The sequence below is a fragment of the Blastococcus sp. SYSU DS0552 genome (genome assembly GCF_054050815.1).
In genome coordinates this window covers 281,717-337,340 of sequence record NZ_JBJHAB010000001.1, presented here as the reverse complement: position 1 = coordinate 337,340, position 55,624 = coordinate 281,717, and the positions used below count along the sequence as shown (strand labels likewise).

The window sequence follows — 55,624 nt, the reverse complement described above, 5'->3', positions numbered from 1 at the left end:
GGGGAAGACGCCGACCACCTCGCCGTCCTTGAGGGCGCGCACGGCGGCCTCGAACGCCGTCGAGCCGGCTTTCCGGTCGACGGGGATGTGCTTCATGGCCCGCATGAACGGCCCGGCGAGCCAGTGCTCGAACACGGGCGACTTCGCCATGAACCGGACGAGGCGGTGCTGCGGTAGCGCGCCCAGGCCGAGGAAGGTGAAGTCGAAGAAGCTGACGTGGTTGCTGCAGATGATCGCCCCACCCACGGGTGGGACGTGCTGCGAGCCGCGGACGTCGAACCGGAACCGGAGGAGCCGGAAGACGACGAGTGCCAGTCGGATGACCAGGCGGTAGGGCTTGTCCCTCGGGTCGGGCGACGTGCCGAACAGCCCCGGACGGACGACGTCGCGCCAGCTCGCGGTGTACATGGCGGGAATCTAGCGGCTCGCGCCGGCGGTCGCCCGGGGGGTCTCCTCCCCCGCAGTGACGGCGACGGCCGCCCGGACGACGGCGGCGAGGTCGCCGGTCTCGCGGTGCACGCGCCGCTGGAGGTCCGCTCCCGTCCCGCGGGTCAGGAGGGCGTCCAGACCGCTGCTCACCACGGCTTCGTCGCCGGCCTCGGCGAGCGCGGGCCGGACGTGGTCCAGCAGATCGGCCAGCACGTCGACGGCCGGGGCGGGCCGGCCGGTTCGCGGGTGCACCAGGTCACCGGAGAGCCCGGAGCGGGAGGCGCGCCAGGACGCCAGGCGGAGCACCTCCGCGCGCGTCTCCGGTACCGCTCCCCCGGCGCGGGCCTCCCGGGCGGCGGTCTCGACCAGGCCGCGCACGAGCCCGGCGAGGGTGACGGCGTCCTCCACACGCATCAGCACGTCGGCCGTGCGGACCTCGACGGTGGGCCAGGTGGCCGACAGGCGGGCGTCGAAGTAGACCATCCCGTCGTCCAGCACGGTCCCGGTGGCGAGCACCGCCTCGACGAGCCGGTGGTAGTCCGCCGCGTCGTGGAAGGGCTCGTTCGGGCCGGCCGAGGGCCATCGGTGCCACACCTGCGACCGGAAGCTGGCGTAGGAGGTGTCCCGGCCCTGCCAGAACGGCGAGTTCGCGCTGAGCGCGGTCAGCACCGGCAGCCAGTTGCGGATGCGGTTGAGCACCGCCACCCCTTCCTCGTCGTCGGCCACCGACACGTGCACGTGGCAGCCGCAGGTGAGGACCTCCTCAGCGGTGCGCCCGAAGGTCTCGAGCAGGCGCCCGTAGCGCTCGCCCTCCGTGGGGACCGGCGTCACGCCGACCGGCGAGGTGGCCAGGGCGGCGACGCGGGCACCCACGGCGGCGGCCGCGTCGTCGGCCCGGCCGCGCCAGTGCCGCAGCTGGCTGCGGATCTCGGCCAGCGTCGTGCACACCGGCGTGCCCAGTTCCATCTGGTGGGCCTTCAGCTCGGGGACGAGGCGGGCGGTCTCCGGGACGGCGACGTCCTTTCCGCGCTCCTCGAGGTCGTGCTGGTGGACGTCCTCACCCTCGCCGCGGCGCGCCGCGACCGCCAGGGCCTCCGGGGCCCGGGGAACGGGAACGCCGTGGGGGTCGACGACCAGCAGTTCTTCCTCGACGCCCACCGTTCGCACGGCCCCATGATCCAGAGGGACATCGCCGGGCGCAGGTCCAACCGGTCCTGGTGGTTCGTTGGTGATGCGGTGCCCGAAGGGCGCCGGTTCTGGTTATTCGTCAAGTCAGCACAATGAACGTTGTCATGACTGTTGGGGATAACGGTAGACTGGACGCATGCCACGTGCCTGGCAGCAGCCGTTGCCCGACATGCCTGCCCTACCGCCGGCACGCGCCTGGGCCAGGCTGCGACCGCCTCCTGGGTACGAGGACCAGTGGCGCCGGCTGGCCGACGCGGCGCTCGAGCTCGATCTCGGGCCCGAGGAACTGGCGGCCGGTGGCCTCGACGAGCTGTCCGCCGCGCGCGGCTGGAAGCCGGCCACCGTCGCGCTCTACAGCAAGGTCGCCCGCTACGGCGGTCTGGCGCTCGCGCAGCCGGCCACCCCCGAGCCGGATCCGCCGCAACTCGATCTCCGGCCGCTGACCCGGATCCGCGCCGAGGACCCCGAGCACCTGCGCTCGGTGGCCTGGTGCGCGCTCGCCCTGGGCTGGCCCGCGCCGGTCGGCGCCTTCCGTTCGCTGCGGCGGGATCAGGTGCGGGCGACCGCGCGCCGCCTGCACGTCACCACCGACGACGGCGAGTGGTCCGTCCCCGGGGCGCTGACCGCCTGGCACGCCTGGGAGGCGACTCGGGCGAGGTTCCCGGCGCTGGCCGCCAGTCCCTGGGTGCTGCCGGCGCTGCGCCGGGGGCCCGGCCTGGATTCCCGCATCGGTGGCAGGCTCTCCAACCAGGCCCTGCAGGCCACCTTCACCAAGCACGTGCGCGCCACGGTCGGGCACCTGCGCGCCACCGTCGCCCCGTCCCGCTGCGAGGCCGTCGAGGAGCTCGCCGCTGCCTACCGGACGCTGTCCTACGACTCCTACCGCCGGCTGGCGCTCGCGGCCGGCGCCCAGCCGGTGGGATCCCGCGGCATGGTCCGCGCCACCCGAGCGGTGGCCCGGGCGTCCCGGCAGGCCGGCTGAGCGCGCTCAGAGCAGTGTCAGCTGCTCAGCCGCACCACCGGGGGCGGGGGCCGACGCTGCACCCCGGTCGGGGACAGGGCCGGGCCCCGGGAGCGCCGTGGAGGGCAGGCTGCCGGCGGGGAAGCCGACCTCTTCGTCGCCGGGCACGCCCATGACCTCGACCTGGCGGGCCGCCCCGCCGGACCGCCGGTCCAGGCCGTGCCGGGCCAGCAGCGGCGCCACCTGCCGGGCCAGCCACGTGCGGTACTCGGCCGGCACGTAGGCCCGGCGGGCGTACAGGCGCTCGTACCGCGGAACGAGTTCGGGGTGCACGCGACGCAGCCAGGCCATGAACCACTCCCGGGCGCCCGGGCGCAGGTGCAGCGGGATCACGGTCACGCCGGACGCCCCGGCCGCGGCGATCGCAGCGAGTGCGGCGTCCAGCTGCGCGGGAGAGTCGGTGAGGCCGGGGAGCACGGGCGCGAGGAAGACCCCGCAGGGCAGCCCGGCGTCGGCCAGCGCCCGGATCAGCTCCAGCCGGGCGCGCGGGCCGGGGACGCCGGGCTCGAGCGCGGCGTGCAGGTCGTCGTCCCAGATGGCGATCGAGACCCCCAACCCCACGGGGACGTCGCGGGCGGCGGCCGCAAGCAGGGGGGTGTCGCGCCGCAGCAGGGTGCCCTTGGTGAGGATGGAGAAGGGGGTGGCGGACGCGGCGAGCGCCTCGATCACCCCGGGCATTAGCCGATAGCGGCCCTCGGCCCGCTGGTAGGGGTCGGTGTTCGTGCCGAGGGCGACGTGCTCGCGCCGCCATGACGGCCGGGCCAGCTCCCGCCGCAGCACCTCGACCAGGTTGGTCTTGACCACGACCTGGGTGTCGAAGTCCCGGCCCGAGTCGAGCTCCAGCCATTCGTGCGTCCGGCGAGCGAAGCAGTACACGCACGAATGCGAGCAGCCGCGGTAGGGGTTGATGGTCCACGGGAAGGGCATCGCCGACTCCCCCGGCACGCGGTTCAGCGCGCTCCTGGACCGCACCTCGTGGAAGGTGAGCCCGGGGAACTCGGGCACCTGCACGCTGCGCAGCAGCCCAGGGATGGTCGGCATGCCGGGCAGCGCCCCGGGCTCGTCGACGTCGAGTCGCTGCGCGTCCCACCGCATGCCCACCATCCGAACACACGTTCGAACGACTGTCCAGCTGTCGGATGGGTGGCGGGGCCCGACGTCGACCGGTGCGGCTGCCCGGTGACCACCGGTCCGACCGACGTCGGACAGCTACCGCCTGGTCTCGTACCTGGTCAGGACAGGACCACGCCGTCGGGAAACGTCCGGGTCTCCACCAGGGTCAGGTCCACCCAGTTGGCCAGGGCCGTGAAGAACGGCGTGCCGCTGCCCACCAGGACCGGTGCGGTGGCCAGCACGTACTCGTCGATCAGCCCGGCCCGCATCGCCGCTGCGGCGAGTGTGGCGCCGCCGATGTCCATGGGGCCGCCGTCCTCGGCCTTCAGCCGGGTGATCTCGGCGACCGCGTCGCCGGTGACCAGGCGGGCGTTCCCGTCGACCGCACTGATCGTGGACGAGAACACCACCTTCGGCATGCCCCGCCAGTGGCGGGCGAACTCGATCTCCGCCGGTGTGACGCCGGGCTGCTGGTCGGCGGTCGGCCAGTGGGAACTCATCGTCTCCCACAGTTCCCGCCCGTACAGCGCCAGGCCGGTCGCCCCCACCCGGTCGGACCACCACCGGAACAGCTCGTCGCTCGGCACGCTCCAGCCGATGTCGTCGCCGGGCGCGGCGATGTAGCCGTCCAGGCTCACGTTCATGCCGAAGGTCAGTCTCCGCACGGCGTCTGCCTCCCATGAGTCGGTCTCCGGCGTACAGACCGGCGTACCGCGGGAGAGTCATCGGTCAGGCCACACCGGGGGGCCGGTCGACCACCACGCCGAGCGATGGCTGCGCACGGGGGGCCCCCTCGTGACCCATGACAGCCGGCGGTCAGATGGGTGGCCGGGCCTCGTAGGGGGTGGAGAGGACCACCGTCGTCCGGGTGCGGACGTTCGCGGCGGCGCGGATCTCCTTGAGCAGGTTCTCCAGCGCGTCCGGCGAGGCCACCCGCACCTTGAGGATGTAGCTCTCCACCCCCGCGACCGCGTGGCACTCCTCGATGGCGTCGAGGTGCGCCAGCAGGGCCGGGGCGTCGTCGGTCTGCGCGTCGGTCGGGGTGATCGATACGAAGGCCGTCAGCGGCAGGCCGATCTGCGTGGCGTCGAGCGTCGCCCGGTACCCGGTGATCAGCCCGCGCTGCTCGAGCCGCCGCACCCGCTGGTGCACGGCCGACACCGACAGCCCCACCCGCTCGGCCAGCTCGGTGAAGCTGGCCCGGCCGTCGCGGGCGAGCGCCGCCATCAGCGCCCGGTCGACGTCCAGCGGGACGCCCCCGGCCTCAGCCGGGGAGTTCGACGAGCTCACGGGGACCGTTGTTCAGGACGCGGACGCCGTCGTCGGTGCAGACGACGATGTCCTCGATGCGGGCGCCGTGGCGACCGGGCAGGTAGATGCCCGGCTCCACGGAGAAGGCCATGCCCGGCTCCAGCGGGAGCTGGTTGCCGGCCACGATGTAGGGCGCCTCGTGGCTGTCCAGTCCGATGCCGTGCCCGGTGCGGTGGATGAAGTACTCGCCCCAGCCGGCGTCGGCGATCACGGTGCGGGCCGCCGCGTCGATCTGCTCGGCCGTCACGCCGGGGCGCACCGCGGCGGTCGCCGCCTGCTGCGCGGCGTGCAGCACCTCGTACCACTGCGCCACGTCGGCCGGTGCGCTCCCGCCGACGACGTAGGTCCTGGTGCAGTCGGAGCGGTAGCCGGTCGCCGTCTCCCCGCCGATATCCACGACGACGACGTCCCCGGCCTCCACCGTGCGGCCGGAGAGCTCGTGGTGAGGGCTGGCGCCGTTGGGCCCCGAGCCGACGATGGTGAAGTCCACCCCCACGTGCCCCTCGGCCAGGATGGCCGCCGCGATGTCGGCGCCGACCTCCGCCTCGGTGCGGCCGACCCGCAGCCACTCCCCCATGCGGGCGTGCACCCGGTCGATCGCCGCGCCGGCCCGGGCCAGCTCCTCGACCTCGGCGGGCGTCTTCACCATGCGGAGCCGGTCCACGACCGGGCTCGCGAGCTCCAGCGCCGACCCGGGCAGCGCCCGCTGCACACCCAGCGCGTGCTCGGCCCACGTACGCGACCCGACGGCGACCCGGGCGGGGGCGGAGCCGAGCCGGGCGGTCGCCGCCCCGGCCAGCACCGTGAACGCGTCGTCGGTCTCGTCCCAGGCGAGCACCTCCAGGCCGAGCGCTCCGGCCGGGCTGGCGTCGACCATGGGCGCCTCCAGGCGGGGCACGACGAGGAACGCCTCGCCCGAGCGGGGCACCGCGAGGGCGGTCAGCCGCTCCATCGCGTGGGCGGCGTAGCCGCACAGGTAGCGCAGGTCGGCGCCGGGGGTGAGGACGAGGAGGTCCACGCCCAGCTCACCGGCGATCGCCCGGGCGGCGTGCACCCGGTCGACGGTCACGAGCGGGCCTGTTCCGGCCGGTTCTGTCACGGTTGCCACCGGCGCAGAGTAGCCACGCCGGACCACCCTTCCCCGCAATCGTTGCCAGACCGCTACCGTCCGCGGACGTGGACGAGCACGCGCGGTCCGGGCGGACGAGGGGACAGGTCGGCGGGGTGGCCGCGTGACCACCATGCTCCTGGACGCCGCATCGCTGTACTTCCGCGCCTTCTACGGCGTCCCGACCAGCGTCACCACCCCGGACGGGCGGCCGATCAACGCCGTCCGGGGTTTCCTGGACATGACGGCGCGCCTGGTGACCGCGCACGCGCCGGACCGGCTGGTCGCCTGCTGGGACGACGACTGGCGGCCGGCGTTCCGGGTGGCGGCGCTGCCCACGTACAAGGCCCACCGGGTCGCGCCAGAGGGCGGCGAGGAGACCCCCGACGAGCTCGCTCCGCAGGTGCCGGTCCTGATCGAGGTGCTCGCCGCCGCTGGGATCGCCCGCGTCGGCGCACCGGGCTACGAGGCCGACGACGTGATCGGCACGCTCGCCACCCGGGCCCGCGGCCCCGTCGACGTCGTCACCGGCGACCGCGACCTGTTCCAGCTGGTCGACGACGCCCGCGGCGTGCGGGTGCTGTACACGGCGCGGGGCATCTCCGACCTGGAGTTCGTCGACGAGGCCGCCGTCACCGCGAAGTACGGCATCCCCGGCCGGGCCTACGCCGATTTCGCCGTTCTCCGCGGCGACCCGAGCGACGGGCTGCCCGGCGTGGCCGGCGTGGGCGCGAAGACCGCCGCCGCGCTCATCGGCGAGTTCGGCGACCTGGCCGGCATCCGGGCGGCGGTGGCGCGCACGGTGGTCCCGGCGCCGCCGCTGACGGCGGCCGTGCTGAAGAAGCTGCACGCGGCCGCCGACTACCTCGACGCCGCCCCGGTGGTGGTCGCCGTGGCGCGGGACATCGATCTGCCCGCGGTCGAAGGCGCCCTCCCCCGCTCCCCCGCCGACCCCGGCGCGCTGGCCGCGCTGGCCGAGCGGCACGGCCTGCAGTCCTCCCTCGGCCGCCTGGGTGCCGCGCTGGGCTGGCCGGCGGACGCGCTCGGCTGAGCACGCCTCAGCCGCGGGTCACGGCTCGCTCCAGGTGTACCGGGCGCCCTCGGCGTCGGTGATCTCGATCCGGAGGGTGATCTCCTCGTCGTCGGCGGTCACGCCGATGCACGCGTAGGTGGCCCCCTCCTCCACGCGCATCTCCTGGTCGCAGTCCAGGTCGACGGCGACGCCCTCGCGCTGTTCGAACTGCTCGGCGACGTCGCGCTCCACCGCCGAGCGCGAGAGCACCGTCGGCCCGGTGGTGCTCGCCAGGACGACGCCGCCGACGAGGACGGCCGCCAGCACGAGCAGCCCCACGAGCAGCCCGGTCCGCGTCGTGCGGGCCGGAGGCCGGGCGAGCGCGTACTGCGGCGGTCGGGAACCGCTCGCGCCCGGGGGCCCGTACTGCGCCGGCGGGCCGTACTGCGGCTGCCCGTGCGGTGGCTGCCCGTACCGGGGTGGGCCGTACCCGCCGGCGCCCGGGGGCCTGTGCTGCGGCGGCTGGCCGTAGGGAGCCTGACCGAACGGTGGGGCGCCGTAGGGCCGCGTGTCCCCGGGCCGGCCGTAGCCGGCCGGAGCCTGCCCGTGGGGCCAGGCCGGCGGACCCCAGGGCTGCTGCGGGGGCGCGGGACGGTCCCCGCCCGGTGCATCGCCGGAGGAGTGCTCGCCGTGCGGCGGATGGGTCATCGTCGCTCCCGACTGCCTGCGTCCGGTCGGCGACCGGGCGCCGGGGATTCTGCCGCACCCGGGCACCGGGCCGGTGGCGGCGGACCGTTGATCAGCCGCCGACGGCGACGGCGACGACCCCCCGCCGCACTCGCTCCACCGCGGCCCGGGCGGTCCGGGCCACGGGGTCGTCGGCGACCTTGCCGAGCTGGTCCAGGAGGTCGATGAGCTGCCGCGCCCAGCGGACGAAGTCACCCCCGGAGAGCTCGGTGCCGGCCTGCTCCGCGCCGGCGAGCACCCGGTCCAGGCTCTGCCCGTCGGCCCAGCGGTAGGCGGCCCAGGCGAAGCCGAGATCGAGGTCGCGGCCGGCCGGTACGCCGTGGTCGAGCTCGACGTCCTGCAGCCGGGAGCGGATGGCGCGCATCTCGCCGATCGCCACGCCGACCTTGCCGGCCGGGACGGCGGGGAGGGCAGGGTTGTCCCGCCGCGCCTCGAAGACCAGCGTCGAGACCACGGCCGCCAGCTCGGCCGGCGTCAGGCCGCGCCAGATGCCGGCCCGCAGGCACTCGGCGGCGAGCAGGTCCGACTCCGACCAGATGCGGGCCAGCCGGCGGCCGTCGTCGGTCACCCTGTCCTCCTCCGCCCCCGCGTCGTCGACCGCACCGACAACCTCGGTGTCGGCCGGGACCAGCGGCGCGACCTCCGGCACCAGGTAGCCCAGTTCCTCCAGGACGTCGCAGGTGCGGTCGAACTGGCGGGTGAGGGAGCCGGTGCGCTCGGCCATCTTCCGCTGCAGCGACTCCGCCTCGTGCACCGCGCGCAGCCAGCGCTCGGCCATCCGCACCCGCTCCTCGCGGTCGGGCAGCTGGTGCACCGGGTGGTTGCGCAGCGCCTGCCGCAGGTCGGCGAGCACCGGGTCGTCGGCCGCCGCCGAGCGCCCCTTCTTCACCCGGCGCGCCCCCAGCTCGTGCTCCACCCGTGCGTTGCGCAGGGTGGAGGCGAGGTCGCGGCGGGCGTGCGGGCTGCGGTGGTTGAAGTTCTTGGGCACCCGCACCCGGGCCAGCGCCTGCACCGGCGTCGGGAAGTCTACCGAGCCCAGCCGCCCGGCCCACTTGTCCTCGGTCAGCACCAGGGGGCGCGGATCGGCCAGGTCGGTGATGCCCGGGTCGAGGACGACGGCCAGCCCCTGCCGGCGGCCCGTCGGCACGCGGATGACGTCCCCCGGGCGCAGCGCGGCCAGCGCGTCGGCGGCCTCCATCCGGCGCTTGGCCTGCGAGTCCCGGGAGAGCTCCTTCTCCCGGTCGGCGATCTCCCGGCGCAACTGCGCGTAGGCCCCGACGTCACCACGGTCGGAGCGCATCTCCGCGGCGAACTGCGCGGCGTCCCGCTCGTGACGGGCCGCCGCCCGCGCCAGGCCGACCACCGAGCGGTCGGCCTGGAACTGGGCGAAGGAGCTCGCCAGCAGTTCGCGGGCCCGGGCCCGCCCGAAGGAACCCACCAGGTTGACCGCCATGTTGTAGCTCGGCCGGAACGACGACCGGAGCGGGTAGGTGCGGGTGCTGGCCAGCCCGGCGACCACGCTCGGGTCCATCCCCGGCGCCCAGATGACGACGGCGTGCCCCTCCACGTCGATGCCGCGACGGCCGGCACGACCGGTCAGCTGCGTGTACTCCCCCGGCGTGATGTCGACGTGCGCCTCGCCGTTCCACTTCACCAGCCGCTCGAGGACGACGGTGCGCGCGGGCATGTTGATGCCCAGCGCCAGGGTCTCGGTGGCGAAGACGGCCTTGACCAGGCCGCGGACGAAGCACTCCTCGACGGTCTCCTTGAACGCCGGCACCAGCCCCGCGTGGTGGGCGGCGAGCCCGGCGAGCAGGCCCTCGCGCCACTCCCAGAACCCGAGGACGTGCAGGTCCTCCTCCGGCAGCGATCCGGTGCGCTCGTCGATGATCGCGGCGATCTCGGCCCGCTCGGCCTCGTCGGTGAGGCGCAGCCCGCTGAGCAGGCACTGGTGCACGGCGGCGTCGCACCCGTTGCGGCTGAACACGAACGTGATCGCGGGCAGCAGACCGGCGCGGTCGAGCCGTTCGACGACGTCGGACCGGGCGGGCGGCCGGTACCGGGGCCGGTGGTGGCCCTCCCGGCGCGAGGAGCCACCCCAGCTGTCGATACGACGCTCGTGCTCGCGCACGTAGCGGACCAGTTCGGGGTCGACCACGGAGGCGCCGCGCTCGCGCGTGGACAGCGACCGGGGTTCCACGCCCTGCTCCCCCGCGTGCGCCGCGGGGCGCAGGGCGAACAGGTCGAACACCCGGTTGCCGACGAGCATGTGCTGCCAGAGGGGGATCGGCCGGACCTCGCTGACCACGACCTCCGTGTCGCCGCGCACGGTGACCAGCCAGTCGGCGAACTCCTCCGCGTTGCTCACCGTCGCCGACAGGGAGATCAGAGTCACCGACTGCGGCAGGTGGATGATCACCTCCTCCCACACGGCACCGCGGAACCGGTCGGCCAGGTAGTGGACCTCGTCCATGACCACGTAGCCCAGCCCCGCCAGCGCCGGCGACTCGGCGTAGAGCATGTTGCGGAGCACCTCGGTGGTCATCACGATCACCGGGGCGTCACCGTTGACGGCGTTGTCGCCGGTCAGCAACCCGACCCGGTCGGCGCCGTAGCGCTCGACCAGGTCGTTGTACTTCTGGTTCGACAGCGCCTTGATCGGCGTCGTGTAGAAGGCCTTGCGCCCCTCGGCGAGCGCCTTGTGCACGGCGAACTCACCCACCACGGTCTTCCCGGCACCGGTCGGGGCGCAGACGAGCACGCCGGAGCCGCGCTCGAGCGCCTCGCAGGCCTCCACCTGGAACGGGTCCAGGGAGAAGCCGAGCTCGGCGGTGAACTCGGCCAGGACCGGGTGGGAGGTCCGCCTCCGGGCAGCTGCGTACCGCTCAGCGGGGCTGGACATGCCCCCACGGTAGGCGCTCTGCCCGGGTCGATCAGCGGAAGGACCCCGTCCTCCCCGCCCCTCGACGGCTCGGGGCGAGCCCCGGGACGCGGCCGACCGACCCGGTGCTCAGGCCCGGCCGGCGCCGACGACGCGGAGGGCGCCGGGGACGCACTCGCTCACGACCGGCAGCGGGGCCACCAGCTCGCCGTCGGCGTAGGTGCTGACGCCGGCGCACGCCAGCTCCACCCGGGCGGCCCGGTGCACCGTCACCGCGGGGTGGTGGACATGGGTGCCGTCGGCCAGCCGCGGCTTGGTGCGGACCAGCTCCCGCCGGGAGACGACCCCCACGACGGTGACGTCGAGGAGTCCGTCGGCGACGTCCGCTCCCGGGCACATCCGCAAGCCGCCCCCGTACCAGGCCGTGTTGCCGACGGCGACCATGGTGGCCGGCAGGGTGCGCACCACCCCGTCCAGGGTGAGCGTCACCTCGTAGGGCCGCAGCCGGGCCAGCTCCGCCAAGACGGCGACGTCGTACCGGCGGCGGCCGCGTGGCCAGCGCAGCCGGTTGGCGCGGTCGGTCACCGCGGAGTCGAAGCCGCAGCACAGCACGGTGGCCCACCACCGGCCGGCGGTCCGGCCGGCGTCGACCGCCCGGGCGCGGCCGGCCAGCAGGTCGCCGGCGGCGGCGCGGGCGGCGGCCACCGGATCGGTCGGCACGGCGAGGGCCAGCGCCAGGTCGTTGCCGGTGCCGGCCGGGACCACGGCGAGCGGGACGGGCGTGCCGGCGACCGCCTGCAGCCCCGCGTGGGCGGCGCCGTCGCCCCCGATCGCGACGACGGCGCGGGCGCCGCCGTCGACCGCGACCGCTGCCTGCCGCTCGGCGTCGGGTCGGGTGGTCGCGTCGAGCACCCGGGGCGCCAGGCCCTCCTCGCGCAGGGCGTCGAGGACCGCCCGGGCCACGGCGCGGGCGCGGCCCCGCCCGGCGGCCGGGCTGACCAGGACCGCGACGTCCACGCCGGTCAGCCGCGGGCCGACGGCGAGGGTTCGACCGGCTCCTCCAGCGGTGACGGGCTGGCGTCCAGCGGGGAGGCCTCGTCGTCGTCCAGCCCGTGGAAGTGCTCGGCGGCCGCGCGCCGGGCCCGGCGACGGTCGACCAGGCGGGCGGTCTGGATCGCCAGCTCGAACAGCACGATCATCGGCCCGGCCATGAGCAGCATGGTGAACGGGTCCTGCGTGGGCGTCACGAACGCGGCGAAGACGACGGTGAGGAAGAAGATCCAGCGGCGGCTCCCCCGCAGCGCCTCGTAGCTCACGACGCCGACCAGGTTGAGCGCGATGGCGATCAGCGGAACCTCGAAGCTCACCCCGAACGCCACCAGCAGCGACAGGACGAAGCCGATGTAGTCCTGCGCGGTCAGCGCCACCACGACCCCGTCGCCGGCGAGGCTCAGCAGCAGCTCCAGGCCTGCGGACAGCGACACGTAGGCCAGCACGGCGCCGAGCACGAAGAGCAGCGTGGAGACGGCGACGAAGCCGACGCCGTAGCGCTTCTCGTTGCGCTTGAGGCCGGGGGTGATGAAGGCCCACAGCTGGTAGAGCCACACCGGCGCCGCGAGGACCACGCCGGCGAGGAAGGCCACCTTCAGGCGGATGAAGACACCGCCGAAGACGTTGGTCACGAGCAGTCCGCAGCCACCGGCGTCGTCCCCGGCATAGCGCAGGTCCTCCGGCAGCCCGCAGTACGGGGCACGGATGAACTCGCCCAGCCCGTGCTCGTACCACCAGAACGCGAGCACCGTGGTGAGCGCGAGCGCCAGCAGGGACTTGGCGATGCGGTTGCGGAGCTCGGTGAGGTGGGCGATCAGGCTCATGGTGGCCTGGGCATCGCGTGGCCGCCGCCGACGCCGACGCGCGCCGCGGGTCGCCTCGCTCACCGCCGTACCCCCGGGTGCGAAGCGGTCAGCGGGGGCCGTCGGCCGCGGCACGGGCCTGGTCGGCCTGCGCCCGCAGCTCCGCCGCACGCGCCTCGGCCTGCCGCGCCTCCTCCTGCAGCTGCGCGTTCCGCTCGTCCGCCGCGGAGGACGCGGGGGCGACGATCTCGCCGCGGACCGGTGTGGTCTTCGCCGCGTCGCGGGTGCGGACGTCGTCGTCCTTCATGCCCTTCATCTCGCCCTTGAAGATGCGCAGCGAACGACCCAGCGAGCGCGAGGCGTCGGGCAGCTTCTTGTAGCCGAAGAGCAACAGGATGGCCAGGATGATCAGGCCGATTTCCAGCGGGCCGAGTGACCCCATGGCGCGTCCTCCGAAAGGTGTGGTGACTGGGGTGATGCTACGCCGCGGGGCACCGGTTTCCCGACCGGTACGAGCACAGGAACCGCCGCTCGGGACGGAGTTCGCCGGCCGTTCAGCCGGCGGACGACCGGGCGTCGCGTAGCCGGCCGGCGCGGTCGGCGGACTCCTGCAGCCCGGCCCGTACCGGCGCGATGTCGGCCTCGGCCGCGGTCAGCTCGCGGGCCAGCCGCCCGAAGGCGCCGAGCACGCCGTGGGCGAGCACCCCGAGCACGGCGAGCGCCAGGACGACCACGACGGCGAGCACGATCCAGAACACCACGGCCGAACCCTAGCCCGCGCCGCCGGGCGCCACCCCGTACCGGGCCAGGGCGGCCCGGGCCTCGGCGGCGACCTGCGCGCCGATCTCGGCCGGCTCCTCCACCACCGCGTTGCCGCCCAGGATCGCGACCAGCCGCCGCGCCCAGGCCAGGTCCGCCGTGCGCACGGTGACGGCCAGCCCACCGGGCGGGTCGTCGACGGGCGTCACGTCCTCGGTCGGGTAGTAGTCGGCGACCCACCGGGCGCTGCGGGCCAGCCGCAGGCGCACGGCCGGGGTGTCGGGGCCGGGCTGGTAGAGCCCGTCGTCGATGCTGCGGCTGGTCGCCTGCGGCGGCGCGGCGGCGGGCTCGTCCAGCACCGTGGCCTCGTCCACCCGGTCGAGCCGGAACAGCCGGACGCCCTCGGCCCGGCGGCACCAGGCCTCGAGGTACCAGTGCCCGTCGACGTAGAGCAGCTGCATCGGGTCGACGGTGCGCTCGGTGCGCTCGTCGCGGGCCGGCACGTAGTAGTGCAGGTGCACCGCGCGCCGGTCCTGCAGCGCCTGCCGGGCGAGCGCCAGGGTCTCCTCCCGGGCGTCGACGCTCACGGCCAGCGGCGCCATCCGGGCCGCCGCGTCACCAGTGGCTGCCGAGACCTTGGCCAGCGCCCGGCTCACGGCGTCGCGCTCGGCCAGGCCGGGCAGCTCCAGCAGCGTGCGAAGCGCGACGACCAGCGCGACCGCCTCGTCGGTGGTCAGCCGCAGCGGCCGCACCATCCCCGCGCTGAACGTGACCCGGACCCGGTCCCCCTCGAAGGCGACGTCGATCAGGTCGCCGGGACCGTAGCCGGGCAGCCCGCACATCCAGAGCAGCTCCAGGTCGCGCTGCAGCTGCCGCTCGGGGACGCCGAAGTCGCGGGCAGCCTCGGCGAGCGCCACGCCCTCGGGACGGGCGGTGAGGTACGGGATCAGGGCCAGCAACCGGGTCATCCGGTCGGTCGCGCCCCCGGCGCTCACGGGCGCGTCCCCATCGCGGCCAGGCGGGTCAACCGGGCGATCACGGCGTCCCGCATGTCGGTCGGCGCCTCCACCACGACGTCGGCGCCGTAGGCGGCGATCTGGTCGGCCAGGGCCCACGGCTCGGTGGTGCGCAGCTGCAGCCGGTCCTCCACCTCACCGGTGCCGTCGTCGGCCGGGCCGAGGGAGGTGGCGTGCCGGCGCAGCCCCACGGCGGTTCCCGGCCGCGCCCGCACCACGACGAGGTACTCCTCCCCCTGCACCTGCCCGGCGACGACCGCGGTCAGGTCGAGGTCGGGCGGCGGCTCGAACGCCCCCGCCGGGCCCACGGCCTTCGGCGTGCCGACGACGCGGGAGAGCCGGAACACCCGCGGCGCCCGCCGGTCCAGGTCGTGCCCGACCAGGTACCAGCGCCCGTGCCAGGCCACCACCCCCCACGGCTGGACGTCCCGGCGGGTCGCGGCGTCCTCGTCGGGGCGCCGGTAGTCGAACTGCAGCCGGCGCCGGTCGCGGGCCGCGGCGTAGCAGGGCTCGAACGCCGCCTCACCCCGGTCCAGGCGGGGCTTGATCGGCAGCGCACGGGACGAGTCGACGTCGACGCCGGCGGCCTTGAGCTTCACCAGGGCGCTCTGCGCGGTGCCGGCCAGCTGCGCGGACTCCCACAGCCGCAGTGCCAGGCCCACGGCGGCTGCCTCCTCCCCGGTGAGGTGGATCTCGGGCAGCTCGTAGTCGGCGCGGGCGATGCGGTACCCGTCCTCGGTGTCGAAGACGCTGGTGCGCCCGGTCTCGAGGGGCACGCCCATCTCGCGCAGCTCGGCCTTGTCCCGCTCGAACATGCGCTTGAACGCCTCGTCGGCCCGGTCGCTGCCGTCGTCGGGCTCGTACCCGGGCACGGTGGCGCGGATGCGCGCCGCCGTCACGTACTGCCGGGTGCTGAGCAGCGCGATGACCAGGTTGACCAGTCGCTCCGCCCGCTTGGCCGCCATGGCCCCCAGGCTAGTCAGCCCGCCGGGGAGCCGTCGTCGCCCGGCCGCGCGGCGGCGTGCTGGTTAGCCTGCGGGTATGACCAGTGCTCCCCCGTCCGCGCCCGCATCCCGGATCCGCTGGCGGCGGGGCCGGGTCACCGCGACCGGCCGGGCCTGGCGCGACGCGCTGGAGGTGACCGTCGAGGTGGCCGATGACGGCGAGCTGCGGGCGCTGGCCTACCCCTCCCTCGTCGGCGTCCCCGAGGTGGGCGACGAGGTGCTGCTCAACACCACCGCGCTGGCGCGGGAGCTGGGCACCGGCGGCTACGCGATGGTGGTGGCCGTCCCCGACCGGCTGCCCCCGGACCCCGAGGGCCCCGGGCACCTGGTGAAGGCCCGGTACACGCCGCTGCAGGTGATGGTGCAGGGCGTCGACGAGCAGGAGACCGAGCACCACGCGACGATCGCGGACGCCGACGACCTCGGCGGGATGCCGGTCGTCGTGGCCGACCTGCACTCGGCCCTGCCGGCGGTCCTGATCGGGATGCTGGCGACCGACCCCGATCTCAAGGTCGCCTACGTGATGACCGACGGCGGGGCGCTGCCCGCCGCGTTCTCCCGCACGGTGGGCGCGCTCAAGCCCTCGCTGGCCGGCGTGGTGACCGCCGGTCAGGCCTACGGCGGTGACCTGGAGGCGGTCACGCTCCACACCGGGCTGCTGGCGGCGAGGCACGTGCTGCACGCCGACCTGGCGGTCGTCACGCAGGGACCCGGCAACCTGGGCACGGGAACGCCGTGGGGCTTCTCCGGGGTGGCCGCGGGCGAGGCGTGCAACGCCGTCAGCGTCCTGGGCGGCCTGCCGGTCGGGGCCCTGCGCATCTCCGACGCCGATCCGCGCCCGCGCCACCGCGGTGTCTCCCACCACTCGCTGACCGCGTTCGGGCGGGTGGCGCTGGGCGGCGTGACCCTGGTGGCGCCCCGTGGGCTCTCCTCCGAGCTCGGCGGTCAGGTGGACGAGGACCTGGCGAGCCAGCCGGAGCGGAACACCGTCGTCTGGGTGGACACCGACGGGCTCGACGCCGCGCTGGGGCTCTCACCCGTCCCGCTGCGCACGATGGGCCGCGGCTACCCCGAGGAGCGGGCCTACTTCCTGGCCGCGGCGGCGGCCGGGCGCTACGCGGCGCTCCAGGTGCCGGTGCCCGAAGATGCGGAGGGCTCGGCCGAGACCGTCTCCACGCCCGACGCCTGACGCCGTCCCGGAACGGCGAGTCATGCGAACTCGGGGCCATCAGCGACCGATGACCACGAGTTCGCATGGCTCGGCAGCTCACATGCTGGCGATGAGCTTCTCCACGCGCTCGTCGACGGACTTGAACGGGTCCTTGCACAGCACGGTCCGCTGCGCCTGGTCGTTGAGCTTGAGGTGCACCCAGTCGACGGTGAAGTCGCGCCGCTTCTCCTGCGCCTTGCGGATGAACTCGCCGCGCAGCTTGGCGCGGGTGGTCTGCGGGGGCACGTTCTTCGCCTCGAAGACCCGCGGCTCGTGCGCCACCCGGTCGACCTGGCCGTTGCGCTCGAGCAGGTAGTACAGCCCCCGGGTGCGGCTGATGTCGTGATAGGCCAGGTCCATCTGCGCGATGCGCGGCGAGGACAGCGGCAGGTCGCGCTTGGCGCGGTAGCGCTCCAGCAGGTTGTACTTGATGGCCCAGTCGATCTCGCGGTCGATCAGGCTGAGGTCCTCGCTGTCGACGGCCTTGAGCACCCGCCCCCACAGTTCGAGCATCTGCCGGTGCACCGGGGTGCAGCCCTCGCGGTCGGCGAACTCGGTGGCGCGGCTGTGGTACTCGGCCTGGATCTCCAGCGCCGACATCTCGCGGCCGCCGGCCAGCCGCACCTTCCGGCGGCCGGTCATGTCATGGCTGATCTCGCGGATCGCCCGGATCGGGTTCTCCAGCGTCATGTCGCGGATCGGGGTGCCCGCCTCGATCATGCGCAGCACGAGGTCGGTCATGGCGACCTTGAGCAGCGTCGTCGTCTCGCTCATGTTCGAGTCACCGACGATGACGTGCAGCCGCCGGTAGCGCTCGGCGTCGGCGTGCGGCTCGTCGCGGGTGTTGATGATCGGCCGGGACCGCGTGGTGGCGCTGGAGACGCCCTCCCAGATGTGCTCCGCCCGCTGGCTGACGCAGTACAGCGCGCCGCGCGGGGTCTGCAGGACCTTGCCGGCGCCGACGACGATCTGCCGGCTGACGAGGAACGGGATCAGGACGTCGGCGAGCCGGCCGAACTCGCCGTGCCGGCCGACGAGGTAGTTCTCGTGGCAGCCGTAGCTGTTGCCGGCCGAGTCGGTGTTGTTCTTGAACAGGTAGATGTCGCCGGTGACGCCCTCCTCGGCCAGGCGCTGCTCGGCGTCGACCAGCAGGCCTTCCAAGATCCGCTCGCCGGCCTTGTCGTGGACGACGAGCTCGGAGAGGTCGTCGCACTCGGCCGTCGCGTACTCGGGGTGGCTGCCGACGTCGAGGTAGAGCCGGGAGCCGTTGCGCAGGAAGACGTTGGAGCTGCGCCCCCACGAGACCACCCGTCGGAACAGGTAGCGGGCCACCTCGTCCGGTGACAGCCGGCGCTGCCCCTTGAAGGTGCACGTGACGCCGTACTCGGTCTCGATGCCGAAGATCCGTCGGTCCACGCTCCGAGCCTAGGCGCCGGAAGCGACACCGGCCCACCGCCGGACCGGCGGGGCGCTACCGCTTCGCGTCGAGCCGCTGCAGCAGGTCGTCGAACGCCTGCTCGATCTCGTCGTGCCCGTTCTGAGACGCCCGCTGCTTGCCGTGGATCAGCGCGGCCCGGTTGACCTTCGAGAAGTCGCCGTACGGGAAGTGGTAGCGCTTCTTCGTCTCCTCGCCGGCGTCCGGATCGACGGCGAGGTGCCAGGCGGCGTAGCCGTCCCAGCCATGCGCGTCGATCTCGGCATTGCCGTCGTCGGCGGACGGTGCGGCGTCGGACCATTCGGTCTCGTCGTCGTACTTCCCGTCGTCGATGAGCTTCCTCGCCTGCGCGAGCGCGTCGTCGTTGAGTTCGTAGTCCGGCATGCCCGCTCCCCTACCCCGTACGCGCGGGTCATCCGCCCGACTGCGGATGCCCCTCGCCGCTGTCGGTGGCGCCCCCGGCGGTGTCGGGGGCGGCGGGGTCACCGAGCCCGGCCGGCGTGCCCGGGGCGGGGTGGCTGGGCACGTGGGCGGAGGTGGGCGGCTGCGTCCCCTCGGTACCGGTCTCGCCGTCACCGAGCAGGGTGTGCAGGGCGGCGCCCACGACGCGGCGGAACGCCCGCTTGGGGCGCCGCCTGTCCAGGACGGCGACCTCCAGCTGCTGGGCGGTCAGCCGCGACGGACCGCCGTCACCGCTCCCCGCGGTGGCGGGGCTGACCGCGGAGAGGGCGTCGACGCCGACCTTGAGCGCGTCGGCGAGCCCCATGCCGGCGTGGAAGTGGTCGCGCAGGTGCCCGGTGACGGCGTCGGCCTGGCCGCCCATGACCACGAAGTCGGGCTCGTCGACGACCGAGCCGTCGAAGGTGAGCCGGTAGAGCTGGTCGCGGTCGGGGGTCTCCCCCACCTCGGCGACGCACAGCTCGACCTCGTAGGGCTTCATCTGCTCGGTGAAGATGGCGCCGAGGGTCTGCGCGTAGGCATTGGCGATCACCCGGCCGGTGACGTCGCGGCGGTTGTATGAGTAGCCGCGGACATCGGCCAGCCGGACGCCGGCGACGCGCAGGCTCTCGAACTCGCTGTAGCGGCCGACCGCGGCGAAGCCGATGCGGTCGTAGATCTCGCCGATCTTGTGCAGCGTGGAGCTGGGGTTCTCGGCGATGAGCAGCACGCCGTCGACGTAGGTGAGGACGGCGACGCTGCGACCGCGGGAGATGCCCTTGCGGGCGTACTCCGAGCGGTCGCGCATGACCTGCTCGGCGGAGGCGTAGTAGGGCATGGTCATGGCTCAGGCCTCCCCGGCCGCATTCTGGCGCTCGGCGGCCGCGCGCTCGGTCACGATGGCGTCGGCGACGGCGGCGATCTCGGCGTCGGTGAGCCGGACGGCGCCTTCGGCGTCGACCCGGTAGACGATCGGGTACAGCCGCCGGACCGGGTCGGGACCGCCGGTGGCCGAGTCGTCGTCGGCCGCGTCGTAGAGGGCCTCGACGACGGTGCGGGTCGCGGCTGCGGCGTCCAGGCCCTGCCGCCACGTCTTCTTGAGGCTGTTCCGGGCGAACAGCGAGCCGGAGCCGACCGTGGCGTAGCCGCGCTCCTCGTAGTTCCCGCCGGTGACGTCGTAGCTGAAGATCCGGCCCGGGAGCTCGCCGGGGGCGGCGTCGAGGTCGAAGCCGGCGAACAGCGGGACGACGGCCAGGCCCTGCAGCGCCGCGCCGAGGTTCCCGCGGATCATCTGCGCCAGGCGGTTGGCCTTGCCGTCGAGGGAGAGCGTGAGGCCCTCGATCTTCTCGTAGTGCTCGAGCTCGACCTGGTAGAGCTTCACCATCTCGATGGCGATGCCCGCGGCGCCGGCGATGCCGATGACGCTGTAGGAGTCGGCCGGGTAGACCTTCTCGATGTCGCGGCTGGAGATCAGGTTCCCCATGGTGGCGCGCCGGTCGCCACCCATGAGCACGCCGCCGGCGTAGGTCGCGGCGACGATCGTGGTGCCGTGCGGGGCGATGTCACCCACGGGCAGCTGCGGGACCGGGCGCCGACCGGGCAGCAGGTCGGGCGCGGTGGACCCGAGGAAGTCGGTGAACGAGGAACCCACCCGGTCCAGGTACGCGGGCGGGAACCCGCTCCGGCCAGCTGACGACTCGTTCACCCATCCGCCTCTCCCGCCTGCATGCGCCGGCGTCCACCCGTTGCTCCGCCGGGAGCTTCGTGCTCCTCGGCGTCAGGGCGACCCTACCGGCGGTCGCTCCACCCGGATGGCTCGGACCGGGCCGAGGCCGGCAACCGAGAACATGGCCGTGATGCGCTGGCTCAGGGTGTGGAAGCGGACGTAGTCCGCGGCCGCGCGCAACACCTCCGGATCGTCCCTGAACTGGCCGAGCCCGCCGTTGCAGTTGAAACACAACAGCGCCCGGACGGCGCCCGTCGCGTGGTCGTGGTCGACGTGCTGGGCGGGCGCGGTGCGGCAGATGGCGCATACCCCGCCCTGTACTTCGAGCATCACATCCGCCTCGGCCGCCGTGATGCCATACCGCCGTGTGAGGTGGTACGAGCGTGCACCGCCCGCTTTCGCACGCGAGGCGTGGCCGCGGGCGTTGTGGCACGGGAGGCAGTGGGTGGCGTGCCCGGAGCGGGTCGTGCGCGTCTTCGGGAACTGCTCGAACGCCTTCACCTCGCCGCAGTCGGGACACCACTTCGAGCCTTCCGGGACGTCGAGGCCCTTCGGTGCCAGCCGGTGCTTGCGTGGTTGGAGACGGCGGGCTTCCCGGCTCTTGGCAGCTCGTTCGGCGAGATGCGTGCGGCAGTAGAAGGCGAGTCCGTCACGCGATCTCTTGTTCTTGCTGAAGTCGGAGACGGGGCGGTGCGCCCGGCAGTCACGACAGAACTTGGTGTCCACCGATCAGCTTCTTCACCAGAAGATGATCTTGGTCACTGGCCCCCTTTTTGTACGTACGCACGCACGAAGTCCTCACTGTTCTCCTCGAGGACGTCGTCGATCTCGTCCAGCAACGAATCGACGTCCTCGGTCATCTCCTTGTGGCGCTCGGCCACCTCCGAGTCGACCGACGCCTCGATCTCCTCGTTCTCCTCGCGCGACCGCGTCGCCTTCTGCTGCCCGCCGGTGTCCCTGGTGGCCATGCTGCCCTCCGGTCCTTCTCGTGGCTGGTGCTGGTCAGGAAAGTACCCGCAGGAACCGACATCCGGCGTCCGCCGGCCGAGGGCGGTGGAGACAGCCCATCGCTGAGGACGGCCGGTCAGGGGCCGGTGATCGTGTCGACGAGCTCCTGGGCCGTCGCGGAGGCCTCGAAGAGCGCGCCGACGTGCTCCCGGGTGCCCCGCAACGGCTCGAGCGTCGGGATGCGCACCAGGTTCTCCCGGCCCAGGTCGAAGACCACCGAGTCCCAGGAGGCGGCGGCGATCTGCGTCGGGAAGCGGCGCAGGCACTCGCCGCGGAAGAACGCCCGGGTGTCTGCCGGTGGGGTCACCATCGCACGCGTCACCTCGTCGTCGGTGAGCAGCCGCTGCATGGCCCCGCGGGCGACCAGCCGGTTGTAGAGCCCCTTGTCCGGCCGGACGTCGGAGTACTGCAGGTCGACCAGCTGCAGCCGCGAGTCGTTCCAGTCCAGGCCGTCGCGGGAGCGGTACCCCTCGAGCAGCCGCAGCTTCGCCGGCCAGTCCAGCTGGTCGGCGAGGCGCATCGGGTCGGCCGCCAGGTCGTCGAGGACCGCCGCCCATCGGTGCAGCACGTCGGTGGTCTGCTCGTCGGCCTCCCCGCGGGTCGCCACGAAGCGCTCGGCCGCCTCCAGGTAGAGCCGCTGCACCTCGATCGCGGTCAGCTGCCGTCCGTCGCGGAGCCGGACCCGGTGGGTGAGCGAAGGGTCGTGGCTGACCGCCTGCAGCTCGGCCACCGGCTCCTCGATCGCGAGGTCGGAGGGCAGGGCCCGCGCCTCGATCATGGCCAGCACCAGCGACGTCGTCCCGACCTTGAGGTAGGTGGACAGCTCCGCCAGGTTCGCGTCGCCGATGATCACGTGCAGCCGGCGGTACTCGTCGGGGTTGGCGTGCGGCTCGTCGCGCGTGTTGATGATCGGCCGCTTCAGGGTCGTCTCCAGACCCACCTCGACCTCGAAGAAGTCGGCGCGCTGCGAGAGCTGGAACCCCGGCGTCCGGCTCTCCGTCCCGATGCCGACCTTGCCGGAGCCGGCGAACACCTGCCGGGTGACGAAGAACGGCACCAGCCCGCGGATGATGTCGATGAACGGCGTCCGCCGGTCCATCAGGTAGTTCTCGTGCGCGCCGTAGGACGCGCCCTTGCCGTCGGTGTTGTTCTTGTAGAGCTGGATCGGGTGCGTGCCGGGGATCTGCACTGCGCGGCGGGCGGCCTCAGTCATGACCCGCTCCCCCGCCTTGTCCCACAGGACGATGTCGCGCGGGGTGGTGACCTCCGGCGTCGAGTACTCCGGGTGCGCGTGGTCGACGTAGAGGCGCGCGCCGTTGGTCAGGATGACGTTGGCCATCCCGGAGTCCTCGTCGAGGTCGTTGTGGTCCAGGGCCTGGGCCGGGGTCAGGTCGAAGCCCCGGGCGTCGCGCAGCGGTGACTCCTCCTCGAAGTCCCACCGGGGACGGCGGGGCGTCGGCGCATCGGCCACCGCCCACGCGTTCACGACGAGGCTCGACAGCGTGGTCGGGTTCGCCCCCGGCTGCCGCGGCACCGAGATGCCGTACTCGACCTCGGTGCCCATGACCCGCCGCACGCTCATGGCCCAACCCTAGGCCGAGGCCGCTCCGGGGACCGGTGCCGGCATCGAGCCGCGGACCTGGCACATACCGGATCGGTTCCGTAGCCTCGGTGGTGCCCCGGCCGCACCAGCGCGGTCATCGGGACGAACGCGGGCCACGGCCGTCGAGCCGGTACCCCGCATCTTTCGGACGCGCCGCGCGCCCTCTCCGCCCAGCGGCAGTGGTCCTTCTCCGTCGATCCGGCTCCGTGGGTGGAGCGTGCTGTCCCCGTTCGGTGGGCCGGCCGCGTGGGCGACCGCCGTTCGAGAGGATCATGACGAACCCGAGCACCACCTCCGGCCCGTCCACCCGCGTCTTCCGGCGGCGCACCGCCGGCCTCGCCGCCACCGGCGCCCTGCTCCTGGCGCCGTTCCTGGGCACGGGCACCGCTGCTGCCGCCGACGACGAGACCTGGGACCGCCTCGCGCAGTGCGAGAGCAGCGGCAACTGGTCCATCAACACCGGGAACGGCTACTACGGCGGCCTGCAGTTCTACCAGCCCACCTGGGAGGGGTTCGGCGGCACCGAGTACGCCCCGCGGGCCGACCTCGCCACCCGCGAGCAGCAGATCGCGATCGCCGAGAAGACCCTGGCGGTCCAGGGCTGGGGCGCCTGGCCGGCCTGCTCGGCGAAGCTGGGCCTGACCGAGGCGGACAAGGCCGGCAGCGCCACGCCTCCGGCAGCCGCCCCGGCCCCCACGGCCGAGGCACCGGCGTCCGCGCCGGCCGACGCCGGGCAGCAGTACACGGTCCAGGCAGGTGACACGCTGTCGGGGATCGCATCGGCCAACGGGCTGCTGTGGCAGACCCTGTACGAGGCCAACCGCGACGTCATCGGCGCCGACCCGGGCCTCATCCACCCCGGCCAGGTCCTCCGCCTGGGCTGACCCCGCGGACGAGCGGCCTCCGACCCGCCGCCGTCCTGGCTCAGCACAGGGGGTCCTGGCTCACGACCGATCGTGAGCCAGGACCCCTGATGATCAGGTGACCTGATCATCAGGGAGCCACGGGCAGCCGGGAGCCACGGGCAGCCGGATGGCCCGGCCACCGCGTGGTGGCCGGGCCATCCGTCGTCGTGCCTAGAGGTACTGGCCGGTGTTGGTCGCCGTGTCGATGGCGCGCCCGGCCTCGTTCCCCTTGCCGCTGATGAGCGTGCGGATGTAGACGATCCGCTCGCCCTTCTTGCCCGAGATCCGCGCCCAGTCGTCGGGGTTGGTCGTGTTGGGCAGGTCCTCGTTCTCCTTGAACTCGTCGAGGCACGCCTGCATCAGGTGGCCGACCCGCAGGCCCCCGGTCCCGGTCTCCAGCCGCTCCTTGATCGCCATCTTCTTCGCGCGATCGACGATGTTCTGCAGCATGGCGCCGGAGTTGAAGTCCTTGAAGTAGAGGACCTCCTTGTCACCGTTGGCGTAGGTGACCTCGAGGAAGCGGTTCTCCTCGCTCTCGGTGTACATGCGCTCGACGGTGCGCTGGATCATCGCGGCGATCGTCGCCTCGCGGTTGCCACCGTGCTCGGCGAGGTCGTCGGGGTGCAGCGGCAGGTCGGGCACCAGGTACTTGCTGAAGATGTCGCGCGCGGCCTCGGCATCGGGCCGCTCGATCTTGATCTTCACGTCGAGCCGGCCGGGCCGCAGGATCGCCGGGTCGATCATGTCCTCGCGGTTCGAGGCGCCGATGACGATGACGTTCTCCAGGCCCTCGACGCCGTCGATCTCGCTGAGCAGCTGCGGGACGATCGTGGACTCGACGTCGGAGGAGACCCCCGAGCCGCGGGTGCGGAAGATCGAGTCCATCTCGTCGAAGAACACGATGACCGGCGTGCCTTCGCTGGCCTTCTCCCGCGCGCGCTGGAACACCAGCCGGATGTGCCGCTCGGTCTCCCCGACGTACTTGTTGAGCAGCTCGGGGCCCTTGATGTTGAGGAAGTAGGACTTCGCCTGGTGGACGCCCTCGCCACGGACGGCGGCGACCTTCTTCGCCAGCGAGTTGGCCACGGCCTTGGCGATCAGCGTCTTGCCGCAGCCGGGGGGGCCGTACAGCAGGATGCCCTTGGGCGGGCGCAGCTGGTACTCGCGGAAGAGATCGGCGTGCAGGAACGGCAGCTCGACGGCGTCCCGGATCTGCTCGATCTGCCGGGAGAGGCCGCCGATGTCGGTGTAGTCGATGTCGGGGACCTCTTCGAGGACGAGCTCCTCGACCTCGCTCTTGGGGATCCGCTCGTAGACGTAGCCCGACCGGCTCTCCAGCAGCAGCGAGTCACCGACCCGCAGCGGCTGGCCGGTGAGCGAGTCGGCCAGGTAGACGACGCGCTCCTCGTCGGTGTGCCCGATGACGAGCGCCCGTGGGGTGACGCCGTCGACGGGCTCCAGCAGCTCCTTGAGCATGACGACGTCGCCCTGGCGCTCGAAGTCCCGCGCCTCGACGACGTTCATCGCCTCGTTGAGCATGACCTCCTGGCCGGGGCGCAGGGTGTCCACCTCGACGTTCGGCGAGACCGACACCCGCAGCTTGCGGCCGCCGGTGAACACGTCGACGGTCCCGTCGTCGAACCGGGTCAGGAAGATGCCGTAGCCCGAGGGTGGCTGCCCGAGCCGGTCGACCTCCTCCTTGAGCGTGACCAGCTGCTCCCGCGCGTCGCGCAGCGTGCCGGCCAGCTTGTCGTTGCGCTCGGAGAGGAAGGCGGCCCGGCCCTCCGCCTCCGCTATCCGCTCCTCCAGCGCGCGCACCTGGCGCGGGCTGTCTGCCACCTTGCGGCGGAGCAGGCTGATCTCCTCCTCGAGGTAGGAGATCTGGCTGAGCAGCGAGGCGACGTCACGCTCACGCCGCGCCTTCATCTCGTCAGGACCCAGGCCCATCACGCACCTCCGCACTGTCGGGGGAGCCAGGACGCAAATCTATACACGCGCGACGACACTTCGCCGTCGCCTCGCGGGGTCCGTGGCGGGGTGCTACTGAGGTGCTGGAACGGCCCTCCTGCAGGGGCCCGCCGCGAGCGTGCGAGCGGTGGGGGCAGGGGGGTCCTCCTTCAGTGCTTCTGCGCGCGGCGCTGGCGGACGGGGGCGACCGCGCCCTCGGCCAGGCGGCGTGCGGTGACGAGGAAGGCGGTGTGGGCGACCATCCGGTGCTCCGGGCGCACGGCCAGGCCGACCGCGTGCCACGGCCGCATCAGGGTCTCCCAGGCGTAGGGCTCGGTCCACACGCCCTGCGCGCGCAGCGCCTCCACGTAGGTGGACAGCTGGGTGACGGTGGCGACGTAGCCCACCAGCACGCCGCCGGGACGCAGCGCGGCGGCGACCGTCGGCAGGACCGCCCACGGCTCCAGCATGTCCAGGACGACCCGGTCGACCACCTCGTCGGCCGGGTGGTCGGCCAGATCGCCCAGCCGCAGGCTCCAGTTGCTCGGGACCTCGCCGAAGAAGGCGCCGACGTTCGTGCGCGCGACGTCGGCGAAGTCCTCGCGCCGCTCGTAACTGGTCAGCGAGCCCCCGGCGCCGACGGCCCGGAGCAGCGAGCAGCTGAGCGCGCCGGAGCCGGCGCCGGCCTCCAGCACCCGCATGCCGGGCCCGATGTCGCCGAAACCGACGATCTGCGCGGCGTCCTTCGGGTAGATCACCTGCGCGCCGCGCGGCATGGAGAGCACGTAGTCGGCGAGCAGCGGGCGCAGCGCCAGGTACCCGGTGTTGGCCGTCGAGTGCACGACCGACCCCTCGGGCGCACCGATGAGGTCGTCGTGCTCGATGGCGCCGCGGTGGGTGTGGAACTGCTTGCCGGGCGTCAGGACGACGGTGTGCAGCCGGCCCTTGGGGTCGGTCAGCTGCACCCGGTCCCCCGCGACGAACGCGCCCTCCACGGGCTCGGCCCGCTGCGCGGAGGGGCTCTCCCCCGCCTCGTCCGGCGCCTGCTGCGCCTCGTCGACGACGTCGGTCCCCGGCTCCTGCTCACTGGTCACGGGCGACCAGCGTACGGACGCCGCCGCTGTGACCCGGGACGCCGATGCGGCGCGGACACTCGGAACTGTCGGAGGCGCGACCTAGCCTCGGGTGCATGACGGCGATGGTGGACACCGACCCGCGACCCGGCACGCCCGACGGCGGGACCGAGCCGCCCGCCGAGGTGACCGCACCGCGCCGCCCCTCGCTCTCGCCCAGCCGGGCGGCGGACTTCAAGACCTGCCCCTTGCTCTACCGCTTCCGCACCATCGACCGGCTGCCCGAGCGCAAGAGCCTGGCCGCCGTCCGCGGCACCCTCGTCCACTCCGTGCTGGAACGCCTCTACGACCTGCCCCCGGCGCAGCGCACCCCGGAGAGCGCCCTGGAGCTGCTCGAGCCGGCGTGGGCCGAGCTGCGCGACGAGCCGGGCATCGCCGAGCTGTTCGCAACCGGCCAGGACGAGGGCGCCGAGAGCGATGCGAACGCGCCCGAGTCGGTGGCGGCCTGGCTGGCCTCGGCCGGGAAGCTCGTCGAGAAGTACTTCTCGCTGGAGGACCCGCGCCGCATCCAGCCGGCGGGTCGGGAGGAGCTCGTCGAGGTCACGCTGCCCGACGGGCTGCTGCTGCGCGGTTACGTCGACCGGCTGGACGTCGCCCCCAACGGCGCGCTCCGGGTGGTCGACTACAAGACCGGGTCGATGCCGCGCGAGGCGTTCGAGTCCAAGGCGCTGTTCCAGATGAAGTTCTACGCGCTGGTGCTCTGGCGCACCCGCGGGGTGGTGGCCGCTCAGCTCAAGCTGCTCTACCTCGGCGACGGCGACGCGCTCACCTACGCCCCGGAGGAGGCCGAGCTCGTGCGCTTCGAGCGCACGCTGCTGGCCATCTGGTCGGCGATCGAGCGGGCCGTCGCCACGGGTGAGTTCCGGCCGAACAAGAGCCGGCTCTGCGGCTGGTGCGACCACCAGGCGCTGTGCCCGGCGTTCGGCGGCACTCCCCCGCCCTTCCCGGCGGAGGCCGCAGCGTCAGCCGGCTGGCGGACGACCCTGCCGGTGACGCCGGTGTGACCGGCGCGGTGACCGTTCGCGCCGCCGTGCCGGCGGATCTCGCCGCCGTGCTGGATCTGTACCGCCAGCTGTACCCGGAGCTCGAGCACGACGAGACGCTGCGGGTGCAGGACGCCTGGGCCAGCACCATGACGACACCCGGGCGCACGGTCCTCGTCGCCGAGGCCGCCGGAACCGTGGTCGGAACGGCGGATGTCACGGTGGTCGCCAACACGGCTCACGCCGGTGAGCCCTACCTGCTGGTCGAGAACGTCGTCGTGGACGGCACCCACCGCCGCACCGGCGTGGGAGCGACCCTCCTGGGCGCCGCACGGGAGCACGGCCGCCGGGCCGGCTGCTACAAACTGCAGCTCTCTGCCGACGACCCGGCGGCCTTCGCGTTCTACGAGGCCGTCGGACTGCGTCCGGCGGCACGGACCTACAAGGAGTACCTCGGCTGACCGACCGGAGCGTGCGGCCTGCATGTCCCGCCGGGTCGGTCCTCGGCCCGCGTCCGCTGCGAGCGCCGGCACCCAGGCCGCGACACCTCTTCACCGGGACCAGTGACCAGCGAGACTGTGCCCGTGCATCCCGACAAGAGGCTCGAGATCCTGACGGCGTTCGCCGCCGCCACGGCGGACCCGAGCCGCCTGGGCGCACTGCTGGGCGACGCGGCCGACGACTCCGACGCCGTGCGAAGGCTGCAAACGGCCTACGGGTTCACCCCCGGTCAGGCGCGGGCGGTCCTCGACCTCCAGCTCGCCCGGATCACCCGGGAGCACCGCGCCCGGCTGCAGACCGAGATCGACGCCCTGCGCGACGCTGCCGCCGGGCTCTGGGACCCGCCGATCGAGGTCACGGCGACGGCGAGGTCCGGGCGGGAGATCGTCGTCGGCCTCCCGGACCATGAGCACGACGTCCACGGCGACGACTCGGCCGACTGCCTCGACCGCATGGTCGTCCTCGTACGCGACGAGCTGGCGGGCCCGCGCCGGCGCAGGGTGACCGTCACCTTCACCGCAACCGTCCCCGACGGGCCACGTACCGTCCACGTCGATCCGGTGGGCAGCGCCTCGTTCCGCTACGACGACCTCGGCACGGCATAGCCCGCGGCCCCCGGAACTCAGCGCGGGGTGGCGCTCGCCACCTCGCGGGCGGTGAGCACCGCCTCGAGCTCCGGCACCCCGACCCCCACGAGCGTCTCCACCAGCGTGAGCCCCGGTGCCGGCGGAACAGGCTGCATCGCGGGCACGCCCAGCACCGCCATCCCGGCGGCCATCCCGGCGGTCACGCCGACCAGCGAGTCCTCGACCACCACGCAGCAGGCCGGCTCGACGCCCAGCGCCGCGGCTGCCTTCAGGTAGGGGGCCGGGTCCGGCTTGCGCGCGGGCACCTCGTCGCCGCAGACGGTCAGGTCGAACGGGCTGCCGCCGAGGTCCGTCGCGATGCTCGCCAGCACGATGTCGGCGAGCCGGCGGGGCGTCGTCGTCACCAAGGCGGTGGCCAGGCCCGCGGCCCGCACCGCGGACAGCAGTTCCCGGGCGCCGGGCTGCCACACGACGCCGCCGGCCATGAGCACGCCGACCCGCTCCTCGATCCAGGCCGCGTCCACAGCGAGCTGTTCGGCGGTGGCGCTGATGCCGAGGTCCGCGTAGAGGACGCCCATCGCCGTCGGCATGCTCGTGCCCACCGTGCGGGCCCGCGCCTCGGCCGACATCCGCCCCCCGAGCCGTCCGGCGAGCTCGAACATCGCCTCGCCCCAGTACTCCTCCGTCTGCACCAGCGTGCCGTCCATGTCGAACAGCACCGCCCGCAACGCGCTGGAACGGCCTCCGTCCAGAGGCTCGCCCCGAGCCGGCGAGGGGTGAGGGGGACGGGGGTCCTTCATTCGTCCTCGGTCCGGTAGCCGAGGTTGGGTGAGAGCCACTTCTCCGCCTCCGCGAGCGTCCAGCCCTTGCGCCGGGCGTAGTCCTCGACCTGATCCCGCCCGACCCGGCCCAGCACGAAGTACTGGGCCTGCGGGTGCGCGAAGTAGAGGCCGCTCACCGCCGCACCCGGCCACATGGCGAGGCTCTCCGTGAGCTCGATACCGGTGGCCGCCTCGACGTCGAGGAGGTCCCAGATCGTCTGCTTCTCGGTGTGCTCGGGGCAGGCCGGGTAGCCCGGGGCCGGCCGGATGCCGCGGTACTTCTCGGCGATGAGGGCCTCGTGGTCCAGCGCCTCGTCGGCGGCGTAGCCCCAGAACTCCCGGCGCACCCGCTCGTGCAGCCGCTCGGCGAACGCCTCGGCCAGCCGGTCGGCCAGCGCCTCCAGCATGATCGCGCTGTAGTCGTCGTTGTCCTTCTTGAACGCCGCCACCCGCTCGGCCGCGCCCAGCCCGGCCGTCACCGCGAACGCACCGACGTAGTCGCGCAGGCCGGTGTCCTTCGGCGCCACGAAGTCCGCCAGTGACTTGCGCGGCGAGCCGTCGCGGCCCTCGGTCTGCTGCCGCAGCTGGTGCAGGGTCGCCCGCACGGCGGTGCGGGACTCGTCGGTGTAGACCTCGATGTCCTCGCCGTCGACCCGGTTGGCCGGGAACAGCCCGAGGACGCCGCTGGCCCGCAGCCACTTCTCCGCGACGATCCGGTCCAGCATCTGCTGGGCGTCGTCGTACAGCCGCCGGGCGGCCTCGCCGGTCGCCGGGTTGTGCAGGATGTCGGGGAACCGGCCGCGCATCTCCCAGGCGTTGAAGAACGGCTGCCAGTCGATGTAGCCGCGCAGCTCCTCGAGCGGGTAGTCGTGGAAGTGCCGGACGAACTGGGTGGCCTCCCCGAGGGCGCAGGCCGGGCCCTCGCAGACGTCCTTCGCCTGCTGCAGCAGCATCCGCGGCCGGGGCGGGGCGTAGCCGCTCCAGTCGATCGGCGTCGGGTTCGCCCGTGCCTCGGCGAGCGGGAGCAGGGCACGGCTGTCCTGGCGGGCGGCGTGCCGCTCCCGGAGCGCCGCGTAGTCGGCGTCGGTCTCGGCCAGCAGCTTCGGGCGCTGCTCGTCGGAGAGCAGGGCGGCGACGACCGGGACCGAGCGCGAGGCGTCCTTCACCCAGATCACCGGGCCGGAGTACTTCTGCGCCACCTTGACGGCGGTGTGCGCCCGCGAGGTGGTCGCGCCGCCGATGAGCAGCGGGATCTCGAACCCCTGGCGCTCCATCTCGGCGGCCAGGTTCACCATCTCGTCCAGCGAGGGGGTGATCAGACCGGAGAGCCCGATGATGTCGGCGCCCTCCTGCTTGGCGGCGTCCAGGATCTTCTGCCCCGGCACCATGACGCCCAGGTCGACCACGTCGTAGTTGTTGCACTGCAGGACGACGCCGACGATGTTCTTGCCGATGTCGTGGACGTCGCCCTTCACGGTGGCCATGACGACCTTGCCGTTGCTGCGCTCGGCGTCGCCGGGCTGCTTCTCCGCCTCGATGAACGGGATGAGGTAGGCGACGGCCTTCTTCATCACCCGGGCGGACTTGACCACCTGCGGCAGGAACATCTTGCCGGCGCCGAACAGGTCGCCGACGACGTTCATGCCGTCCATCAGCGGTCCCTCGATCACCTCGATCGGCCGCCCGCCGCGCTCGGCGATCTCGCGCCGCAGCTCCTCGGTGTCGTCCTCGACGTGTGCGTCGATGCCCTTCACCAGCGCGTGGGTGATCCGCTCCCCCACCGGCAGGGAGCGCCACTCCTCGGTGGCGACCTCGCGCGCCGCGCCGTCCCCGGCGTAGTCGCCGGCGATCTCCAGCAGCCGCTCGGTGGCGTCGGGGCGGCGGTTGAGGACGACGTCCTCGATCCGCTCCCGCAGCTCGACCGGCACCTCGTCGTAGACCTCGAGCGCGCCGGCGTTGACGATGCCCATGTCCATGCCGGCCCGGATGGCGTGGAAGAGGAACACCGCGTGGATGGCCTCGCGGACGCGGTTGTTGCCGCGGAAGGAGAAGGAGACGTTGGAGACCCCGCCGGAGACCAGCGCGCCGGGCAGGTTCTGCTTGATCCAGCGGGTCGCCTCGATGAAGTCGACGCCGTAGTTGGCGTGCTCCTCGATGCCGGTGGCGACGGCGAAGACGTTCGGGTCGAAGATGATGTCCTCGGCCGGGAACCCGACCTGCTCGGTGAGCACCGCGTAGGCCCGCCGGCAGATGTCGATGCGCCGCTGGAGGTCGTCGGCCTGGCCGTCCTCGTCGAACGCCATGACGACGACCGCGGCGCCGTACCGGCGGCAGAGCCGGGCCTCGCGGACGAACTCCTCCTCGCCGTTCTTCAGCGAGATGGAGTTGACGATCGCCTTGCCCTGGACGTTCTTCAGGCCCGCCTCGATGACCTCCCACTTCGAGGAGTCGACCATCACCGGGACGCGGCAGATGTCGGGCTCGGCGGCGATGAGCTTGGTGAAGCGGTCCATCGCCTCGACGCCGTCGATCATCCCCTCGTCCATGTTGACGTCGATGACCTGGGCGCCGGCCTCCACCTGCTGGCGGGCGACGGCGAGGGCAGCCGGGTAGTCGCCCGCCTTGATCAGGTTCCGGAAGCGGGCGGAGCCGGTGATGTTGGTGCGCTCGCCGACGTTGACGAAGAGGCTCTCCTCGGTGACGGTCAGCGGCTCCAGGCCGGACAGGCGCAGCGCCGGGGACGTCTGCGCCGGCGTCCGTGGCGGCAGCCCCGCCACGGCGCCGGCGATCGCCGCGATGTGCGCCGGCGTGGTGCCGCAGCAGCCACCCACGAGGTTGACCAGGCCGCTCTCGGCGAACTCCGCGACGATGGCGGCCGTCTCGGCGGGCGACTCGTCGTACTCGCCGAAGGCGTTGGGCAGCCCGGCGTTCGGGTAGCAGGAGACGAAGGTGTCGGCGACCCGCGCCATCTCCGCGATGTAGGGCCGCATCTCCTTGGCGCCGAGGGCGCAGTTCAACCCGATCAGCAGCGGCTGCACGTGCCGCACGGAGTTCCAGAACGCCTCGGTGACCTGCCCCGAGAGCGTCCGTCCGGAGGCGTCGGTGATCGTGCCGGAGATCAGCACCGGCCAGCGCCGGCCGCGCTGCTCGAACAACGTCTCCAGGGCGAAGATGGCCGCCTTGGCGTTCAGCGTGTCGAAGATCGTCTCGATCAGCAGCGCGTCGACGCCGCCGTCCACCAGGCCGTTCGCCTGCTCGAGGTAGGCGGCGACCAGGTCGTCGAAGCCGACGTTGCGGGCGCCGGGATCGTTGACGTCCGGTGAGATCGATGCCGTCCGGCTGGTGGGGCCGATCGCCCCCGCGACGAAGCGCGGCCGGCCGGGCGTCCGCTCGGTCATCGCGTCGGCCTCGCGGCGGGCGAGCCGGGCGGAGGCCACGTTCAGCTCGTAGGCCAGCTCCTGCATGCCGTAGTCGGCCAGCGAGATCGTCGTGGCGTTGAAGGTGTTGGTCTCGACGAGGTCCGCCCCGGCCTCGAGGTACTCGCGGTGGATGCCGGCGATGAGCTCGGGCTGGGTCAGGCTGAGCAGGTCGTTGTTGCCCTGCACGTCGCTGGGCCAGTCGGCGAAACGCTCCCCGCGGTACCCGGCCTCGTCGGGACGGTCCCGCTGGATCGCCGTCCCCATCGCGCCGTCGAGCACCAGGATCCGTTCCTCCAGCAGCGCGCGGAGCCGCGCCGTCGCATCGGGACGGAGGGCGGGTGACTCGGACACGGTGATCCCCAGTGGTTCAAGACTCGATGGGCGTGCGGGCCTCGCGCTCCGTCACCCCGGCGGGCTGGCCCAGGCCTGGGCGTTCCCGATGTCGGCTCCCATCTTCGCACCTGGCACACCGGCGGTGCAGCAGGCGTGGCGGGCCGCCACGCCCGCCCACGAGGGCGTTCGGCGGCCGGACCCCGCGGCGCACGGCCGGGCGGCACGGCCGGAGCGACGTAGGCTCACAGGGGTGATCGATCCTCAGTCCGACGCCGATGACCTGCCGCAGCTCACCGACCCGGTGGTCGTGGTGGCGTTCGAGGGCTGGAACGACGCCGGGGACGCCGCCACTGGGGCCGTCGAGCACCTCGAGCTGATCTGGGACGCGAAGCCGTTGGCCGCCCTCGACCCCGAGGACTACTACGACTTCCAGGTCAACCGGCCCACGGTCTCCCTGATCGACGGGGTGAGCCGGCGCATCGAATGGCCCACCACCCGCATCTCCGTGGCCCGGCCGAAGGGGCTGGACCGCGACGTTGTCCTCATCCGGGGCATCGAGCCGAACATGCGCTGGCGCAGCTTCTGCGAGGAGCTGCTGGAGATCCTCGACGAGCTCGACGCCTCCATCGTGGTCGCCCTCGGCGCGCTGCTGGCCGACACCCCGCACACCCGGCCCACGCCGGTGACCGGGTCGGCCTACGACCAGGAGTCCGCACGGGCCTACGGGCTGGAGACCTCCCGCTACGAGGGCCCCACCGGGATCCTCGGTGTGTTCCAGGACGCCTGCGTGCAGGCGGGGCTGCCGGCGATCAGCTTCTGGGCCGCCGTCCCGCACTACGTGTCGCAGCCGCCGTCGCCCCGCGCCACCGTCGCCCTGCTGCAGCGCGTGGAGGAGGTCCTGGAGATCACGGTGCCGCTCGGGGCCCTGCCGCAGCAGGCCGAGGACTGGGTGAAGACCGTCGACGAGATGGCCAGCGAGGACGCCGAGGTCGTCGAGTACGTGCGCTCGCTGGAGGAGCGGGCCACCGAGGTGGACCTGTCGCAGGCCAACGGCGACCAGATCGCCCGGGAGTTCGAGCGGTACCTGCGCCGCCGGGGTGGGCCCACCGGCGGGGCCTGAGCGGCCGGCGCCGTCGAAGCAGGCCACGGCCGCCCGTGGCGCGGTGCGCGTCGTCAGTCGCTGCGCAGCAGCGGTCGCATCTGCGCCGAGGCGTCGGCGTCGAACAGCCGGTCGTGCGTGGCGAGGGCGAACCGGTCGGTCATCCCGGAGACGTAGTCGACGACCTGGGTGAGCGGATCGGCCTCGGTGTCGCGGTAACTGGCCGGGATGAGCTCGGGGTGGGCCAGGTGGTGGTCGACGAGCCGGCGGATGACGTCGACCGCCAGGTGCTTCTGCCCGGCGGCGACGTCGGAGGCGTACACGCGGGCGAACATGAAGTCGCGCAGCTCGTGCATCGCCTGCAGCGGCTCCGGAGCCATGACGACGCGCGCGCTGCCCGGCGCCAGCGAGCCCTCGACGACGGCGTCGATCATGGATCCGACCATCTCGCTGCCCGGCTGCCCGAAGACGGCGACGGCGCGCGCGGGCAGGTCGGAGGTCCGGATGACCCCGGCGCGGACGGCGTCCAGCGCGTCGTGGGACAGGTAGCCGATCCGGTCGGCGTAGCGCACGCACTCGGCCTCACGGGTGGCCGGCGGCGGGTCGATCTTCCAGCTGTGGGCACGGATGCCGTCGCGCACCTCCCAGGTGAGGTTGAGGTCCTCCAGCACCTCCACGATGCGCACGCCCTGGGCTGCGTGGTGCCAGCCGCCGTCGACGTAGGGGTCGAAGGCCTCCTCGCCGATGTGCCCGAACGGCGAGTGCCCGACGTCGTGGCCCAGGGCGATCGCCTCGGCCAGCGTCTCGTTGAGCCCGAGCGCCCGGGCCAGCGAGCGCGCCACCTGGGTCACCTGCAACGTGTGCGTCAGCCGGGTGACGAAGTGGTCGCCGTCGGGGTTGAGGAAGACCTGGGTCTTGTGCTTGAGCCGGCGGAACGCCTTCGCGTGCAGGATCCGGTCCCGGTCCCGCTCGAAGGCGGTGCGCAGCGCGTCCTCCGCCTCCGGCCGTGCCCGGCCCCGGCTGGCCACCGCCCGGGTCGCGGCGGGTGCGAGCTGCTCCTCGGCCCGCTCGCGCGCCGCGCGGTCGGTGAGCCGGAACGGACCGTCGGGGACGCCGGCCATCAGAAGCTCTGCAGCTCCACGCCCAGGAGCGCGTCGACGGCGTCGCAGACGACCTGCGGCGCGTGCTCCTCCAGGTCCTCGCCGCCGGCCAGGGTGCGGGCGGCCCAGGCGTCGACCAGGGCGATCGCGCCGGGGCTGTCGAGGTCGTCGGACAGTCGCTCGCGCAGCCCGTGCAGCACCGGGCCGGCCGGGGCGCCGGCCTCGCGGCCGACGGCGCTCCGCCAGGTGTCCAGCCGCTCCTGCGCCTCGGCGAGCAGCCGGTCGCTCCACTCCCGGTCGGTGCGGTAGTGCCCGGACAGCAGGGCCAGCCGGATGGCCATCGGGTCCACGCCCTCGCCGCGCAGCTTGGAGACGAAGACCAGGTTCCCCCGGCTCTTGCTCATCTTCTCGCCCTCCAGGCCGATCATCGCGGCGTGCACGTAGGCCCGGGCGAAGGGCTTGGTGGCGGTGAGCGCCTCGGCGTGCACGGCGGAGAACTCGTGGTGCGGGAAGACCAGGTCGCTGCCGCCGCCCTGGACGTCGAACTCCATGCCGATCGTGTCCAACGCGATCGCGGCGCACTCGACGTGCCAGCCCGGCCGGCCGCGGGTGCCCCGCGGACCGGGCCAGGCCGGCTCCTCGGGCCGCTCACCGCGCCAGAGCAGCGGGTCCAGGCGGTTGCGCTTGCCCGCCCGGTCGGGGTCCCCGCCACGCTCGGCGAACAAGGTCAGCATCGTGGCCTCGTCGTAGCCGGACTCCGAGCCGAAGCCCGGGGCCTGCGCGACGTCGTGGTAGATGTCGCCGGTGCCGTCGGCCAGGACGTAGGCCAGCCCGGCGTCGAGCAGCTGCTCGATGTACGCCACGATCCGGGGGATCGACTCGACCGCGCCCACGTAGTCCTCCGGGGGCAGTACACGCAGCGCCGTCATGTCCTCCCGGAACAGTGCCGTCTCGCGCATGGCCAGGACGATCCAGTCCTCGCCGTCGCGCGCGGCACGCTCGAGCAGCGGGTCGTCGACGTCGGTCACGTTCTGCACGTAGTGGACGGCGTGCCCGGCGTCGCGCCACACCCGGTTGACCAGGTCGAAGGCCAGGTAGGTGGCGGCGTGCCCCAGGTGCGTGGCGTCGTACGGGGTGATGCCGCAGACGTACATCCGTGCGGTCCGGTCCGGCGTCGTCGCGGCGATCTCACCGCGAGCGGTGTCGTAGACCTTGAGCACGGAGCCCGTGCCGGGCAGGGTCGGCAGCAGGGGGGCGGACCAGGAGAGCACGGTACGAGCCTAGAGCGGGTCTCCGACGGCACCGGCCCCGCAGGTCCGTGCGGGTCATCACGTCGGAGGGAAGGCGCCGGTGGCGCCCCTCTGCAGGAGGAGGAGCGAATGCAGCTCGACGAGTACCTGCCGGCCCTGCGGCGTGTCGACGCCCGGTTCGCCGACGCCGCCGCGGAGGCGGTCCTCGCCCGCGGGTGGGCGGCTCCGGTCCCCGGGTGCCCCGGGTGGTCGCTGGCCGACCTGGTGTGGCACCTGTCCGAGGTGCAGCACTTCTGGGCGTGGGTGGTGCGCACCCGTGCCCGGGACCTCGCCACCTACGTCGAGCCGACGCGCCGCGCCGACGACGAGCTGCTGGGGTACGTGGCCGCGCAGGGCGCCGAGCTGGAGGCGGCGCTCGCCGGAGCCGACCCGGCCGAGCGGGTGTGGACCTGGGCACCGCAGAAGGACGTGGCGTTCGTCCTGCGCCGGCAGCTGCAGGAGGCCACCGTGCACACGGTCGACGTCGAGCAGGTGCTCGGCGACGTGCGCCCGATCCCCGCCCCCGTGGGGCTGGACGGCCTGGACGAGTGGCTGCAGGTCATGGTGCCCGCCGCCCTGCCCGACGGGCCGCCGGAGTCCGCGCACCCCGTCGTCCTCCACGCCGTGGACGCCGACGCCGAGCGCACCCTCTTCCCCGGCACGAAGCCCTTCCCGATCGCCGCGCTCACCGGAACCGCCGGCGACCTGCTCCTGGCCGTGTGGCGCCGGGTCCCGCTGGAGGTGCTCACCGTCGACGGTGACGGCCTGCAGGCGGCCGCGATGATCGACCTCGTGACGCTGGAGTGAGGCCGGAACCGCAGGGGCAGCGCGCACCTAGGGCCAGGTGACGGCGTACCGCTCGAACTCCTGGCCGGTCTGCACGCCGACGACGCAGAACACCAGGCCGGCCGGGTCCAGCATCTGCCAGAAGCCGCCCATGTCGCGGTGCCGGGTGGCGCCCAGGGCCTCCAGCCGGGCGACCTCGGCCGGGATGTCGTCGGTCTCGACGTCGACGTGCCAGCGCGGCGGCGTCCCCTCCCCCGTCCGCTGCACCTCGACGTGCCAGCCGTCGGCGAACGACCCCAGCGAGGCCCACTTCTCGTCGTCGGGGTCGGGCGCGGCGGTGCGCCCCGTGGCGCCGGCCCAGAAGGCGGTGCCGGCCGTGTGATGCTGCGGCGGCAGGTCCAGCAACAGGATGGACAGACGGCTGCGGTGCGGCATGCGCGGGATCCTGGCCCAGGGCACCGACAGGACGACGGCGCCCCGTGCGACTTCTGCGATGTTGCCCCCTACGGCGCACTGACGGGGGCCAGTGTGCAGATCTCGCCGCTCAGAAGGGCGGCCAGGGAAGGGCGGGCCACTCCCCGCTGGGCTCGGGGTGGCGACCGGTGCGCAGCAGCTCGGCCACCCGCCGCTGCGTGCAGCGCACCTCCGCACGGGTCAGGTGCTCGTGCAACTGCTCCCCGAGGTCGCCGCGCAGCTCGTCGGCGAGGCGCTCGAGCACCGTCAGCGCCTCGACGGTCAACGGCGAGCCGGCCCAGCGCCACAGCAGGGTGCGCAGCTTGGGGTCGACGGAGAAGCAGATGCCGTGGTCCACGCCGTGCACGTGGCCGTCGGGCATCGGGATGATGTGCCCGCCCTTGCGGTCGGCGTTGTTCACGACGGCGTCGAACACGGCCATGCGACGCAGCGCCGGGTCGTCGCGGCGGACGAAGGCGGCCAGGTCGACGTCCTCGTCGCCGTCCACCCACAGCTGCACCATGCCGGGGCCGAACGGGCCCTCGCGGAGCACGGTGGGCGGCACGATCCGCCAGCCGGTCGCCTCGGAGACCAGGTAGGCGGAGATCTCCCGGCCGGCGAGGGTGCCGTCGGGGAAATCCCACAGGGGCCGCTCCCCCGCGACCGGCTTGTACACGCACTCGGCGGCGAGGTCGCCGGACCGGATGGCGCCGACCAGGGTCACGTTCGACGCATCGAGCATCCGGCCCTCGACGTCGATCACGCCGGTCCGCAGCAGCTGCAGGGCCTCGGCGTCGTCGGCGGGCGGGCGGAGGTCGCTCCCCTCCGCCGGCTGCTCGCTCACCGCGGGCCGCCGCTCAGCGGCGGTAGCCGTTCTGCCGCGGGCACACGTGGCCCACCGGGTCGAGCGGGAGGGAGCACAACGGGCAGGACGGGCGCCCGGCGGCGACGACCCGGCGGGCGCGGGCGATGAAGGCACGCGCGGCCATGGGGGTGATCGTCACCCGCAGCGCATCGGGCCCCTCGTCGCTGTCGGAGAGGATCACGTCCTCCTCGATCGGCTCCTCGCCGGCGGCCACCGCCTCCACGACGACGGCCTCGGCGGTGCCGTCCCAGGCCAGGCCCATCGCGGCGACGCGGAACTCCTCGTCGACCGGCGCGGTGAGCGGCTCCAGATCGTCGACGTCGGCCTCGGGCGGGATCACCGTGCCGGCCCGGCCGCTGACCTCGTCGAGCAGGTCGTCCATCCGGTCGGCCAGGACCTGCACCTGCGTCTTCTCCAGCGCGACGCTGACGGTACGCCCGGTGTCGTCGGTGGCCTGCAGGTAGAACGTCCTGTCCCCGGGCTGGCCGACCGTTCCCGCGACGAACCGGCTGGGGCGATCGAAGAGATGGAGCTGACGGGGCACGCGCCCAGGTTACGCGGGGGCGCCCGACCCGCCTCCCACCACGGCGTCCGAGGAGGCCTTGCGCCGGCGCCCCTTGCGGGGCGGGGGCATCAGTGCGGAGACGTCGCCGCCGGTGTCGTTGATCCGGGCCACGAACGGCCGGGTGTCGGTGTAGGAGACCACCGAGATCGAGGCAGGGTCGACGACGATCCGCTGGAACTGGTCGAGGTGCAGCCCCAGGGCATCGGCGAGCACGGCCTTGATGACGTCGCCGTGGCTGCAGGCCAGCCAGACCGCGTCCGGGCCCAGCCGTGCGTTCCACTCGCGGACGGCGGCCACCGCCCGGGCCTGGGTCTGGGCCAGGCCCTCCCCCTCCGGGCCCGGGAACACCGCGGCCGAGGGGTGCTGCTGCACGACCTTCCAGAGCGGCTCCTTCACCAGCTCCTTGAGCGGCCGGCCGGTCCAGTCGCCGTAGCGCGCCTCCCCCAGCCGCTCCTCGATCGCCGGCTCCAGGTCGCGCCCGGCGACGACGGCGCCCGCCGTCTGCCGGCACCGTTCCAGGGGGCTGCTGACGACGGCGGCCAGCGGCACCGTCGCCAGTCGCTGCGCCACCGCCTGCGCCTGCGCCTGCCCGGTGTCGTCGAGCTGGACGCCAGGGGTCCAGCCGGCGAGCACCCCTCCGGTGTTCGCGGTGCTCCGGCCGTGCCGCAGGAGGATGACGGTGGTCACCGGGCGAGCGTAGGCGGTGCTCCGTCCTCCCCCGGTCCGTGGCAGCCGCCGCAGCAGCACGGCGGCGGGGCAGGACCCGCCGGTCGCCGGTGCACATGACGATCCGGCAATGGCTTGACGATCGGGTGACGGCATCCCGAAGCGTGTTCGGGGACGGGGAGCACGGGCAGGGGACGAGAGGACCGGACATCCGAGACCAGGAGGCGAGATCGCGATGATGCGTCTGCTCCTCGCCGGACTGAGCGCCAGCACGCTGCTGGTGACCACCGGCGCCCCGACCACCTCAGCGCCGTCGATCGTCCCGGCCGGGCCCACCCCACCCGGCCCGGTGCAGCCGGCCCACGAGCCGCTGCCCCCGGTGGGGAACCCGGGCACCAACACCGTGGAGGCCGGGGAGTTCCCGGCCGGCGGCGCCCCGGCCTACCTGACCGACGTCCGCGCCGCCGGGCACGAGGACTTCGACCGGTTCGTCCTCGAGTTCGAGGGCGACGAGGTCCCCAGCTACCGGGTCGGCTACGTCCAGCCGCCGATCACCGAGGACGGCTCCGGCCGGGAGATCGCCGTGGCCGGCTCGGCGTTCCTGGAGGTGCGGATCAGCCCGGCCAGCGGCGTGGACCTCTCCGGTGACGAGCCCCGGGAGACCTACACCGAGCGTGACCAGATCACCGCACCCGGCGGCCGGGTGATCAGCGAGGCGGTCCAGACCGGCGACTTCGAGGCGATGCTGACCTGGACGATCGGCCTGGAGGAGCACGTGCCCTTCGGCGTCGCCACGTTCTCCGACCCGGCGCGGCTGGTCGTCGACGTCCTGCACCAGTCCGACGGCCTGGAGCCGGTCGGCCAGGGCGATACCGCCGACATCGACGTCGAGGCCACCGGGTCGGCGGTCGTGCTGACCGACGTCCGGCTGGGCGCCCACGACGGCTTCGACCGGATCGTCTTCGAGCTCGCCGGTGACGGCGAGGCCGGGTACCAGATCGGCTACACCGAGGACCCGCGCAGCGCGGGCTCGGGCCACCCGCTGGAGGCGCCCGGCGACGCCACCCTGGGGATCACCCTGTCCAACCTGCTGTACCCGGGCGACGCGCCCGAGGGCGTCACGCCCTGGGAGGGCGAGGAGCGGCTGGAGATCGCCGGGACGAGCACGCTGGAGGCCCTGGTCGCCGACACCCTGTTCGAGGGCCGCTACTCCTCCTACGCGGGGCTCGACCAGCGCCGGCCGTTCGCGGTCGCCCGGCTGGCCGACCCGCAGCGGATCGTCGTCGACGTCCTCGACCGGCAGCCCGACGGCGTCGTGCTGGGCGAGCGCTGCACCAGCCCGGCCGGGTTCGCGGTCGACCACCCGTCGGACTGGTCGGTGAACGCCGGTGAGACCGTGCCGGCCTGCAGCCGGTTCTCCCCGCAGGACTTCGACGTGCCCGATGCCACCGACGTGCGCGTGGCCGCGATCGCCTTCTCCATCGAGCCGGTGGCCTTCGACCGGGTCACCCAGGAGCAGCCCGGGGAGCAGGCCCGCCGTGAGCTGACCGTGGACGGCCGGGACGCCGTGCGGATCGAGCGCACCGCCACCGGCGAGGGGCTCTGGCCCGAGGGCACGCCGTCGACCCGGTACGCCGTCGCCCTCGAGGAGGGTGAGCACGGACCGCGCACGCTGGTCGCGGACACCGTCGGCCTGCCGAAGTTCGACTACGAGCGCAACGTCGAGGTGCTCGACGCGATGATCGGGACGCTGGACCTCGACGCCGGCACGGAGGGCTGAGCCACACGTCTCCCGTGGCGACCCGGAGCCCTATCGGCTCCGGGTCGCCGCTGTCCCGCTCCCGAGCGTGACGGCGGGGCTCAGCGTGGGATGGGCGTGGGGGTGACGTCGACGGGAGTGGTGGGGTCCAGGACCCCGGCGAACACCAGGCCCAGGATGAGCAGGCCCAGCAGGATGCGGTAGACGACGAAGGGCACGTAGCTGCCCCGGTCCAGGTAGCGCAGCAGCCACGCGATGACGACCAGACCCACGACGAACGCCAGGACGGTGGCGAGGATGGTCGGGCCCCAGGCGATCGGCGGGCCGGCGACGTCCCCGCTGAGCACCTCGTAGACCTGGAAGAACCCGGCGCCCAGCACCGCCGGCACGGCCAGCAGGAACGAGTACCGGGCCGCGGCCGACCGGGTGTACCCGAGGAAGAGCCCGGCGGTGATCGTGCCGCCGGAGCGGGAGACCCCCGGGATCAGCGCCATCGCCTGCGCGAAGCCGAACGCGATGCCGTGGCCGACCGTCAGCCGGTCGAGCTCACGCCGCTTGGCCCCCACGCGATCGGCCCAGAACAGCACCAGCGAGAACAGGATCAGGGCGGTCGCCGTGATGCGCAGGTCGCGGAACGTCGTCTCGATCGAGTCCTGGAACAGCAGGCCCAGGACGACGATCGGCAGGGTGCCGACGATGATCAGCCAGCCCATGCGGGCGTCGGGGTCACCCTTCCGCCGCCCACCGAGCGAGGCGACCCAGGCGGTGATGATCCGCCAGATGTCGTGCCGGAAGTAGAGCAGCACCGCGGCCTCGGTGCCGATCTGGGTGATCGCGGTGAACGCCGCGCCGGGGTCCTGCCACCCGAAGGCCTCCCCCACGACCCGCAGGTGGGCGCTCGAGGAGATGGGGAGGAACTCGGTGAGCCCCTGCACCAGGCCGAGGACGACGGCTTCGAGCCAGCCCATCTCAGCGCCCCCCGAGGGGACGGCTGGCGGCCGGACGGAGAGCGGATCGTTCGGGCACGACCGCTGACCTTAGGTGGCGGCCGGTCCGGGCCCGGCACGCCGCCCCGCAGCGGCCGGTGCTCCCGGGTGCGCGCCCGGTGACGGCGGTAGGTTGGCCGGTCGTGGAGCAACGGGCGTTGGGGCGCAGCGGTCTGATCGTGTCCCGGCTCGCGCTGGGCACGATGACCTGGGGCGGCGACACCGACGAGGACGAGGCCGCCATGCAGCTGACGGCCTTCGTCGACGCCGGTGGCACGCTGGTCGACACGGCCGACGTCTACTGCGACGGCGAGAGCGAGCGCACCCTCGGCCACCTGCTGGCCGACGTCGTCCCCCGTTCGCAGGTGCTCGTCGCCACCAAGGCCGTCGGGCGCACAGGACCCGGTCCCATGGGCCGGGGCGCCTCCCGGGGGCACCTCATCTCGGCGCTGGACGCGTCGCTGGAGCGGCTGGGCCTGGACTACGTCGACCTCTGGCAGCTGCACGCCTGGGACGAGACGACGCCGCTGGAGGAGACGCTGGCCGCCTGCGACCTCGCCGTCTCCTCGGGGCGCGCGCGCTACGTCGGCGTGAGCAACTTCACGGGCTGGCAGACCGCCCAGGCCGCGACCTGGCAGAAGGCGTGGCCGGGGCGCACGCCGCTGGTGAGCACCCAGGTCGAGTACTCGCTGCTGCAGCGCGGCGTGGAGCGGGAGGTCGTGCCGGCCGCCGAGGCGCTGGGGCTCGGCGTGCTCGCCTGGTCGCCGCTCGGCCGTGGGCTGCTGACCGGCAAGTACCGGCACAGCACGCCGTCGGAGAGCCGCGGGGCGTCGGCGCAGTGGCAGGGCTTCATCGACAACCTCCGCTCGGCTGCGGCCGACCGCATCGTCGAGGCGGTGATCACCGCGGCCCAGGGCCTGGGCACCACCCCGCTGGCGGTGGCGCTGGCCTGGGTGCGGGACCGGCCCGGCGTCGTCGCCCCGGTGGTCGGCGCGCGCACCGCCCAGCAGCTGCAGGCGTCCCTGGACTCCGACGGCGTGCGGCTGCCCGCCGCGATCCGCACCGCGCTGGAGGACGTCTCCGCCCCGCACTTCAGCTATCCCGATCGCCGGTCCGACCGGTGAGCGCCGACCCCACGACCCCCGGCCCGGACCTGGTCTTCGCCGCCTTCTGCGCGGCCGGGCTGTGGCCGGGGCTCGGCAAGCGCGCGGCGGCGGAGCTGCCGGCCGCCGGCATCACCACCCCGGACGACGTCACCGCCGACCGGCTGCTGAAGCTGCCGCGGGTGGGCCGGCAGCGCGCCGAGCGGCTGTTCTCCAGCTTCCTCGCCGCCGCCCCCACCTACGAGGTGGTCGAGCTGCTCGTGGGCGCCGGGCTGCCGGCCAAGCTGGCCGCCGGGGTGGCCGACGCGCTGGGCCAGGACGCCGCCCGCCGGCTGCGGGACGACCCGTGGGCCCTGCTGGGGCTCTCCGGCGTGACGCTGACCGACGCCGACCGGCTCGCGATCGCCGTGCTCAAGGGCGCCGACCGGCAGGACTCCCGGCGCGGCCGCGCCATCGTGGGGCTCACCCTGCGGACGGCGACCCGCGACGGACACACCGTGCTGCCGGTGGACCTGGTCGTGGCCGCGCTGCAGGCCGAGGGCATCGCCGACCCGGCGGCCGCGATCGTCGCGGCCGTCGACTCCGGCGACGTGCTCGACCACGAGCCGCCCGAGCCGGAGCCCGACGAGGACGTCGACGAGCTCCCCGAACCCGATCCCGCGCTGCGGATGCTGTCGCTGGCCCGGTACGGCATGGCCGAGGAGGCGGTGGCCGAGAACGTGGCCCGGCTCGCCGCCGCCGCCGAGCGGATCGCCGACCCGGCCTCGGTGCGCTCGGTGGCCAAGGGGCTGGACGAGGCGCAGAAGCAGGCGGTGGCCCAGGTGCTATCGGCCGGGGTCAGCCTGCTCACGGGCGGCCCGGGCACCGGGAAGAGCCGCACGGTGGCCGCGGTCGTGCAGCTGCTGCGCACCAAGGGCACCGACGTCGCGCTCGCGGCACCCACCGGCCGGGCGGCCAAGCGGCTGGAGGAGCTCACCGACCACCCCGCGGTCACGGTGCACCGGTTGCTCGGGGCACAGGGCGCCTCGGGTGGCTTCTCCCGCAACGAGGAGTGGCCGCTGGACGCCGACGTCGTGGTGGTCGACGAGGCCTCGATGCTCGACGTCGAGCTGACCGCCGCACTCCTGGAGGCCTGCCCCGACGGCACTCACCTGCTGCTGGTCGGCGACCCGGCGCAGCTGCCCTCGATCGGCCCCGGACACGTGCTGGGCGACCTGATCGATTCCGGCGTCGTCCCGGTGACCGAGCTGACCACCCTCTACCGGCAGGCCGAGGGCGGAGCGATCGCGCGGCTGGCGTCGGCCGTGCGGGAGGGGCAGCTGCCGCCGGTCGACTCCCCCGACCGCGAGGTCGTCGTCGTGCCGGCCACCGGCAGCGGCGAGGCCGCTCGCCGCGTGGTCCAGCTGGTCACCGACTCGATCCCGCGTGCGCTGGGCATCGACCCCGGCGGGGTGCAGGTCGTCACCCCGGTGCACCGCGGGCCGGCCGGGACCATCGAGCTGAACAAGGCGCTCAAGGCGCAGCTGAACCCCGGTGACGGCACGGTGTTCGGCTTCGACGTCGGCGACCGCGTGGTGGCCACCGCCAACCACCTGGACCTGGAGCCCACCGGCTTCGCCAACGGCGAGGTCGGCGTCGTCACCGGGACCGGGGACGGGTCGCTGACCGTGGACTTCAGCTCCGGCCCGGTCACCGTCACCGGCAATGCGCTGCCCGACCTGCGGCACGGCTGGGCGATCACCGTGCACCGCGCGCAGGGGTCGGAGTGGCCCGGCGTCGTCGTGGTGCTCCCGCCCGAGGCCGGCGGGATGCTCTCCCGTCCGCTGGTCTACACCGCGCTGACCCGCGCGCAGAAGCACCTGTCGATCGTGCACGCCAGCGGGGCCGCCCTGGCCCGGGCGGTCCGTGACGTCGACGTGCGCCCGCGGCGCACCCGGCTGGCCGGGCTGCTGCGCGAGATCGCCGGCTGAACGCCGTCAGCCGCGGCAGTCCCGCGCCGCCCGGGCCGCGCAGAGCAGCTGGCCGACGGCGGCGCCGAGCTGGCCGGCGCAGGTGAGCGGGCGCGGGAACGGCACCCGCACGTCGGTGTGGCCGAACGGCCGCTCCACGCGCAGCCGGAACCCGAAGCGGTCCAGGCCGAGCGGGCGGACGACGCCGGCCGGGCCCACCACGTCAGCCGGGACCCGGCCGGCCAGGAGCGCGAGGACGTCGGCGTGCGCGCCGGCGAGGTGGCGCAGGTGGTCGGCCTCGACGGCGGCCAGCGGGTCGGGGCGGGCCACCGCGAACTCCTGCGGGCTGACCTCGACGCCGTCGCCGCCCTCCCCCAGGACCACCTCGGCGAGGTCGAGGCGCAGCAGCCGCGCGGACCGGCCGACGTCGAGCAGGACCTCGGTGGGCCGGGTCTCGGCGAAGGCGAGGACGGTGGCCCGCTCGTCCTCGGCCCGCACCGGCGTCGCCCAGCCGGAGAGCCACAGCTGCGCCCGGATCGGCCGGCGCAGCGGCACCGGTGCGTGATCGCTGACCATCAGCAGGGCCGAGAGGTCCTGGTCGGGCGCGCGGTGGACGGCGTCGGCGATGTCCCCGTCGGCGGGGACGACCAGCAGCACCTGCCCGGCGCTGGTGACGGTGTGGGCGAGCAGCCGGCCGCCTTCGACACCGGGCGCGCAGACGGTCGCGGCGGACCGCGTGGCGACGGTGCGGGCGCGCTCGGCCGGCGCGGGCCGGAGCCCGTCGGCCTCCGGACGGCGCTCGGGCGCGGGGTGGGTCGGGCTGCTCGGCATGGCCCCTCCTCGGTCAGTTAGGGCAGCCTATCCAAAGAAGTCGTCCGGCGAAAAGGGGCGCCCCCGCACGCGACCGGCGTGGAGATCACCTCCCGGACGCGGCCGTCCGTCGGTGGCTCCGCCGCCCCGGCCCGCCGATCCGGACGACGAGCAGCCCGAGGGCGACGACGAGCAGCACCCAGGGAGTGGTGGAGGTGCCGGCGCTGGACGCCAGGAGCAGCAGGAGGGCGCCGAACGCCGCGCCGAGCAGCGCTCCGCGGAGCAGGCGGACGGCGACCGGACGCCTCGTGGGCGCCATGCCCCGCGCCACGGACGGGGAGACCCCGGCAGCGTGGGCCCAGCGCTCGGTGGCCTCCCGCACCGCGGCGTCGCGCACCGACCGTCGATCCCCGTCCGTCGCCACAGCCCGCACCTCCCGGTCCACGCCCACCGTGCCGGACCGGCAGGGTCGGGGCAGCTCGGGCGCAGGTCGTTCACCCACCCGGCGGAACGGCGCGGGGCCCGGCGGATGCACCGCCGGGCCCCGCGCCCGTCGCTCCGGGGAGCGAGCCGCGTCAGCTCTTCAGGGTCTCCGCGACGTCCGGGTTGGCCTCGAGCCACGCCTCGACACTCTCGGCGTACTGGCCCTCGCCGTACTCGTTGACGACCGTGTCCTCCAGCGAGGCGTACTGCTCGTCGCTCAGCTGCAGCTGGCCCATGAGCTCGGCCACCTCACCGCAGTCACTGCCGAAGCCCCCGCGAGCGAGGGTGTGGATGGCCTCCGGCTCACCGAAGGCGCCCTCCGGGTCCTCGAGGTCCTTGAGCGGGAACTGGCTGTAGGCCCAGAACGGGTGCCACAGCGTGACGACGACGTCCTCCTGCGCCTCGATGGCCGCCTCCAGCTCGGCCAGCATGGCCACGGTCGAGGACTCGACCAGCTCGAAGCCGGCGTCCCCGAGGCCGTAGGCCGGCATGACGCTGTCCTTGGTCACCTTCGTGAGGCCGGCTCCGGGCTCGATGCCCACGATCCGCCCGTCGAAGGCGTCCGGGTTCTCGGCCAGGTCCGCGATGGAGTCGGCGTCGGTGTAGTCGGGCACCGCGAGGGTGTTGGTCGCGCCCTCGTACCAGGTGCCGAGGTCCTCGATCTGGTCCCCGTACTGCTCCATGTAGGCCGCGTGGGTGACTTCCGGCCAGGCCGAGGAGTACACGTCGATGTCTCCCTCGGCGACGCCGGTGTAGAGCAGCGCGGCGTCGGAGATCTCCGCGAACTCGACCTCGTAGCCGTGGTGCTCCAGGACGTCCTGCCAGAGGTAGGAGGTGCTCAGGGTGTCGGTCCACGACGGGATGAACCCGAGCGTGACCGATTCGCAGGTGCCGCCCGCACCGGAGGCGGAGGGGTCGCTCCCCTCGTCGCCACCACAGGCGGTGGCGGTCAGGGAGAGGGCGGCGAGTCCGGCGGCGAGCCGGAGTGCGTGCGTGCGCACAGGTGGTGCTCCTTCCGATTGCTGCTCCCGACCCGCGGGGATCGCGGGTCGTCCCCCGCGTGCCGGCCCGGCCGTCCGGGCCGCCGACCGGCCACGCGGATCACTGGTCGACGTCGAGGCGCCCGCGAATCTGCGCGTCCCTCGACAGCGAGGGGCCCGGCGGAAACCGCCGGGCCCCTCGGTGCGCACTGCGGAGAGCGAGCGGTCAGCTCTTCAGCGTCTCCGCGATGTCGCTGTTCTCCTCGAGCCACGCCTCGACGCCCTCGGCATACTGCCCCTCGCCGTACTCGTTGACGACCGTGTTCTCCAGCGAGGCGTACTGCTCGTCGCTCAGCTGCAGCTGGCCCATGAGCTCGGCGACCTCGGCGCAGTCGCTGCCGAAGCCGTCCCGGGCGAGCAGGTGCAGGGCCTCGGGCTCACCGAGCGCGCCCTCCGGGTCCTGGAGGTCCTTGAGCGGGAACTCGTTGTAGGCCCAGAACGGGTGCCAGAGGGTGACGACGATGTCCTCCTCGGCGTCGACGGCCGACTGGAGCTCGGCCAGCATCGCCGTGGTGGAGGACTCGACGAGTTGGTAGGAGTCGTCGAGGCCGTAGGTCGGCATCACGCTGTCCTTGGTGGTGCGGGTCAGACCGGCACCGGGCTCGATCCCGACGATGCGGCCGCCGAACATGTCGGCGTTGCCGGCCAGGTCGGCGATCGAGTCGATGTCGACGTACTCCGGCACGGCCAGGGTGAGGACGGCGCCCTCGTACCAGGCCCCGAGGTCCTCGATCGAGTCGCCGTACTCGTCCATGTAGTCAGCGTGGGTGACCTCCGACCAGGCCGAGGGGTAGACGTCGACGTCCCCGCCGGCCAGACCGGAGTACAGCACCCCGGCTTCCGAGATCTCCTCGAACTCGACCTCGAGGCCGCGGTCTTCGAGGACGTTCTGCCAGAGGTAGGCGGTGCTCAGCCCGTCGGTCCAGGACGGGATGAACCCGAGGGTGACCGAGTCGCAGCTCTCGCTCCCGCTGCCGTTACCGGCAGCGGTGGTGTCCTCCGTGCCCTCGTCCCCACCACAGGCGGTGGCGCTCAGGGCGACGGCGGCCAGTCCGGCGGCGAGCCGGGTTGCATGCTTGCGCACAGGTAGTGCTCCTTCCGGTGTTGCTACCGATCCACGAAGGTCGCGGATCGTCGTCCGCTGGTCCTGACCGGCCCGTCCGGGCCGTCTCATCAGGACCGCGGGGACGCTGTGGCCAGCTCCTCGGTGGGCTGGCCGGGGGCCGGGACGGTGCCGCTGCCGACGCTCGTCGACGCGCTCGGCCCTCTCCGGCGGCGGAGGGTGCGGCGCACGCGGCCGAAGGGGGACGCCGTGTCCGACCTGCCGAAGGCGGCGGTGAGCCGGTCCAGGTAGATGGCCAGGATGACCACGGCGAGACCGGCCTCGAAACCCAGCCCCACGTCCAGGCGGGAGATGCTGGTGACCACGACCTGGCCCAGGCCGCCGGCACCGATGAGCCCGGCGATCACGGCCATCGACAGGCCCAGCATGATCACCTGGTTGACGCCGGCCATGATCGTCGGCCGGGCCAGGGGCAGCTGGATGCCGCGCAGGATCTGCCCCGGCGAGCTGCCGAACGCGTAGCCGGCCTCGACGGTCTCCGCATCGACCTGGCGGATGCCGAGCTCGGTGAGCCGCACGCCGGGGGGCATGGCGAAGACCATGGTGGTGATGACGCCGGGGACCACCCCGATGCTGAAGAAGATGACCGCCGGGACGAGGTAGACGAAGGCGGGCATCGTCTGCATGAAGTCCAGCACCGGCCGGACGACCGAGCTGATGCGGTCGCTCTTCGCCGCCGCGATGCCGGTCGGTATCGCGATCACCAGAGCGACGACGGTGGCGAACAGCAGGAGGGACAGCGTCTCCATCGCCGCCTCCCAGAGCTCCAGGCTCTGGATGAGGAGCAGGCCGACCAGGGAGCCGATCCCGAAGGCGATCGACCGTGCCGCCAGGCCGAGCAGCGCCAGCAGCACCGCGAAGAGCAACGGCGGCGGGAAGAGGAGCACCTCGGTGATCCCGTCGACAGCGGTCTCGATGCCCGTGCTCACGGCGTCGAAGACCGGGTCGAAGTTCTCCTTGAGCCAGTCGAAGCCGGTGTCGATCCAGTCGCCGAGCGGCACGCGCGGGAGGGCGCTCTCCTCGGCCGCGGTGATCAGGGTGGTCTCAGGCACGGGGCGCCTCCACGGTCTGCGGGTCCTCGTCGGCAGGGGTCGGGGGGTGCGCGTCGTCGGTGCTGACGCCGCCGAGTGCGGCGAGCACGTCGCCGCGGGTGACGACCCCCAGCGCCTCCCCGGCCTCGTCGGCGACCAGCAGCGGCGCCTCCGACAGCGCGGCCGGCTCGAGCAGGTCGGCCAGCGGGGTGTCCGGCGCGACGGTGACGGCGGTGGCGACCGGCCGCCCGTCGGCCCCCTCCACCGGCGCGCTCATCACGTCGCCGGCGGTGAACACGCGGGACCGGTCGACGTCGGCGAGGAACCGCTCCAGGTACTCGTCACCCGGGTCGGCGAGGATCGCCTCCGGCGTGTCTAGCCGGACGATGCGGCCGTCGCGCATGACGGCCACCCGGTCGCCGAGCCGCATGGCCTCGTTGAGGTCGTGGGTGATGAAGACGATCGTCTTGCCCAGCCGCGACTGCAGGTCCATCAACTGGTCCTGCATCTCCCGCCGGATGAGCGGGTCCAGCGCGCTGAACGCCTCGTCCATGAGCAGGATGTCGGTCCCGGCGGCCAGCGCCCGGGCCAGGCCGACCCGCTGCTGCATACCGCCCGAGAGCTCGTCCGGGCGGTGGTCGGCCCACGCCTGCAGCCCCACCATCTCCAGCGCCTCGCGGGCGGCCGCCTGCCGTTCCCGGCGGTCGACCCCTCGCACCTCGAGCGCGTAGGCGGTGTTCTCGAGCACGCTCCGGTGCGGCAGCAGGGCGAAGTGCTGGAACACCATGCTGATCCGTTGCTGCCGCACGGCGCGCAGCCCCTTGGGGTCGAGCGCCGCGACGTCCTCGTCGCCGACGTAGACGTGCCCCGCGGTCGGCCGCACCAGGCCGTTGAGCATCCGGATGAGGGTGGACTTCCCCGACCCGGACAGACCCATGACCACGAAGATCTCGCCCTGCTCCACCTCGAACGAGGCGTCGATGACCGCGGCCGTGGCACCCGATGCCTGCACGTCGGCGGCCGAAGCGCCGGCTCGCAACCGGTCGACGACGTCCTCCGGTCGTCGACCGAAGACCTTGTAGAGGCCTTCCACTCTCAGGACTGGCACGTGCTACCTCCGGTGATCGTCGTGCGGATCCCGGGCGGGCACCGGCGCAGGAGGTCTGCTGGTCGTCCGTTGCCAAGGTCGCGACCGCTCACCGGCGCAGGTCGCCAGCGGGGTCAGGACCCGTGCGAGCGCTCTGGCGCACCGCCCGGAGGAGTGCCGCCGCGTCGCACGACGCGGCTGGGACAGGCCCGTGGGCACTCCTCGATCCGTCTCCGTCGCCGATGACCTAACAGGGCTCAGGAAACGAAAAGGTCACGGACAAGGCCCGACGGAAGGTTCGTCACGCAACCGTCATGTCCCGCGACCCGGATGAGTGGTTTCCTGTGCGGTTGCCCACACGACACCGCCCGGCCGCCCTCCGGGAGGGCGGCCGGGCGGTGCGAGCCGATCACTGCACGGGGGTCACTCCCCCGGTTCGTCGTCCTCGATCGGGACGACGGTCTCCTGCTCGAGGACGTCGGCGTCGTTCGCCTCGCGGTACCCGATGGGCTCCCGGGGGCCGCCGGCTTCGCCGGGGCGGGCAGCCAGCTGCTGCTCCAGCGCATCGGCTTCGGGCACGTCGCCAGTGGGCGACGTCGCCTCCCCCGCGCGCGACGGAGCGGGCGGGTCGAGGAGCGCCTCCTGCTCCGCGCGGTCGGCGTCGGGCACGTCGCTCGAGAAAGCGGGCTCGGTCACGTCGTCCTCCCTGACAAGCGGATGCGGTCCTCCCCCATCGTGCCGTCCGACCGGCGAACCGGCAGGACGGGGCGGTGTGAGGGAGGCGACCAACACGTGCCCTCCGGGCGAACGGCAGGCACAATCGGGCCGATGGAGAGCGCCGGGGACTACGAGTTCGCGCCGCTGCGGATCCCGCCGGGCACCTCCCGGTCCGCAGCGGCCACGATGCTCAGCCTGCAGTCCGACGTCGGCGGGTGGGAGCTGGCCCGCCTCCAGCTGCACGCCGACGGCACCCGCAAGGTCATCCTGCGCCGCCGGGCGCGGCTGTCCTACCTGCCCAAGCCAGTCATCTAGCGCCAGTGCGCCGGGCGGCGCACCGCCGCCGGGATCCGCGTGGCCGCGTCGCCCCGGGCCGCCGAGACCTGCGGCTGGGTGAGGAACAGGCACCGGCCGAGGTTCGTACCCCGGACGTCGGCGGCGCGCAGATCGGCACCGAGCAGGTCCGCCGTCCCCAGGTCGGCGCCGCGGAGGTCGGCACCGATCAGGTAGGCGCCGCGCAGGCTCGCGCCGCGCAGATCGGTGCCCCTCAGGTCGCGGCCCACCAGGTCGGCGCCCCGGCGGTCCCGCGCCCGCGTCCCCGCACGCACCAGCTCGCTGACCCTGCCCAGCAGCTCCCCCACCGGTCCGCGCTGCGCGCCGACGTCGAGCGCGGTCAGCTGCTCCGGGGTGCCGCCGGTGAGCCGCTCGATCCGGTCGCGCACCGCGTGGAGCTCCGCGCGCAGCGGCGCGGCCGCGGGCAGGGAGACCGCCTCGGTGAGGTGCCAGAGCATCTCGTGCAGCTGGCGCATCACGGGCAGGACGGCGAACTGGGCACGGGCCAGCTCCGGCGTCTCCCGCCAGGTGCGGCCGCCGAACGTCGCCTGGGTGATGTGCTGGCCGGCGCCGAAGCAGTCGAACACCGTGCAGCCGGGAAAGCCCCGGTCGCGCAGCGTGGCGTGGACGCCGCAGCCGAAGTCCTCGCCCAGGTGCCGGCAGGGGGTGCCGGCCGGTTTGTCGATCGCGAAATCGGCCGAGGCGGCGAACTCGGGTGCGACGCAGCACAGGCCGGCGCACCGGGAGCAGTCCGCCCGCAGGTGGACCCGGTCGTCGACGACGGGCAGCGGGCGGGACGGCATGGCGGGGACCAGGCTAGGCGCCGATCCCCGCCCGGCCGTATCAGGGCACCAGCACGACCTTGCCGACGGTGCTGCGGTCGGCCAGCTTGGCCAGCGCCTGCGGCGCCTGGTCCAGCGGCAGGGACTCCCCCACGAGCGGGTCGACGGCGCCGGACTCGATGAGCTTCACGAGCTCGTCGTGCACCTTGCCGATGAGCGAGGGCTCCATCTTCCGGTACAGCCCCCAGTGCAGGCCCACGACGCTGTAGTTCTTGACCAGCAGGTGGTTGGCCGGCGCCTCGGGGATGCGGCCGCTGGTGAAGCCGACGACGACGATCCGGCCCTCGAAGGCGATGCACTTGCGGGACTTGTCGAAGACGTCGCCGCCGACCGGGTCGTAGACGATGTCGGCACCGTGCCCGCCGGTGACCTCCTTGACGATCGGGACGAAGTCCTCGGTCGTGTAGTCGATGACGTGGTCGGCCCCGAGCTCGCGGCAGATCCCGGTCTTCCGGGCGCCGCCGGCCGTCGCGATGACCTTCGCCCCGGCGGCCTTGCCGATCTGGATGGCCGCGGTGCCCACACCTCCGGCGCCGGCGTGCACCAGCAACCAGTCACCGGCCTTGATGCCGGCTCGGCGGTGCAGGCCCACGTACCCGGTCTGGTAGGTGAGATACAGCGATGCGGCCTTCTCGTCGGTCATCGAGTCGGGCACGGCCCAGGCGTTGTTCGCGTCCATCAGCGCGTACTCCGAGAAGGCGCCGGGGCCGCCGGACGGCGAGCCGATGACCCGCTGGCCGGTCTCGACGATCTCGCCGCACAGCTCGACGCCCGGGGTGTAGGGCAGCGGCGGCTTCTCCTGGTACATGCCCATGGCCATCAGGACGTCGGGGAAGTTCAAGGCCGCCGCCCGCACCTTGACCAGCACCTGGCCCTCGCCCGGTGTGGGCTGGTCGACCTCGTCGAGGCTCATGACCTTCGAGGGATCACCGAGTTCGTGTACCCGCCATGCACGCATGGGCCCGACCTTGCCAGACCACCGGTGACCGCCGTCACGTGCCCTCTCCCCTCCGGCTCGCACTGGTGCGGCAGGCGTGCCAGTGTGCGGGGCGGTGGCCGCCCTCCCCCGCGGCGGCCCGGGAGGGAATTCGATGATCGAGCAGTTCACCGACCGGTTGCGCTTCCTCGGCGCGTTCCTCGCCCACCCGCGGCAGGTGGGGGCGGTGCTCCCCACCTCGCGTGCGGCGGTGCGCGACATGCTGGACATGGCCGACGTGCCCGGAGCCGAGCTGGTGGTCGAGCTGGGTGCCGGCACCGGGGCGCAGACCCAGGAGATCCTGGCCCGGCTGCGCCCCGGCGCGCGGCTGATCACCTTCGAGATCGACCCCCGCCTGGCCAAACTGCTGGACGAGCGGTTCGACGACCCCCGCGTGCAGGTGGTCTGCGACTCCGCGGAGAACCTCGAGGCCCACCTCGGTGACGCGCGCGCCGACGTCGTCGTCTCCGCGTTGCCCTACACCTCGCTGGAGCCGGGCCTGCGGCGACGGATCCTGGACGTGGTCCCCCGGGCGATGGCGCCGGGCGGCACCACCGTGGTCATCCAGTACTCGCCGCTGCTGCTGCCCGAGCTCCGGAAGCGGTTCACCACGGTGCGGTGGCGGATCACCCCGTGGAACGTGCCGCCGGCGTTCCTGTACTCCTGCCGGCAGGACTGACTCAGCGCATCGACGGCGGGCGCAGCGCCTCGGGCACGACGGCGGTCTCGCCCGCCGTCGTCCTGGCGCTGGGCACGCCCTTGAACTTGTAGGGCACCGTGCCGACGCCGGGCTGGATCACGTAGGCCGCGCCGGGCTCGGCCGAGCCCCAGGCCATGACCATCGCGTCGGCCACCTCCTCGGCGGTGAGCACCGGGAAGCCGGCAGCGGTGAACTGGTCGCGGATCCGGTCGATGATCGCGGTGTCGGCGAACCCGGGGCAGATCGCCGAGATCGTCGTCCCCTCGGCCGCCAGCCGCGGCGCCATGGAGCGGACGAAGGCGATGGCGCCCCCCTTGGCGACGCTGTAGCCCGGGTCGGTCGCCATGGGCGAGAGGCCGGCCAGCGACGCG

At 73.6% G+C, this 55,624-nt stretch carries 56 protein-coding genes (2 of these 56 cut by a window edge); 14 read left to right on the top strand and 42 right to left on the bottom strand.

What is annotated here, in order from left to right; translation table 11 throughout:
- Window positions 1-408, bottom strand: partial view of a lysophospholipid acyltransferase family protein gene (locus tag ACI8AG_RS01615; protein ID WP_456587828.1) — the 5' end (the start) only. 453 nt of this gene lie to the left of the window's left edge; the window shows 408 of its 861 coding nt (coding positions 1-408); its start codon is at window positions 406-408; its stop codon lies beyond the left edge, outside the window.
- Window positions 409-417: 9 nt separating this feature from the next.
- Entirely contained in the window at window positions 418-1,596 is a 1,179-nt protein-coding gene (locus ACI8AG_RS01610; protein WP_456595659.1) for a carboxylate-amine ligase, read from the bottom strand.
- Between the two features lie 157 nt (window positions 1,597-1,753).
- Between ACI8AG_RS01610 and ACI8AG_RS01605 the strand changes: the two genes are divergently transcribed.
- Window positions 1,754-2,599, top strand: coding sequence for a hypothetical protein (locus ACI8AG_RS01605; protein WP_456595658.1), 846 nt, complete (start codon window positions 1,754-1,756; stop codon window positions 2,597-2,599).
- Window positions 2,600-2,605: 6 nt separating this feature from the next.
- Here ACI8AG_RS01605 and ACI8AG_RS01600 read toward each other — a convergent pair whose 3' ends face one another.
- The 4 genes from ACI8AG_RS01600 to ACI8AG_RS01585 form a co-directional block, all read right to left on the bottom strand.
- Window positions 2,606-3,742 carry an Rv2578c family radical SAM protein gene (locus ACI8AG_RS01600; protein ID WP_456595657.1) on the bottom strand — a complete coding sequence of 379 codons (1,137 nt, stop codon included), beginning with the start codon at window positions 3,740-3,742 and terminating at the stop codon, window positions 2,606-2,608.
- Between the two features lie 128 nt (window positions 3,743-3,870).
- Window positions 3,871-4,416, bottom strand: a complete 546-nt coding sequence (locus ACI8AG_RS01595; RefSeq protein WP_456595656.1) for a dihydrofolate reductase family protein — start codon at window positions 4,414-4,416, stop codon at window positions 3,871-3,873.
- A gap of 151 nt (window positions 4,417-4,567) precedes the next feature.
- A complete protein-coding gene (locus tag ACI8AG_RS01590) occupies window positions 4,568-5,041 on the bottom strand; it encodes an Lrp/AsnC family transcriptional regulator (protein ID WP_456587833.1) in 474 nt (157 codons plus the stop codon).
- Window positions 5,016-6,170 carry a M24 family metallopeptidase gene (locus tag ACI8AG_RS01585; RefSeq protein ID WP_456595655.1) on the bottom strand — a complete coding sequence of 385 codons (1,155 nt, stop codon included), beginning with the start codon at window positions 6,168-6,170 and terminating at the stop codon, window positions 5,016-5,018. The genes ACI8AG_RS01590 and ACI8AG_RS01585 overlap by 26 nt, the downstream gene beginning before the upstream one ends.
- Before the next feature lie 133 nt (window positions 6,171-6,303).
- On the opposite strand from ACI8AG_RS01585, the gene ACI8AG_RS01580 reads away from it, so the two are divergent.
- Window positions 6,304-7,221, top strand: coding sequence for a 5'-3' exonuclease (locus ACI8AG_RS01580; protein ID WP_456595728.1), 918 nt, complete (start codon window positions 6,304-6,306; stop codon window positions 7,219-7,221).
- Window positions 7,222-7,239: 18 nt separating this feature from the next.
- Here the strand turns inward: ACI8AG_RS01580 and ACI8AG_RS01575 are convergent, their stop codons facing one another.
- From ACI8AG_RS01575 to ACI8AG_RS01540, 8 genes are all read right to left on the bottom strand, one after another.
- Window positions 7,240-7,890 (bottom strand): DUF4333 domain-containing protein, encoded by a 651-nt coding sequence (locus ACI8AG_RS01575; protein WP_456595654.1) that lies wholly within the window; start codon window positions 7,888-7,890, stop codon window positions 7,240-7,242.
- 91 nt (window positions 7,891-7,981) lie between these two features.
- Entirely contained in the window at window positions 7,982-10,831 is a 2,850-nt protein-coding gene (locus ACI8AG_RS01570) for a DEAD/DEAH box helicase (protein ID WP_456595653.1), read from the bottom strand.
- A 108-nt stretch (window positions 10,832-10,939) separates the two neighbouring features.
- Window positions 10,940-11,827: a diacylglycerol/lipid kinase family protein gene (locus tag ACI8AG_RS01565; protein ID WP_456595652.1), complete on the bottom strand. Its 888-nt coding sequence runs from the start codon at window positions 11,825-11,827 to the stop codon at window positions 10,940-10,942.
- Window positions 11,828-11,832: 5 nt separating this feature from the next.
- A complete protein-coding gene (gene tatC, locus ACI8AG_RS01560; RefSeq protein WP_456587855.1) occupies window positions 11,833-12,684 on the bottom strand; it encodes a twin-arginine translocase subunit TatC in 852 nt (283 codons plus the stop codon).
- Window positions 12,685-12,772: 88 nt separating this feature from the next.
- Complete coding sequence (gene tatA / locus ACI8AG_RS01555) at window positions 12,773-13,105, bottom strand: Sec-independent protein translocase subunit TatA (RefSeq protein ID WP_456587856.1); 333 nt, start codon at window positions 13,103-13,105, stop codon at window positions 12,773-12,775.
- Window positions 13,106-13,217: 112 nt separating this feature from the next.
- The gene (locus ACI8AG_RS01550; protein WP_456587857.1) at window positions 13,218-13,424 is read right to left on the bottom strand and encodes a hypothetical protein; all 207 of its coding nucleotides are present in this window, start codon (window positions 13,422-13,424) and stop codon (window positions 13,218-13,220) included.
- A 9-nt stretch (window positions 13,425-13,433) separates the two neighbouring features.
- Window positions 13,434-14,417, bottom strand: coding sequence for a helix-turn-helix transcriptional regulator (locus ACI8AG_RS01545; protein ID WP_456595651.1), 984 nt, complete (start codon window positions 14,415-14,417; stop codon window positions 13,434-13,436).
- A complete protein-coding gene (locus tag ACI8AG_RS01540; protein ID WP_456595650.1) occupies window positions 14,414-15,403 on the bottom strand; it encodes a helix-turn-helix transcriptional regulator in 990 nt (329 codons plus the stop codon). The genes ACI8AG_RS01545 and ACI8AG_RS01540 overlap by 4 nt, the downstream gene beginning before the upstream one ends.
- A 76-nt stretch (window positions 15,404-15,479) precedes the next feature.
- On the opposite strand from ACI8AG_RS01540, the gene ACI8AG_RS01535 reads away from it, so the two are divergent.
- Window positions 15,480-16,631, top strand: a complete 1,152-nt coding sequence (locus ACI8AG_RS01535) for a DUF3866 family protein (protein ID WP_456595649.1) — start codon at window positions 15,480-15,482, stop codon at window positions 16,629-16,631.
- A gap of 78 nt (window positions 16,632-16,709) precedes the next feature.
- On the opposite strand, the gene pafA is transcribed toward ACI8AG_RS01535, so the two are convergent.
- From pafA to dop, 7 genes are all read right to left on the bottom strand, one after another.
- Window positions 16,710-18,068, bottom strand: a complete 1,359-nt coding sequence (gene pafA, locus ACI8AG_RS01530; RefSeq protein WP_456587861.1) for a Pup--protein ligase — start codon at window positions 18,066-18,068, stop codon at window positions 16,710-16,712.
- Between the two features lie 55 nt (window positions 18,069-18,123).
- Window positions 18,124-18,471: a hypothetical protein gene (locus ACI8AG_RS01525; protein WP_456587862.1), complete on the bottom strand. Its 348-nt coding sequence runs from the start codon at window positions 18,469-18,471 to the stop codon at window positions 18,124-18,126.
- 28 nt (window positions 18,472-18,499) lie between these two features.
- On the bottom strand, window positions 18,500-19,369 hold the full coding sequence (prcA, locus tag ACI8AG_RS01520; protein WP_456595648.1) for a proteasome subunit alpha: 870 nt from the start codon (window positions 19,367-19,369) through the stop codon (window positions 18,500-18,502).
- A gap of 3 nt (window positions 19,370-19,372) precedes the next feature.
- Window positions 19,373-20,230: a proteasome subunit beta gene (prcB, locus tag ACI8AG_RS01515; protein ID WP_456587864.1), complete on the bottom strand. Its 858-nt coding sequence runs from the start codon at window positions 20,228-20,230 to the stop codon at window positions 19,373-19,375.
- 72 nt (window positions 20,231-20,302) lie between these two features.
- Complete coding sequence (locus ACI8AG_RS01510) at window positions 20,303-20,977, bottom strand: endonuclease VII domain-containing protein (protein WP_456595647.1); 675 nt, start codon at window positions 20,975-20,977, stop codon at window positions 20,303-20,305.
- Window positions 20,978-21,009: 32 nt separating this feature from the next.
- The gene (locus ACI8AG_RS01505) at window positions 21,010-21,219 is read right to left on the bottom strand and encodes a ubiquitin-like protein Pup (protein WP_456587866.1); all 210 of its coding nucleotides are present in this window, start codon (window positions 21,217-21,219) and stop codon (window positions 21,010-21,012) included.
- A 116-nt stretch (window positions 21,220-21,335) separates the two neighbouring features.
- Window positions 21,336-22,841 (bottom strand): depupylase/deamidase Dop, encoded by a 1,506-nt coding sequence (gene dop / locus ACI8AG_RS01500; RefSeq protein WP_456595646.1) that lies wholly within the window; start codon window positions 22,839-22,841, stop codon window positions 21,336-21,338.
- A 293-nt stretch (window positions 22,842-23,134) separates the two neighbouring features.
- Between dop and ACI8AG_RS01495 the strand changes: the two genes are divergently transcribed.
- Complete coding sequence (locus ACI8AG_RS01495; RefSeq protein ID WP_456595645.1) at window positions 23,135-23,746, top strand: transglycosylase family protein; 612 nt, start codon at window positions 23,135-23,137, stop codon at window positions 23,744-23,746.
- 192 nt (window positions 23,747-23,938) lie between these two features.
- Here the strand turns inward: ACI8AG_RS01495 and arc are convergent, their stop codons facing one another.
- Both arc and ACI8AG_RS01485 read right to left on the bottom strand, forming a co-directional pair.
- Complete coding sequence (arc, locus tag ACI8AG_RS01490; protein ID WP_456587869.1) at window positions 23,939-25,714, bottom strand: proteasome ATPase; 1,776 nt, start codon at window positions 25,712-25,714, stop codon at window positions 23,939-23,941.
- Between the two features lie 170 nt (window positions 25,715-25,884).
- Entirely contained in the window at window positions 25,885-26,808 is a 924-nt protein-coding gene (locus ACI8AG_RS01485) for a tRNA (adenine-N1)-methyltransferase (protein ID WP_456587870.1), read from the bottom strand.
- Window positions 26,809-26,903: 95 nt separating this feature from the next.
- Between ACI8AG_RS01485 and ACI8AG_RS01480 the strand changes: the two genes are divergently transcribed.
- From ACI8AG_RS01480 to ACI8AG_RS01470, 3 genes are all read left to right on the top strand, one after another.
- The gene (locus ACI8AG_RS01480; protein WP_456587871.1) at window positions 26,904-27,851 is read left to right on the top strand and encodes a RecB family exonuclease; all 948 of its coding nucleotides are present in this window, start codon (window positions 26,904-26,906) and stop codon (window positions 27,849-27,851) included.
- A gap of 8 nt (window positions 27,852-27,859) precedes the next feature.
- A complete protein-coding gene (locus ACI8AG_RS01475) occupies window positions 27,860-28,291 on the top strand; it encodes an N-acetyltransferase family protein (protein ID WP_456595644.1) in 432 nt (143 codons plus the stop codon).
- A 123-nt stretch (window positions 28,292-28,414) separates the two neighbouring features.
- Window positions 28,415-28,936, top strand: coding sequence for a hypothetical protein (locus tag ACI8AG_RS01470; protein WP_456595643.1), 522 nt, complete (start codon window positions 28,415-28,417; stop codon window positions 28,934-28,936).
- Between the two features lie 17 nt (window positions 28,937-28,953).
- On the opposite strand, the gene ACI8AG_RS01465 is transcribed toward ACI8AG_RS01470, so the two are convergent.
- Both ACI8AG_RS01465 and metH read right to left on the bottom strand, forming a co-directional pair.
- A complete protein-coding gene (locus tag ACI8AG_RS01465; RefSeq protein WP_456595642.1) occupies window positions 28,954-29,637 on the bottom strand; it encodes an HAD family hydrolase in 684 nt (227 codons plus the stop codon).
- Window positions 29,638-29,714: 77 nt separating this feature from the next.
- On the bottom strand, window positions 29,715-33,509 hold the full coding sequence (gene metH, locus ACI8AG_RS01460; protein WP_456595641.1) for a methionine synthase: 3,795 nt from the start codon (window positions 33,507-33,509) through the stop codon (window positions 29,715-29,717).
- A 232-nt stretch (window positions 33,510-33,741) separates the two neighbouring features.
- Between metH and ACI8AG_RS01455 the strand changes: the two genes are divergently transcribed.
- On the top strand, window positions 33,742-34,611 hold the full coding sequence (locus ACI8AG_RS01455; protein ID WP_456595640.1) for a PAC2 family protein: 870 nt from the start codon (window positions 33,742-33,744) through the stop codon (window positions 34,609-34,611).
- A 53-nt stretch (window positions 34,612-34,664) separates the two neighbouring features.
- Here the strand turns inward: ACI8AG_RS01455 and ACI8AG_RS01450 are convergent, their stop codons facing one another.
- Together ACI8AG_RS01450 and mshC are read right to left on the bottom strand one after the other, a co-directional pair.
- Window positions 34,665-35,711 carry an HD domain-containing protein gene (locus ACI8AG_RS01450; RefSeq protein WP_456595639.1) on the bottom strand — a complete coding sequence of 349 codons (1,047 nt, stop codon included), beginning with the start codon at window positions 35,709-35,711 and terminating at the stop codon, window positions 34,665-34,667.
- Entirely contained in the window at window positions 35,711-36,961 is a 1,251-nt protein-coding gene (gene mshC, locus ACI8AG_RS01445; protein ID WP_456595638.1) for a cysteine--1-D-myo-inosityl 2-amino-2-deoxy-alpha-D-glucopyranoside ligase, read from the bottom strand. The genes ACI8AG_RS01450 and mshC overlap by 1 nt, the downstream gene beginning before the upstream one ends.
- A 108-nt stretch (window positions 36,962-37,069) precedes the next feature.
- Here mshC and ACI8AG_RS01440 point away from each other — a divergent pair, with 108 nt between their 5' ends.
- Window positions 37,070-37,786, top strand: a complete 717-nt coding sequence (locus tag ACI8AG_RS01440; RefSeq protein ID WP_456595637.1) for a maleylpyruvate isomerase family mycothiol-dependent enzyme — start codon at window positions 37,070-37,072, stop codon at window positions 37,784-37,786.
- Between the two features lie 27 nt (window positions 37,787-37,813).
- On the opposite strand, the gene ACI8AG_RS01435 is transcribed toward ACI8AG_RS01440, so the two are convergent.
- From ACI8AG_RS01435 to ACI8AG_RS01420, 4 genes are all read right to left on the bottom strand, one after another.
- A complete protein-coding gene (locus ACI8AG_RS01435) occupies window positions 37,814-38,200 on the bottom strand; it encodes a VOC family protein (RefSeq protein WP_456587880.1) in 387 nt (128 codons plus the stop codon).
- 109 nt (window positions 38,201-38,309) lie between these two features.
- Window positions 38,310-39,062, bottom strand: coding sequence for an SCO1664 family protein (locus ACI8AG_RS01430; protein ID WP_456595636.1), 753 nt, complete (start codon window positions 39,060-39,062; stop codon window positions 38,310-38,312).
- A 13-nt stretch (window positions 39,063-39,075) separates the two neighbouring features.
- Window positions 39,076-39,627: a DUF3090 family protein gene (locus tag ACI8AG_RS01425; protein ID WP_456587882.1), complete on the bottom strand. Its 552-nt coding sequence runs from the start codon at window positions 39,625-39,627 to the stop codon at window positions 39,076-39,078.
- Window positions 39,628-39,636: 9 nt separating this feature from the next.
- Window positions 39,637-40,335, bottom strand: coding sequence for a histidine phosphatase family protein (locus tag ACI8AG_RS01420; RefSeq protein ID WP_456595635.1), 699 nt, complete (start codon window positions 40,333-40,335; stop codon window positions 39,637-39,639).
- A 214-nt stretch (window positions 40,336-40,549) separates the two neighbouring features.
- On the opposite strand from ACI8AG_RS01420, the gene ACI8AG_RS01415 reads away from it, so the two are divergent.
- On the top strand, window positions 40,550-42,094 hold the full coding sequence (locus ACI8AG_RS01415) for an AMIN-like domain-containing (lipo)protein (protein ID WP_456595634.1): 1,545 nt from the start codon (window positions 40,550-40,552) through the stop codon (window positions 42,092-42,094).
- An 80-nt stretch (window positions 42,095-42,174) separates the two neighbouring features.
- Here ACI8AG_RS01415 and ACI8AG_RS01410 read toward each other — a convergent pair whose 3' ends face one another.
- Complete coding sequence (locus tag ACI8AG_RS01410) at window positions 42,175-43,041, bottom strand: undecaprenyl-diphosphate phosphatase (RefSeq protein ID WP_456587885.1); 867 nt, start codon at window positions 43,039-43,041, stop codon at window positions 42,175-42,177.
- A 161-nt stretch (window positions 43,042-43,202) separates the two neighbouring features.
- Here ACI8AG_RS01410 and ACI8AG_RS01405 point away from each other — a divergent pair, with 161 nt between their 5' ends.
- Window positions 43,203-44,183 carry an aldo/keto reductase gene (locus ACI8AG_RS01405; RefSeq protein ID WP_456587886.1) on the top strand — a complete coding sequence of 327 codons (981 nt, stop codon included), beginning with the start codon at window positions 43,203-43,205 and terminating at the stop codon, window positions 44,181-44,183.
- A complete protein-coding gene (locus ACI8AG_RS01400; RefSeq protein WP_456595633.1) occupies window positions 44,180-46,132 on the top strand; it encodes an AAA family ATPase in 1,953 nt (650 codons plus the stop codon). The genes ACI8AG_RS01405 and ACI8AG_RS01400 overlap by 4 nt, the downstream gene beginning before the upstream one ends.
- Before the next feature lie 6 nt (window positions 46,133-46,138).
- Here the strand turns inward: ACI8AG_RS01400 and ACI8AG_RS01395 are convergent, their stop codons facing one another.
- The 7 genes from ACI8AG_RS01395 to ACI8AG_RS01365 form a co-directional block, all read right to left on the bottom strand.
- The gene (locus tag ACI8AG_RS01395) at window positions 46,139-46,942 is read right to left on the bottom strand and encodes a DUF2470 domain-containing protein (RefSeq protein WP_456595632.1); all 804 of its coding nucleotides are present in this window, start codon (window positions 46,940-46,942) and stop codon (window positions 46,139-46,141) included.
- Window positions 46,943-47,027: 85 nt separating this feature from the next.
- Complete coding sequence (locus ACI8AG_RS01390) at window positions 47,028-47,345, bottom strand: hypothetical protein (RefSeq protein WP_456595631.1); 318 nt, start codon at window positions 47,343-47,345, stop codon at window positions 47,028-47,030.
- Between the two features lie 151 nt (window positions 47,346-47,496).
- On the bottom strand, window positions 47,497-48,405 hold the full coding sequence (locus ACI8AG_RS01385; RefSeq protein ID WP_456595630.1) for a glycine betaine ABC transporter substrate-binding protein: 909 nt from the start codon (window positions 48,403-48,405) through the stop codon (window positions 47,497-47,499).
- A gap of 205 nt (window positions 48,406-48,610) precedes the next feature.
- Complete coding sequence (locus ACI8AG_RS01380) at window positions 48,611-49,528, bottom strand: glycine betaine ABC transporter substrate-binding protein (protein ID WP_456595629.1); 918 nt, start codon at window positions 49,526-49,528, stop codon at window positions 48,611-48,613.
- An 89-nt stretch (window positions 49,529-49,617) separates the two neighbouring features.
- Window positions 49,618-50,619 (bottom strand): ABC transporter permease, encoded by a 1,002-nt coding sequence (locus ACI8AG_RS01375; protein WP_456595628.1) that lies wholly within the window; start codon window positions 50,617-50,619, stop codon window positions 49,618-49,620.
- On the bottom strand, window positions 50,612-51,706 hold the full coding sequence (locus ACI8AG_RS01370; protein WP_456595627.1) for a quaternary amine ABC transporter ATP-binding protein: 1,095 nt from the start codon (window positions 51,704-51,706) through the stop codon (window positions 50,612-50,614). The genes ACI8AG_RS01375 and ACI8AG_RS01370 overlap by 8 nt, the downstream gene beginning before the upstream one ends.
- 402 nt (window positions 51,707-52,108) lie before the next feature.
- Complete coding sequence (locus tag ACI8AG_RS01365; protein ID WP_456587893.1) at window positions 52,109-52,381, bottom strand: hypothetical protein; 273 nt, start codon at window positions 52,379-52,381, stop codon at window positions 52,109-52,111.
- A gap of 132 nt (window positions 52,382-52,513) precedes the next feature.
- Between ACI8AG_RS01365 and ACI8AG_RS01360 the strand changes: the two genes are divergently transcribed.
- Complete coding sequence (locus ACI8AG_RS01360) at window positions 52,514-52,717, top strand: DUF5703 family protein (RefSeq protein ID WP_456587894.1); 204 nt, start codon at window positions 52,514-52,516, stop codon at window positions 52,715-52,717.
- Here ACI8AG_RS01360 and ACI8AG_RS01355 read toward each other — a convergent pair.
- Window positions 52,714-53,538: a pentapeptide repeat-containing protein gene (locus ACI8AG_RS01355; protein ID WP_456595626.1), complete on the bottom strand. Its 825-nt coding sequence runs from the start codon at window positions 53,536-53,538 to the stop codon at window positions 52,714-52,716. The two genes, ACI8AG_RS01360 and ACI8AG_RS01355, sit on opposite strands and share 4 nt — an antisense overlap.
- Window positions 53,539-53,578: 40 nt before the next feature.
- Window positions 53,579-54,490: an NADPH:quinone oxidoreductase family protein gene (locus ACI8AG_RS01350; protein ID WP_456595625.1), complete on the bottom strand. Its 912-nt coding sequence runs from the start codon at window positions 54,488-54,490 to the stop codon at window positions 53,579-53,581.
- A gap of 178 nt (window positions 54,491-54,668) precedes the next feature.
- Between ACI8AG_RS01350 and ACI8AG_RS01345 the strand changes: the two genes are divergently transcribed.
- The gene (locus tag ACI8AG_RS01345; protein WP_456587897.1) at window positions 54,669-55,232 is read left to right on the top strand and encodes a class I SAM-dependent methyltransferase; all 564 of its coding nucleotides are present in this window, start codon (window positions 54,669-54,671) and stop codon (window positions 55,230-55,232) included.
- A 1-nt stretch (window position 55,233) separates the two neighbouring features.
- On the opposite strand, the gene ACI8AG_RS01340 is transcribed toward ACI8AG_RS01345, so the two are convergent.
- Window positions 55,234-55,624: the 3' portion of an SDR family oxidoreductase gene (locus ACI8AG_RS01340; RefSeq protein ID WP_456595624.1), read on the bottom strand. 413 nt of this gene lie beyond the right edge of the window; 391 of the gene's 804 nt are visible here — the last part of the coding sequence; the start codon falls outside the window, past its right edge; it ends in the stop codon at window positions 55,234-55,236.

What these genes read in the sequence shown, in the direction of transcription:
- ACI8AG_RS01605 (WP_456595658.1), top strand. Translation starts at nt 1,754, where the DNA reads ATGCCACGTGCCTGGCAGCAGCCGTTGCCCGACATGCCTGCCCTACCG.
- ACI8AG_RS01600 (WP_456595657.1), bottom strand. Translation starts at nt 3,742, where the DNA reads ATGGTGGGCATGCGGTGGGACGCGCAGCGACTCGACGTCGACGAGCCC.
- ACI8AG_RS01580 (WP_456595728.1), top strand. Translation starts at nt 6,304, where the DNA reads ATGCTCCTGGACGCCGCATCGCTGTACTTCCGCGCCTTCTACGGCGTC.
- ACI8AG_RS01575 (WP_456595654.1), bottom strand. Translation starts at nt 7,890, where the DNA reads ATGACCCATCCGCCGCACGGCGAGCACTCCTCCGGCGATGCACCGGGC.
- ACI8AG_RS01570 (WP_456595653.1), bottom strand. Translation starts at nt 10,831, where the DNA reads ATGTCCAGCCCCGCTGAGCGGTACGCAGCTGCCCGGAGGCGGACCTCC.
- tatC (WP_456587855.1), bottom strand. Translation starts at nt 12,684, where the DNA reads ATGAGCCTGATCGCCCACCTCACCGAGCTCCGCAACCGCATCGCCAAG.
- tatA (WP_456587856.1), bottom strand. Translation starts at nt 13,105, where the DNA reads ATGGGGTCACTCGGCCCGCTGGAAATCGGCCTGATCATCCTGGCCATC.
- ACI8AG_RS01540 (WP_456595650.1), bottom strand. Translation starts at nt 15,403, where the DNA reads ATGGCGGCCAAGCGGGCGGAGCGACTGGTCAACCTGGTCATCGCGCTG.
- ACI8AG_RS01535 (WP_456595649.1), top strand. Translation starts at nt 15,480, where the DNA reads ATGACCAGTGCTCCCCCGTCCGCGCCCGCATCCCGGATCCGCTGGCGG.
- ACI8AG_RS01525 (WP_456587862.1), bottom strand. Translation starts at nt 18,471, where the DNA reads ATGCCGGACTACGAACTCAACGACGACGCGCTCGCGCAGGCGAGGAAG.
- prcA (WP_456595648.1), bottom strand. Translation starts at nt 19,369, where the DNA reads ATGACCATGCCCTACTACGCCTCCGCCGAGCAGGTCATGCGCGACCGC.
- ACI8AG_RS01505 (WP_456587866.1), bottom strand. Translation starts at nt 21,219, where the DNA reads ATGGCCACCAGGGACACCGGCGGGCAGCAGAAGGCGACGCGGTCGCGC.
- dop (WP_456595646.1), bottom strand. Translation starts at nt 22,841, where the DNA reads ATGAGCGTGCGGCGGGTCATGGGCACCGAGGTCGAGTACGGCATCTCG.
- ACI8AG_RS01495 (WP_456595645.1), top strand. Translation starts at nt 23,135, where the DNA reads ATGACGAACCCGAGCACCACCTCCGGCCCGTCCACCCGCGTCTTCCGG.
- arc (WP_456587869.1), bottom strand. Translation starts at nt 25,714, where the DNA reads ATGGGCCTGGGTCCTGACGAGATGAAGGCGCGGCGTGAGCGTGACGTC.
- ACI8AG_RS01480 (WP_456587871.1), top strand. Translation starts at nt 26,904, where the DNA reads ATGACGGCGATGGTGGACACCGACCCGCGACCCGGCACGCCCGACGGC.
- ACI8AG_RS01450 (WP_456595639.1), bottom strand. Translation starts at nt 35,711, where the DNA reads ATGGCCGGCGTCCCCGACGGTCCGTTCCGGCTCACCGACCGCGCGGCG.
- ACI8AG_RS01440 (WP_456595637.1), top strand. Translation starts at nt 37,070, where the DNA reads ATGCAGCTCGACGAGTACCTGCCGGCCCTGCGGCGTGTCGACGCCCGG.
- ACI8AG_RS01435 (WP_456587880.1), bottom strand. Translation starts at nt 38,200, where the DNA reads ATGCCGCACCGCAGCCGTCTGTCCATCCTGTTGCTGGACCTGCCGCCG.
- ACI8AG_RS01415 (WP_456595634.1), top strand. Translation starts at nt 40,550, where the DNA reads ATGATGCGTCTGCTCCTCGCCGGACTGAGCGCCAGCACGCTGCTGGTG.
- ACI8AG_RS01410 (WP_456587885.1), bottom strand. Translation starts at nt 43,041, where the DNA reads ATGGGCTGGCTCGAAGCCGTCGTCCTCGGCCTGGTGCAGGGGCTCACC.
- ACI8AG_RS01395 (WP_456595632.1), bottom strand. Translation starts at nt 46,942, where the DNA reads ATGCCGAGCAGCCCGACCCACCCCGCGCCCGAGCGCCGTCCGGAGGCC.
- ACI8AG_RS01360 (WP_456587894.1), top strand. Translation starts at nt 52,514, where the DNA reads ATGGAGAGCGCCGGGGACTACGAGTTCGCGCCGCTGCGGATCCCGCCG.
- ACI8AG_RS01355 (WP_456595626.1), bottom strand. Translation starts at nt 53,538, where the DNA reads ATGCCGTCCCGCCCGCTGCCCGTCGTCGACGACCGGGTCCACCTGCGG.
- ACI8AG_RS01350 (WP_456595625.1), bottom strand. Translation starts at nt 54,490, where the DNA reads ATGAGCCTCGACGAGGTCGACCAGCCCACACCGGGCGAGGGCCAGGTG.
- ACI8AG_RS01345 (WP_456587897.1), top strand. Translation starts at nt 54,669, where the DNA reads ATGATCGAGCAGTTCACCGACCGGTTGCGCTTCCTCGGCGCGTTCCTC.